Here is a 57,671-nt window from a genome sequence, read left to right as displayed (position 1 = left end):
GAGATTCACCACAAATGCCCAAGGCAAGATACTCGCCCGCTTTTCAGTCTCTGAAAAACCGTGGGGCTACACGGTGCCTCGTGATGGGAGATTTTACTTTGTGGTGGATATACCAGATGGCCGCCGTGCCGTGAGCCCTCCCATTTTTCACGGCGTGACGCGCAAGGGGGCCCACGAAGAAGAGGAGAATGAATGGGATGCGCATGCGAACGACGAACAGCTCTTCACTGACGAGACAGAGGAGGTCACCATGCACCTAGTGAAGGGGCGCACAGTCACCGGAGTCGTCGTCACCCCTGATGGCAAGCCATTGCAGGGCCACACCATCTCGGCCACCCATGACTTGCACATCGGAAGCCATACAGGCGCCGGTGGAGAAGTGTTCATGGTAACTGCCGTGTCCGATGCCGAAGGAAGATTCAAGCTGCAGAACGTGTACCCCGCAGCCTGTTCACTCTCCATGGAGGGCGAAGGCTACTGGAGCCGCACGCAGGTGGCATTGCATGCTTCAGGCCAGACCTCCACACGCTGGGTGGGCGGCTCCATCACCCTCCCGGAGCTCTCCTCCGATACGAGTATGCACTTGAGGATTGAGGTCGCCCCTGAAGCCCCAAAGTATCGCTACTTCGGCACCGTCACCGACGCGTCTGGTAAACCTCAGGCTGGGCTTGTGGTGACTGCAGGGGTCTCTCACAACTCCACGCCGAAGACTTGGAGTGATTCCCACAATATTAGCAGTGCCACGACAGACGCCTCGGGGCGGTGGCAAATCCAGGCCGAAGGTCCTTGGGTGCGGTTCTTCGATGTCCGCAAAACAGAGTCGGGCGATTCGCTTGTAAATGGAGAAGACTATGAAAGCGACGGTGTGGGGTTGGCGGCTCCCGGCGAATATCACTTCAAAATAAAGTCAGCCAATTCGCCCACGAAGGATCGATGAGTTAGTCAGAGCGAAACGTCGTCCACCTTTCGAGTGAACTCTTGTTTGCAAGAGGCCTGTCCCTCCGCTTCGTTTGCGCTGTCCGCACGCTGACTGACAGCCACCCACTGATGTCGAGCCCTCACCCTCCGCACCTACGCCGCAACTTCTGGATGCACTGCCTGGAGGGCGGGTTCTACATGGCGGGCCTGGCATTCCTGGCACCGGAGACGGTGTTGCCGGTGTTCGTGAAGAACCTCGGCGGGCCCGACTGGCTCATCGCGCTGCTGCCGGTGATCCTTCCAGCCATGTTCGCTCTGCCGGGTTTAATCTCTGCACCGTATGTAGAGCAGCTACACCGGCACAAACCGTTCGTGTGCGGCTTTGGGGTCTTGCAACGCCTGCCTTACCTCATCGCCGGTATCTTCATGCTATTGGCACCGCAGGCGGCGGGCTTCATTCTGCCAGTGGTGGTGCTTACGCCCATCATCTCGGGATTGGTCGGCGGCGTTGCCGTGCAAGCGTGGATGGAAATGGTGACGCGCATGATCCCGGAACATCTGCGTGCCTCCGGCTGGGCCATCCGGTATCTCATCCAGGGGATCGTTGGGCTCTCTGCAGGGCCGGTGATTCACTGGATGTTCACCCATCATCCCGGGGTGCAGGGATATGCGTGGCTCCATCTGATCTGCTTTGGCTTTCTGTTCCTCTCTGCCATCTCGCAGTGGAGCATGAAGGAGGCCGTGGGAACCAATTTGCTCCGGCTCCCCCGACCTTCCTATGGCACCTATCTGCGGGAGCTGCCGGGCCTTCTCAAGTCACAGCCGAAATTGAAACGCTTCATCCTCGTGCGGTTCACCGGCACTGGGTACCTCATGCTGGTGGCCTTCCTGAGCATTCACGCGCTCACGGTGACCGGTCGTGGTACGGCGGACGCGGGGCATCTGCTCCTGGCGCAGATGATTGGAGCGCTCTTCGGAAATGTATTCGCGGGCTGGTGGGGCAATCGGCATGGCGGACGCATCGTGATGCTGTTCTCGCGGGTGCTCTGCCTGGCCCTCTGTGTTTCCCTGCCGTGGATTACGAACTTCACGGGCTTTCTCGTGGTGTTCTTCATCTGGGGTTTCGGTGTCTTCGCTGAGCGAGTGGGAGACCTCACTTTTGTGGCGGAACTGTGTCCGCATCGTCGTCGCCCCACCTATCAATCCATCATGGGCTTCTGCCAGGCCATCAGCCTGATGACTGCAGTTCAGATAGGAGGCTTGCTCTACAGTGCCACGCAGAGCTTCTTCGCGCTGGTCACCCTATGTGGCACATTCGCGGCGATCTCAACCATCGTGCTACTGACCATTCCCGAAGTTCGAATCAAAGCGAAGACCGGACACGCCTCCCCTGCCCTGGGTGAGGACGCGCCGATGGTGTGAGCCACGTCTTCGCGAATCACGCTCAAAGGCGCTGGCATTTTTCGCGGGCTTCGTGTTGGATGCGCGCTCATGCCTGAAGTCTCTGCCACACTGCATCTTGTCACCCGCACCCTGGAAGACAGTGCGGAGGGCGCGTCGCAGCTGTTCATCGAATTCCTGCTATTTCCAGGGCTGTCCACGCTGGCGCATCGCGAGCGGCGCGCGCGTTTCGCTTTGCTTGATGTCGGTGAAGAATTGCTCAAAGCACTGCCCCTTGATGAGATCAGCAGACGGGTGGTGCTCGGCGAGCCCGAGATGACCACCGTGGAACTCTCGGTGATACCAGGCAAACGCACGGAAGCATGGAAGGAGGCGATGGACATCCGGCTCGATGCGCTGGTGTGGGAGCAGAGCGGCCAGATGATCGCGGTGCTTCCCGCTCTGTCGATCTCTGTGATCGCGCCAAGTCGGAATGCCCTCCCCGACATGCTCAAGGAGCATGCGCTCTCCGCCATCAAGCGTGACGGATGGAATACCTCCCACCTGCAGATGGCCCTGCTGCAGCGCGGCGATTTCAAGTTGCAATCCATTCCCTGGACGCCGTCGCTCGAATCCGCACGTGATCGCTGGAAGCGCCTGAACGCCACCGAAAAGGCCACAGATGTGGTAGAGCAGCTTTGCACGCGCATGGAGGAGCCCTTCCTGGCGCAGGCGTATGAGGTGCAGACCACGCTCGCGCACCTTGCGCGTCTGCTCTCGCTCCCGGACAAACCCAGCATTCTGCTGGTGGGCCCCGGCGGCGTGGGCAAGACGGCCCTCGTGCAGGAGCTGGTGCTGCGCAGGGGTGACCATAAGCTTGGTGAGAAAGCCTTCTACCGCAGCAGCGGTTCGCGTTTGATCGCGGGAGCATGCGGCTTTGGCATGTGGCAAAAGCGGTGCCGGGATCTGGTGGAGTCTGCGAAACAAAGACCGGTGATCTTCTTCCTGGGAAACCTCTTTGAGCTGATGAACGTGGGCCAGAGTTCGGCAGGCTCGGAAAGCATTGCGAGTTTCCTGCGCCCCTATCTCATACGCCGGGACATCCAGGTGATCGTGGAGTGCACACCTGAGCAGATGGCCGTGATTGAGAAAAATGACCCACGTCTCAGTGAGGCTTTCCGCATCATGAAAGTAGAGGAGCCCTCACGCGAAGCGGAACAGGCGATCCTGCTCTCCACCTCCATCAAAATGGGGCGTGATCGTGGACGCTTCACGCGCGAGGCCTTGCAACGCATCGCTGCCCTGCATCATCGCTTCATGGGTTACGCCGCCTTCCCCGGAGCACCGCTTCGCTTCATGCAGCGCCTTCACGAAGGTGCGGAGAAGAACACGCTCATTGAAGAGGCAGAGGTGTTCGCCGCCTTCTCCAGTGAAACAGGCATGCCACGCCATCTGCTGGATCCACAACAGCCACTCGACCTCGCGGCTACACGCGCCTGGTTTCAGCGCCGGGTGCAGGGGCAGGACGCCGCCGTGGAAGTCATCACCAGTGTGATTGCGCAGTTGAAGGCGGGACTCACCCGCCCCGGCAGACCGCTGGCATCACTGCTTTTCACCGGACCCACCGGCACGGGCAAGACAGAGATGGCGAAGGCCCTCGCCGAGTTTCTCTTCCAGAGTCCTGAGCGCATGATCCGTCTGGACATGAGCGAATACGGCCAGCCCTGGAGCGCGCAACGCCTGGTGAATGGCAGCCACGGCGGCAAGGAGGGCATCCTTACCGCCGCCGTGCGTGAGCAGCCATTCAACGTGCTGCTGCTGGATGAGTTTGAGAAGGCCGATGCGGCCGTGTTTGATCTGTTGCTCCAAGTACTTGGCGAAGCAAGACTCACCGACGCAGCCGGACGCACGGCGGACTTCAGCAATTGTGTGGTCATCATGACCTCCAACCTCGGTGCGCAGGAATACTCACGTGGGCGATTGGGCTTCGACGTCAGTGGCAGCGGACTCCAGGATGCCGTGGAGCACTTCACCTCCGCAGTGCAGAAGGCGCTGCGCCCTGAAATGTTCAACCGCATTGACCGCATCGTGCCCTACCGACCGCTCTCGGAGGAAGTGGTGCTTTCGCTGACGCGTCGTGAGGTTGATGCCGTGTCTCTCCGCTCCGGTTTTGCCAGCCGCAAGCTGCGTCTGGAGGTGAGCGAACCTTTGCTGCGGCATCTGGCCGCGAAGGGCTACGATCCCCGCTATGGTGCGCGACCGCTGAAACGTCGTATTGCGGAGGAATTGCTCGCTCCTCTTTCCGACAAAGTGATGCACACCCATGGCCCCTACTCGATACAGGCCGAACTCGGGCCGGACGGGCGACCTGCCATCGAAGTCATCCGCCCGGACTGGAGTACACGCGAAGTCACGTCAGAGGCCGCGCACTTTTCGCGCTCGGATCTCCAGTCGCGTACCTTTGATGCAGCCCGCCTCCGTCGGGCATACCAACGTCTGCTGATCTCAACCATGACCAACGGCCTTCGGGGCAAGGTGCGGCTCTTGGAACAGAAGCTGCGGGCGCAACGCATGAAGGACCGCGCCAGCAGGCGCAGCAAGAATACGTGGATGGGTCATGACCCGGAACTGGACCGACTGAAGACCTGTCTCACGCAGATGCAGAACGAAGCCAACACACAATTTGCGAGAGAAGAAGCGCTCATTGTCGCTCTGCATCAGGACCAACTGGAGATCCTCCGCGCCCGCGAACCTCTGACCATGACCGGCTGGGAGGACCTGGTGCTGGAAGCTTATGCGCTCTGGCAGCCTCCGCCGAAGCGATTGATCTTCTTTATGCGGGGACAGCCCGGCTCCGAACTCTTCGACTTCGCACGGGTGTATCATGATGTCGCTGCCTCACTCAAGGCATCTGTGCGTGTCGGTCTCTTCTACAAAAAGACGCCGGCGCGATTGCTGACCGAGGATGGACTCCATGTCCTCGCGGACTCACCTCCCTCCGTGAAAGAACAGGCGACGCTGTGGACCAAGGATGTGGAATCCGTAAGCGCCATCGCCCTCTGGATTGAAGGGGCCCACGCCAACATGCATCTGAAGCATGAGGATGGTCTTCACCTCTCCAAATCACGGCGCAAGTCCAAGGAGGAGGAAGCCGCTGCAAAGAAGGCTGACACCCAGACCAAGAACAGGCAGAACCCGGTCGACTGGGCTTGCCGCCTCGAAGTGCGGGTGCCGGGGGAGAACATGCAGCACCTCGGCCAGCTTACGGTGCCACTGCAGGAATTGGTGGGTCTGCCCGATCTGGAGTCTGGCACCATCTGCCGCCAGTATGATCCCGTGAAGCAGATCGTCCGTGAGGGCTCGGAAAACGCGCGCAAGGATGGCCGGTTTCAGGAGGACTGGCTGCTGCAGTCCTTGCGCGCCATCACACTCGGGGAGGCCCTGGCATGAAGTTCACCCTCACCATTCCCGTATGCGTGGACCACTATCGCGATGCTCACGGCATCACGCGTTTTCGTGCCCGGCCCGTCTTTGCTGCCGCTGGCGCGTTCAAGGATGAAATGGACCTGCGGGAGGACCGCGCCCTGGCACAACTTGGCGGACGCCTTGGTCGCCTGTTGCTGGAGACGACCGTGTCGCCCGACCATCGTGACCTGCTCCCATGGAGCTTCTGTCCTCCGACTACGAGTCACCTGCTGAAACTTCGTATCGAGCTCAAGAAGCGCTCGGTCGACGGTGCGTTCTTTGCCGTGGTGTTTGAAAACGCCGGGCGAAGACTCGTGCATTTGTCTAGAGGAGGCCTCAGCTTCGAGTGGCCCAGCGGCACCCAACTGCGCGATGTGGCCACACGGATCCTGACTGCTCACTTCCGGCAATTGGAGAAGGAGGCGGAGGACGCTTTTGATCCGAGTGATTGGTTCTCCGGGGGCCAGCCGCACGTCGTTCACCTTCCCGTGGCGCTCACGGGAAACCAGCGCCTTCCGATTCCGGGATCCAGGCACGCGTCATACATTGATGACACGCCCATGGATGGGGAGCGTGAACTGCACAAGGTGGGCCGGTGCCTTGATCGGCTTTATCCCCAGGATCTGCAGCGTGCACTGCTCCGGGAAGCGGAGGTGGCACAGCTTTGGGCGAGCTTCCGCCGCATCAGTGTGCGGACACCCATGGTCGTGCTGGTAGGCCGGCCAAAAGCCGGGAAGACTGCCATCATTCATGAATGCGTGCGCAAATCACTGGAAGCCGCCAGCACGGGCCGCCGCGGCCAGTACTGGCTGGTGTCTCCACAGCGGGTGATCAGTGGCATGTCCTACCTCGGCCAGTGGGAAGAACGCTGGACGGCGATGCTCAGCAGTATTCGCAAGGACCGGCATATCCTGGTGCTCGATGATCTGCTCGGCCTCTTCGAAGCCGGGCGTTCCTCAGGAAGCGACCTCACACTCGGCCATGTGCTCAAGGCCCGACAGGAACACGAACCCATTCCGGTGCTGGCTGAGGCCACTCCGGAGGCTTGGGGGAGATTGCGGGAAATCGATCGATCGTTCGCGAGCCAGTTCCAGGTCATTCATGTCCGGGAGATGGGCGATGACGCCACCCTGCGCATCCTGGTACGCACCATGCAGGAGCTGCCACCTGAGTGCAATTTCTCGCCGGAGGTGCTCCCAGAAGTCATCCGCCTCCAGCAGCGATTTGGCCGGGCAAAGGCATTCCCGGGAAAAGCGGTGGAGATGCTCCAGGCACTGGCGAATACGTACAAGTCCGCAACGAACAGCTTCCAACAGGACAAAGCCACCACGGCCTCTCAAGTTCTGGAGTGGTTCGCCGACCGGCATGGGATCAGTCTCGAGTTGCTCAAGGGCGAATCGCTTGATGGCGAATCCTTCGGCCGGGAGGATCTCCGCTGGCGATTCTCTGGAAACATCATGGGCCAGACAGCCGCCGTCGAGGCCATGATGGACATCATCCTCATGGCGTCAGCCGAAGTGCAGGATCCTCTTCGCCCGCTGGGTTCGCTGCTCTTCCTGGGCCCCACCGGTGTGGGCAAGACAGAATGCGCCAAGATGCTGGCGAAGACAGTCTTCCAGAGTGAGGATCGCATGGTTCGATTCGACCTGAACGAATACACCGGTGATGACGCGGCCATCCGCCTCATTGGCGGCCCGGGGCGCGGCGGTCTGCTCACCTCCCGCGTACGCCGCCAGCCCTTCACACTGCTGCTCTTCGACGAGGTGGAAAAGGCTCATCCCGACGTTTTCGATCTGCTGCTCCAAGTGCTGGGTGAAGGGCGTCTCACGGATGCACAGGGACAGACCACAGACTTCTGCAACTGCATCATCATCCTCACCTCAAACATCGGGGCCCGCCAGTCCAGGCAACGCCTCGGCTTTGGCCATGCCACCACGGAAGATGCCGAGGCCTACCGACAGGCTGCGGAGAAATTCTTCCGCCCTGAGTTTTTCAACCGTCTGGATCGCATTGTACCCTTCCACGAACTTCGCCGGGAAGATATCGAGAAGCTGGCGCAAGTCATGGCGCAGCGAGCCATGACTCGGCAGGGCCTGTCCGATCGGCAGGTGGATGTGTCCCTGGAAGACGATGCCATCCAGTTCCTGGCAGAAAAGGGCCACCAAACAGCGTACGGTGCCCGGTCACTACGTCGCGCCGTGGAGACACTCCTGGTCGAGCCGCTGGCTGCGCGTATGGCTTCCGTGGGCTCAGGGGAGGCGCTGAAGGCCAGGGTGACCATGGGTATCGATGGAGCGTTATCATTCGACCTGAGGGCGCAGGAGCAGACTCCCCTTCTCTTCACCATTTCCGCCGCCATCACCGTTGATGAGATGCTGGATCTTCTCGATGAATCCTTGGACTTGATTACCGAAGCCGAGGAACGCCTCGATGGTTGGAAGTTTGATCAAGAAGAGGACGGGACCATCTCACGACGACGCGCCTGGTACTTCCGCCTCCGTGACGAATGCTCCGTGATACGAAAAGGTCTCGAGCGGCTGGAGGACACACTTGAACGCGAGAACCGCGCCCGCCAGCGTGCTGCCACGTCACGCGCAAAGTCCGGTGAGCCAGTCCGCGCCAAGGACAAGCTGCATGTGCTGCCTCGCGAAGTGGTGGAGCATCTCCTCCAGCGCTTAATCTCGCAACGCTTCGCTGACCATGCCATCACCGAGATATTGGATCAGGCAGTGCCCTTGGACGCGATCCACGCTGGCCTGCTGCGCTTGCTCTGGAGGGCTCGCCACCTGATCTCCGTCTGTCACGAGTCCATGGCGCACACGAGTTCCTGGACCATCGGCATCGACAACTTTGCTTACATTGAGGAAGTCACAGAAGATGACGAAGCCTGGCCGCAGAACCAGGTCGCGTCGCTCGAATGGTGCGGAGCAGCCTTGGCCGAAGTGGTTCTCGTTTCCAACAAAAAAGCCATTCGCATTGTGGATGGCCCCGGTCTGGAAGGTCTGGTGGCTGCGACCACCGGTGTGAAGGCCTCGTGTTGGACGGCCCAATCCGAATTGACCACCGTGAAGGCCTGGCGCACCGGCGAGACACCTCCGGAGTCCTCTGAAAATCAGATCACCTGGTTGTACTTCAGAGCCTGGCTGCTGGATCTGCGTACCGGACTGCTGATCTCCGGCGCCAATCAGGAAACAGGGGACATGGCCATGGCAGTCTGCTATGGCCAGCCGGCATCCATTCCTGATACACCCAATCATCATCCCGTCTGACATGCCGCGCACCTATCGATACCCCCTCGTCCTCTGGCAGGCTCGCGAAGACCTGTGGAGCGGCCGCCTTCTGGATGAACTCTCCAGCTCGGGAACTGCAAGCGGCCCCTCGCGTGGAGCCGTGCTGCATGAGCTGAAGGACTATCTGCGTGGCGTAGACGGCAGCGAGAATGACGCGTTGCCGGAGCCGGACTTTCTGGAGCCCACCCTGCGCACGGTGAAAATTCAGGCCGTGCCGGAATACACCACCCCTCCCGGACCCACGGGCAGAAGGCGCGTTGTGCCCTGCGCCGAACCGGTGACGCTGAGACTTCCCTACGTGGTGGGCAAACGCGAAAGCGGTCTGATTTGCGCGCTCATTCCGGGACTCGATGTCGAATTCGATGTGAGCAGTGGCGAACGTGTCGATGAGATGGCGCTGCACTACGCGAGACAAGCTCTGAAAGGGCTCACACCAGCTCAACTGCTACGCTTCCTCCCGCCCGGCCCTTGTGTGTTGGATGCCATCTCATTCAGCCCCCGACGTCGAAAAGAGAGGGCATTTCGCATGGAAGCGGATTCCCTCGTCCAGATCGCCGATCCGGTTGATGCAGTCGCGCTGCGGCGAACTGTGCGTACATGGCCCCTGGAGCGGGAACTGCCCATCAATGACCTTGCCAACCGCCTGGCACAGAAGACCGGGAACATCCTGCTCGTGGGCAAGTCCGGTTGTGGCAAGAGCGCAGTACTACTGGAGGCCATCCGCCGTCTCTCGCGCTTCACGGCCACAGAAGAGGAGGACAGCGCGAAGGAGCATCGGTTCTGGATTACCAGTGGCGCGCGTATCATCGCCGGTATGCGCTGGCTGGGCCAGTGGCAGGAAAGACTGGAGGACGTCATCCGCGAGATCCGGGATGTGAATGGAGTTCTGTGTATTGAGAGCCTGCAGGAACTCATGCGCCTGGGCGGCACCACGCCTGAGAGCAGTCTGGCCGCTTTTCTCGTGCCTTATCTCCGATTCCAGGAGCTACGCGTGGTGGTGGAGGCCACACCAGAGGAGGTAGAAGCCTGTGAGCGTACTCTACCATCCTTCCTCGATGCCTTCAGCATGGTCAGACTGGATGCGCTGTCGGCAGAGAGTGAGAAATCGATCCTGCAACACGCTGCCGTGACTCTCAGCGCGAAGCATCGCCTGGAGTTCGTCCAGGAAGCGGCGAGTGAGGCAGGACGTCTTTGCCGTCGTTTCCTTCCCTATGCGGGGTTTCCCGCCACACCGCTCACCTACATGAACGATGCCGCGGCGAAGGCGCAGGAGCACGGCGCAGGAGTAGTCCACCTCACCGACGTGCGGCGTGGCTTCGCCGCAGCCACGGGCTTACCCGAGGAACTGCTCGACGAAAGCCGCCTGCTCAATCCTACCGCGCTGCAGGGCTGGTTCAGCGAGCGCCTTGTCTCGCAACCGCATGCGGTAGATGCCGTGTGCCGGGCGGTCTTGAAATTCAAGGCAGGTCTGAACGATCCGGATCGCCCGCTCGCCGTGCTCCTTTTCACCGGCCCCACCGGGACCGGCAAGACACAGCTCGCGAAGCTGCTCGGCGACTACCTCTTTCCCAATCGCAAGGCCACCGACCGTCTCGTGAGACTCGACATGAGCGAGTACAGCGGCTACGACGCCGCGCGCCGCCTGCTGGGAGATCCCTTCGGCGAGCCTTCCGACCTGGTGAAGCGCATGCGGCAGAATCCGTTCGGCGTGCTTCTCTTCGACGAGGTGGAGAAAGCATCCCCGGAGGTCTTCGACACGCTGATGAATGTCTTCGAGGAAGGGAGGCTCACAGATGCCCTGGGACGCACCACATGGTTCCGCAGCACCGTCATCATCATGACGTCCAATCTGGGCACACGCAAAGGTGGCGCGCCCGGCTTCACACCGGATGCCCTCACAGAGGGCGCACGAGTGGACAGTGCAGCCGTCACCCAGTTCTTCCGTCCCGAATTCTTCAACCGCTTGGATCAGGTGGTAACCTTTGATCCGCTCAACAAGGAGGCCGTGGAACAGATCGCCCGGCGCGAACTCGCCAGCCTCGAAGAACGCGAGGGGTTGCGTGACCGCAGCATCTCGCTGCGCATCAGTGATACCATGATTCGTGTGGTCAGTGAGCGCGGCTTCGACCCGGTGTACGGAGCTCGCCCCTTGCAGCGCCGCATCGAAGAACTCGTCACCACTCCTGTGGCGGAGTGGCTGGTGGCCAATCCGCAGGAACAGAACCTTGCGCTGGGCGTGGAGTGGGACCCATCAGGCAAGACCGTGGTATCGCCCACATAACTGTCCATCGCCTTGCAGGATCAAGCGATGCGTCACGCCACCTCCAGCGGATGTTTTCTATCTTCCAGCGGAATGGCCAGACGTTTCCCTCCGGCAAGGTGAGAGGCATAGGCACCCTGGATGATTTCCGTAATGTAGCCTGCTGTCCGCATGCTCGCAGGTGGCTCGGCATCTTTCTCAATGGCCGCCAGGAATCCCTCCAGTAGTAGCTTGTTTCCCCTATGGACAAAGTCCTTCAGCGGTCGCAGCTGATGCTCGGGCGTGAAATGCCAGGACTCCACCCACAACTTTTGCCAGGCACGCTTCTCGTTCTCCGGCTCAATCACAGGTCCGGGATAGATGTAGATCTCACCACTGGGTCGCATGTGGATCGTTCCCTTTTCACACTGGATGAGCAGGCCGTAGATGACTCCGCCGGCATCGAGGTTTGCTGTGGAATTCCAGAATCCACGCACCCCGTGCTCAAAGCCAATCATCACTGCGCAGGAGTCTCCCGCAATGGGGCCGATGGGTTCGCGGCCTTCGCGCTTGTCTGCGAGGGTTACGTCACGCTCCCCCATCGCGAGATGCGCACTCACCCAGCGCGGTGGACCCGCCAGATCGACCATGAGATCGAAAAAGTGCGTGCCATGGACAATCAACTCTTCCCCACCTCCACGAGCATCATCGGAGGGCTGGCCATACATGCGCAACACCTTGCCGTACTTGCCTGATTTGATCTCGGCAAATGCCTGCCTCACGGGAGGCAGCACATGGAGCTGGTGCGCCATCATGGCTTTCACCTTCGCGCGTTCGCAGGCTGCCAGCATTACGTCTGAATCCTTCAGCGACGCTGCGAGCGGCTTTTCCACGAACACATGGCAACCCACTTCTGCAGCCGCAGTGACCATGGCGACTCGCTGTGTCAGCCAACGAGGACCGATGCCAACGATGTCCAGCTTCTCTTTGCCAAGCATCTCACGGTAGTCCGCATACTGGCGCGCGATGCCCAGCCGCTTCCCGGTGGCAGCCAGTCCGGCAGGATCATCGTCCGCAAGAGCCACTAGCTCGAATGCATCCACTCCCTGGAATGCCGTGTCCATGCCATGGCCGTAGTTGCCCTTGTTCGTGGAGCCAATGATGCCTACCCGGTATTTCTTGCTCATGGCGCAGGAGGAAGCTTTTTGAAGTTGGCGTGTGTGGGGTCACCTCCCGCTTCGATGAACGCAAGGAGATCCAGCAATTGCTCTACACGCAAGCCGTTCACGAGCCCCACTGGCATGGGGGAAACGGTGGACACCTCGCGTTTTTTGACCAGCGTCTTGCCCACTTCTACGGTCTCGGGCGACAGCGGATTGGGCTTCAAGGTCACACGCTCATCATCCTCACTCTCAAGACTACCGGTGATCTGAGTACCATCATTTCGCGTGATGGTGACGAAGAGGAACTTCTCATCGATGACCTTTGAAGGATTCAGAATGTGATCCAAAAGGTCCCGGCGGCTGAAGCGCGCGGATACCTGCACGAGTTCCGGGCCGAACACACCTGCGGGCAGGGCCGTGTCGTTGCTCATTTTATGACAGAACACGCACTGTGCGCTGATGGCGGCCGCCTTTCCCCTCTCAAAGGATCTCCCCTGCCCCACCTGTGCCAGACGCGGTTCCAGGTCTTCGACCTTCCACGCCTTGAATGTGTGACCAGGCATGGCGTGCGGGGCAAGGGCAACGGGCTTGGGCAGATGGATCAAAGCCGCAAGCTCCAAAGCTTCCGCGGGAGGTGTCGCTGCGGCGAGCTCGCTCCGGATGTCTTGAATGGCCTTGAAGTAAGCACTGGCGCCATTGAACTTTTCCGCGCGATTCAACGCTTCAAATACCGCACGTCGTGAAGCCATGCTCCAGCCATCCTTGAGATACCGAAGATGCAGGGGGTAGAAAAGAATCTCTTCCGATGTCTTCGCAGCGCCCAGCAGCTTCACACTCTTCTCCAACACCGTGGTAGACTTCAATCGAATCAGCAGCCGGCAAAGCTCCTGGTTCACTGGAAATGACTTGGCCGGGTACTGGAACTCCAGCAGCCCCAGGAGTCTTCCGCGGCAGGACTCTTCTGGATCTCCCCAGCGCGCGAGCATCACGCCCATGACACGCAGCGCGGCCAGTTTCCGCTCCTCGTCGAGCGATTTCCATGACACCCGTTCCAAGGACACCATCCCATGAGACATCATACCAGGCTCCCCCACCCTTGCCAGAGCCAGTAGCCCGGTGAGGTGCTTCCAGGACCCAGCCTGCTTTTCATTGAGTATCTTCTCCTTCCACAGGTCCAGGGGGATCTGCTCCAGGGCAAGACGTGCAGCGTGTCGAATGAAGCGGTCCTGATGCCCGAGATTGCCGGACGCCAATGCCAGCGCATCCTCCACTTGCCCGTCGGGAATGCCACCATGGAACGCTTCCAAACGATGACGCAGGTCGCGGAGTGGTGCAGCGCTCTTCGTCATTGCCGGAATCTCGGCATCACCTCTGTAGGTGATGCGATACAGGCCGCTCTGCGTTCCCCTTCCTCCCGTGGTAAACCACATCGCCCCATCGGGACCGATGCAGCCATCCGTCACATTGAGCGGGCGTCCCGTGATAAAAGTCTCCTGTTCTCCCTTGTAAGTTGCGCCGTCGGGCCTGAGATGCACCGCGATGATGCGACCATACGACCAGTCGCAGATGAAAAGCGCGTCCTGGTATTTTGCCGGCATCTTGCCGCCATAACCAAAGAAGATGGCGGTGGGCGATGACAGTCCGATGTCCACAACGCTCGGAAGCGTGTCCGCATACCACGCAGGGAACCTCCCTGTACCACGCCTCCAGCCAAAGTCAGCTCCGGACACCACGTGCAACACCCGGGTTGGCATGTACCATGAGGCACCCACGTCACGCTCCATATCCGCATCAAACGTGAATAGCTCACCCTCGCGATTGAAGGCGATGTCGAGTGCGTTGCGCAACCCGCCAGCGATGAGTTCCACCGTGCTCCCGTCCGGACTCACACAGAGCACGTGACCGGCGGGGAGTTCCACCGTACCATCAAACATCACCGGATCCCAAGGATTCGGCAGCGGCTGATCGGAAGCGTAATTGCGCAGGGGAGATGAAGCCGCGAGCGGGCTGGGCAGCAGCACATTGTTCCCATTCACCACCCAGATGTTCCCATCGGGGCCTAGCTTGATGTGATTGCGACCATGTCCCACCCCTCCCTCGGTGCGCATGAGTTCCTGCTTCTCCTCCAGCACGCCATCACCATCGTTGTCGCGCAGGCGACAGAGAGCCTTGGTGTTGTTCGCGTGCGCATAGAGGTAGCCGTGAGCATGCACCAGACCACGGCACTCCAGAAGAGTATCCTCAATGACTTGAGTCTTTCCATCCGGGTCCACGCGGAGCAGGCCCTTCTTCTCCATGGCAAGAATGGCCCGCCCCTTCGGGTCAAAGGTCATGGCCACCCACGAACCTTCTTCTGGCAGAGCCGAGCGGATGAGTTCCACCTTGAACCCCGGGGGCAACCTGAAGCCCGAAGGATCGGTGGCCTGACTCTGCTGGTCCCGCTTCGCGAGCTGCCAGCTGTTGTACGCATCGAAGGTCTGTTTGAAGTTGAAAGGATCCGTGGCTGGATCAGCGTTCGTCAAGCTCCCGATCACCACCTTACCATTGCCTCCGGGAGCAGACCACGAGGCGTCCGTGAAGATCCAGCGCCTCACTGAGAGGTCACCATTGAGTTCCAACAATGCTGCCACCTTCACTGGCCCGCCATCTTTGGCACGAATCGAAACCGCGTTGGAGCCCTGCCGGATGTGATTCGTGACATTGAGGCTTGCCGCCTTTGCCGCATCGCTGGCAATACCTACGTTCGTGCCGTTCACCTGTACTTCCACCTCCCTGTCCGCCGCCACAAAGAGCACGCTCATCAAGAGCTTGCCCTGATGCTCGAACTTCACCTCGTAGCTCTTTCCACCTTCCAGCCACGACGGTGCAGGTGGAAGATTAGCAAGCTGGGCACCGGCTGGTGGTGCCACGACAAGAAACACAAGTAAAAAAGCCAGACCCTGAGCAAGCCGACATGCCATGGCAGATCGACGGAGTTGGAAGCGTGATTTTTTCAATCACGTGGCCACTACTGGCGGGAGGCCTGACACGAATTCTGATCACTTCCCCAATTTGCAACTCGCTCGTTTTCCGCTAAAACTGAGGGTATTCGCATGAAGATTTCCTCACCTGAACCCATCGGCAAACACGTTTCACACTGGGGCGAAGGCGCCATCTGGCACCGTGACCGCCTGCTGTACGTGGACATCGAAGCCCACAAGATTATCGCGTTCAACCCGCAGACTGGGGAAGAACGCATCTGGCAAGTGAAGCAGCGCGTCGGCACGGTGGTGCCACGCCGCAAGGGAGGCATGGTCTTTGCCGGAGACAAGGGATTTTACTTCCTGGATGAGAACACCGGCTATCCCACGCCCATCGTGGACCCCGAATCCGCCGTCGACACGAACCGCTTCAATGACGGGAAGTGCGATCCCTCCGGGCGCTTCTGGGCTGGGACCATGCACCTGGGTCCACAGCGTGAGGCCACCGGCGCGCTCTACTGTCTGCACGCAAATCTCCACGTGGAGAAAAAATACGGCCCCGTGACCGTGAGCAACGGCATCGTGTGGACTGCGGATGAGAGCACGATGTATTATATCGATACCCCCCGCCGCAACGTTATCGCCTTCGACTACGATGGGAACTCCGGCAAGATCAGCAATGAGCGAGTGGCCTTCAAGACGACGGATCATCAGGGCAGCCCGGACGGCATGACGATTGATGCCAAGGACCGGCTCTGGATCGCATTCTGCCACGGCAGCGCGGTGAAGTGTTTCGACCCGAAAACCGGCGCCGTCCTGGCAGAGGTGACGCTTCCCTGCCGCGAAGTCACCGCATGCGCCTTTGGCGGTCCTGAGTTGAAGGATCTCTACATCACCACCGGCACACCCGGCAGCGACGTAGAGCCACTCGCCGGCCGTCTCTTCGTTGCCCACACGGATGTGGTCGGTGCGCCGTCACATTCTTTTGCTGGATGACAAACAGAGAAACTGGTAAGCGTGGCATGGCGTCACGCATCATCCGCAGTCAACAGTCACACACTCTCCCCCACTCAAACTCCAACCGCATACGACCATGGGCCTGATGGATTATCTCAAAGGACAGTTCCTGGAAATCATCCAGTGGACGGACGACAGCCGTGATACGCTCTCCTGGCGCTTCCCGGACGAGGACAAGGAAATCAAGCGCGGCGCCCAGCTCATCGTGCGCGAGTCGCAAGTGGCGCAGTTCGTGTACCTCGGCCAGTTCGGCGACACCTTCGGCCCCGGCAAGCACACGCTGACGACCGACAATATTCCGATCCTCAGCACCCTGAAGGGCTGGAAATATGGCTTTGAGTCCCCCTTCAAGGCGGATGTGTACTACGTGACCACGCGTCTCTTCACGGGGAACAAGTGGGGCACGAGCAACCCCATCATGATGCGCGACCAGGACTTCGGCATCGTGCGTGTGCGCGCCTTCGGCACCTTCGACTTCCGCATTGTGGATCCGAAGCTCTTCCTCAAGGAAGTGGCCGGCTCCGACCATCATTTCCGTCTGGATGAATTTGCCGATACCATGCGCTCGCGCCTGGTGAGCATCTTCAGCGACGCCCTGGCCTCTGCGAAGATCCCAGTGCTGGACCTCGCCACCCGCTACGCGGAAATGGGTGAAGCACTCCTGCCCGCGATCAATCCCGCGCTGCAGAGCAAGTACGGCATCGAGTTCACCAGCTTCATCCTGGAAAATGCCAGCGTGCCGCCGGAAGTGGAGCAGGCCATTGACAAGCGCTCCAGCATGAGCGCGATCGGCAATCTGAACGACTACGTCAAATTCCAGATGGCCGAAGGCATGGCCAAGGGTGGTGGCGCGGGTGCTCCTGCCGAGATGGCCATGGGCTTCGCCATGGCGCAGGAGATGATGAAGTCCACGAATCTGAGCCCTGGTGGTGGACCTCCTCCCCTGCCTGGTGGCGCTCCCGCAGCAGCGGCCGGCGCCCCTGCCGCTGCTGGGGCAGGTCTGCCGGAAATCCTGACGCCCGCACAGGTCGCAGGAGTCCTCGGTGTGACTGAGGCGGACGTGATTGCCAGCATCGACTCCGGTGACCTCAAGGGTAAAAAAATCGGCAGTGCCTACCGCGTGACCCGCGGAGCTCTGGACGAGTTCCTGAAGCACTAGCCGCGTCCCCTGCCACGCAGCGCCATGAAGTCCGAACGTCCCTGTCGCATGTGGCAGGGACGTTTCTTTGACTGAGCGCAATACTCTTGCGATCCTCCGCGTCTCTCCTCCCTTCAATGTCCGAGCTCACCGCCCTCCGCAAATTCCCCTGTCCTGCCTGTGGCGCCGAGGCAGAGTGGAATCCCACCAAACAGATGCTGGTCTGCCCTTTCTGCGGCACTCAGTCACCTGCGGAGATCAAGAGCGATGGCACCTTGGTCGAGGAGAATGACCTCATCGCTGCCCTCCGCGCGCTCCCGGAAGATCAACGGGGCTGGGCTGCGGAAAAAAAGACGGTGCGTTGCCAGAATTGCAACGCCATCTCTGTCTTCGATGAGAAACGTGTGGCACAACGTTGTGACTTCTGTGGCTCCCCTTCTCTCATTGCGGTGGATGACATGAAGTCACCCGTAAGACCTGCTGGACTGCTGGCCTTCACCGTCGCCAACACCAAAGTGCGCGAAGACATCCGGCAGTGGTACGGCAGCCACTGGTTTGCGCCAAACAATCTCAAGGACAAGGCTCTCACGGATACACTGCATGGTGTGTACCTGCCGTATTGGACCTTTGATGCCCATGTGGCTGCGGATTGGACGGCAGAGGCCGGCTACCGCTACACCGTGCGCGGTTCAGATGGGAAATCTGAAACCCGCATTCGCTGGGAGCATGCCAGTGGAGCCTTGGAACATTTCTTTGATGACCTGCTCATTCCCGCTTCCCAAGGCGTGCATCAGAACCTGCTCGCCAAGCTGGAGCCTTTCCCCACCACCGCGGAGTTGAAGCCCTATGATCCCGGCTACGTTTCCGGGTGGGTGGTGGAGCAGTACCAGATCGACCTCGTTGCAGCCGCCCAGGCTTCACGTGCCCGCATGGATGGCGAAGTGCGCAGCATGTGCGGGAGCCAGGTGCCAGGAGACACGCATCGCAATCTCCGCGTGCAGGCCGACTATTCCGCACAGACCTTCAAGCATATCCTTCTCCCCGTCTGGCTGCTCACCTACAACTACGGTCACAAGACCTACCAGGTCACCGTGAACGGCGCGACGGGCAAGGTCGCGGGTGAGTATCCTATCTCCTGGGTCAAGGTCACCCTCGTGGTGATCGCCGTGCTGATCGTGATCATCATCTTCGCCGCACTGCAGGGAAAATAACCGAAGAGGACAGTTCGCACATGGAGCATCGGGAAGATATTCCCGCGCTCCAGCTACGGACGCGGTCCCTCACCAGGCTTCGGCGTGGGGGTCGGTTCCGGCTCGAAGTCCAAGAGCTTCTGATGCGTGCTCAGGGCCTTCTTCGCCTTGCTGAAGAACTCGCCCAGATCTTCCGGCTTCTTCTCCTGGGAGAGCGCGTTGAGCTGGGTCATGGACTTTTCGAAGTCGATGTTCGAGGCCGCCATCTGCTTCTGTGCAGCAGAATAAGCCGCGCCGAATTTCTCACTCGCCTCCTGGAAGGCGCGCTTCTCCCCCTCCGTACGGTGGAATTCCTTCTCCTGCTCGCGGTACTCCTTGCTGAACATGCGCTTGAAGAAGGAGAAGCGCTGGTCCGGCTCCGCGAGGGTGGCATTGGCGCGATTGGCCAGGTAGGTCTCCAGCTCGGTGAATTCGCGGAAGGGTTTCTTGTACTGCTGCTGCAGGTACGTCAGACCCGTGGCAATCACTGCCAGCCTCTGCGCCTCTGCCTTGGACACCTCCTGCCCTGACTTCACCTTCTGCTCGATGAGATTGATGTAGTCGAGCGTCTTCTTATTGCCGTCGAGGATGTCGCCGAACTGGGAGAAAGCCTGAGCCATGCGTTCACGCTCGGACTTGCGGATGTCCTCCAGATCCTTGGCATGGGCGTCGTTGAGCTGCTTGATCTTGTCCTCGTATTCGGCCTTCTGCTCAGCCAGAGCCCGATCTGCATCCTGCTGGCGAGCCGCGAGTTTTGCCTCCTGCATGTCCACGGCGCGAGTGAGCGCCTCCTCGGCCGCACGCTCCTCCTGCTTGGACTTCCAGACCCAGGCTCCCATTCCTGCCAGAGACAGGACCAGCAACATGTACAACACGCGCACCTGATTCATGAGCAAACTCCTTCCTAAAGGTACGACGCGCGCGCAAGGCGAAATGTTAGATCCCGAGGTGATTTGTTCTTGTAAGACTGTGGGGATTTGTGGCTTTTCAGTGCCATGAAACGCATTCCTCGCCCCACACGCCGCCAGTTTCTCACCGCGAGCGCCGCTGCCATCGGCTTCCCCACCATCGTGCCGTCCTCGGTTTTTGGGCAGAACGCGCCCTCCAAGAAGATCACCATGGCCGTTTTCGGCTGGGGCATGATGGGCCCGGGAAACACCAACAGTTTCCTCAACGAATCCGATTGCCAGGTCGTGGCCGCCTGTGACGTGGACAAGAAGAACCTCGAAGCCGCGCTCACGAAAATCAACGGCCACTACAAGAACACCGACTGCAAGGGCTACCACGACTACCGCGAGGTCATGGCCCGCAAGGACATCGATACCGTCATGCTCGCTCTGCCGGACAACTGGCACGCCCTCACTGCCGTGGAAGCGGCGAAGAACGGCAAGGACATCTACGGTGAAAAGCCCCTCGCCCGCACCATCGCAGAGCAGCAGGCGATCGTGAAGGCAGTGCAAAAGTACAATCGAATCTGGCAGACCGGCTCCTGGCAACGCTCTCAGGACAACTTCCGCATTGCCGCGGAGATCGTTCGCAACGGCCTCATCGGAAAACTCCAGCGCGTGGAAGTGGGCCTTCCCTCCGGCCACAACGACTTCGCCGGAACGAAGGACAAGATGCAGGTGACTCCCCCACCCGCGCATCTGGACTACAACTTCTGGATTGGTCCGTCGCAGATGGAGGACTACATCGAAGGCCGCGTGCACAAGAACTGGCGCTGGAATTACAACATCGGCGGCGGCCAGCTTCTCGACTGGATCGGTCACCACTGCGACATCGCCCACTGGGGCATGGATATGGATCGCTCCGGTCCGAGCGAGGTGAAGCCCATTCAGGTGGATTTCCCACCTGCCGGGTCTGTGTGGAATACCGCCACCAAGTACCGCTCTGAGTGCACCTACCCCGGCGGTGTGGTCATGACCATCGCGGGCGGCCATCCCGACATCAAGATGGGCACCAAGTGGATCGGTACCGATGGCTGGGTGTGGGTGGACCGCAGCGGCTTCGATTGCTCCAAGGACGAGCTCAAGCAGAAGATCCAAAAGCGCGAAGGCGACAAGGTCGTGGAAGCCTTCAAGGCGCCGAAGCTCGGCGAGGACGTCATCAAGAATCCTCTCTACAAGAGTCCCGGTCACCATCGGAACTTCCTCGACTGCGTGAAGTCCCGCCAGCCCACCATCACCCCCGTGGAAACCGCCCACCGCAGCGCCACTCCCGGTCACCTCTCACTGATTTCGCTCATCCTCAATCGCAGCATCAAGTGGGATGCGGAGAAGGAAGTGATCCTCGGAGACGAAGACGCCACGAAGCTGCTAACGCGGCCGTATCGTGGAGATTGGAAGCTGGAGGTGTAGAGGCGCAGGGAAGAGAATTGGTCAGGAATCTGAGAGCAACCAAGAATGACAGATCAAGTCGCCTTAGGTTACCAGATTCCTGATCCTTCTCATTTGATTGCCTCCCGACTTGAGCTGTCTGGTTTCCCCGGACTCTTTCAGCCCATCAACATGTGCTATTGAGATCATGAAACCCCACCTCGGCAAATGTCATATCCGCCTAATCAAGGATGTGGACTACTCGACCATGGAGGGAATCTACCTAGGTCACGAAGGCGTGGATATGCCATTGGGATATTTTGAGTTGTTCAAGAACACCATACGTGATGAAAGCGTCATCTATGTTGTTGCCGAAGCCGACGGTCGCATTGTCGGCGGTGGCGGGATAGCGTACTTTGAATCAGGCTATCACGCGTCCCTGCTTTTTGGCATCGTGGAACGAAGCAAATGCCGAATGGGTTTTGGAACGTCCATTTTACTTTCCCGTCTTTTCTGTATTTCCAGTATCCTTCCAGGATGTCAGTTGTCGCTTGAGGCGACAGAATGGACGTCAGACTTCTTTGCCAGAATTGGATTCATCTGGCACGGAAACGAGGAAGATGAACGAGGAAACCGATTTCTGCATGGTTCGCAGATGATTTATGCCAGCGACAAGGAGACGTTTCGCGCACTGCTGAATATGGGAGGTGTAACCGTCGACACAACGGTTTCGGATAGAATCCAGTCAGAACACAAGAATGAGAGCATCCGACGCTCCGCCGTCTGAGACTGGCCGGTGTACCAATGTGGCTACATCCCCCGAGGGCATCCCATCCACTGCTATGAGTTCCCCAGTATTCATATTCGATGGTGGCGACCCTGCCATGATGCAGGCTTGCAAAGCCGCACAAGACTCCTTCAAATTCTTCTGGCGCGAGCTCTCGTGGGAGAGACGGCGCATCGTGCCTGGACTGGATATGACCATGGTGAAGCTGCCTTTCACCGATGGTGCACGCAACGACGGTAACCCTGAGTACGAGCACATGTGGGTTGGAGACGTGGACTTCGATGGTGAGAGTATCACTGGAAACCTGCTCAACTCTCCAAACTGGCTTACCTCCGTACAAGCGGGCCAGTCGGTCACGATGCCCTTCACACATCTGGAAGACTGGATGATGACAGCGGATGGCCGCGCCTATGGGGGCTACACCGTGAATCTCATGAGAGCCGGGATGAACGCCAGGGACCGCAAGAATCATGACGATGCCTGGGGTCTGGACTTCGGCGACCCCTCTGATGTGAAAGTGGAAGTCGAAAGACAGCCGAAGCAGAAGCCGAAGGGCGGATTCCTCTCAGGTCTTTTCGGCAGCGGCTCGAAAGAGCCAGCAGTTCCCAGTGCCTTTCACGACCATCCCATGTGCATCAACATGCTTCCGAAAGTCGAGGCCCAACTCCAGTCAGACGTCACCATCGCAAGCAGCGTCGATGACATGGGATGGACGCTGCTTCACCGGGAGGCACTCGCTGGCAACTTGGGTATCGTGAAGCTATTGGTCCAGCATGGAGCGAACGTCGATGCACGGACGCCCTCTGGACGCAATGCTGCATACCTGGCAAGAAGCATCGGGTGGCAGGAAGTCGCCGACTCTATCGAGCAGGGGCAATAAACCCACTGGCCGCTTACTCTCTCAATCCAAACAATGCCCGATTACATCACCATAGGATGTCAAGGAGGAGGCCCAGAGACGAGCCCTGTTGGACGGAGCAAGGTCCGCCTTTACCAATGCCTCGCGCGTCATGTAACAAGTTCTCACTGTGACGCGATCGACGAGTTTGGCATTGTCCTGCGCGTCGATGGTTCGCTTCATAAATTCGGACGAGAAGCGCTTACACGACTGAGATTCGCGAAGAAGCAGCGGTATATCACTATTGATATCCAGATCCCGGTAGAATGCTGGCAGCCTCTCTCGGATTTAGAGCTTCGCCAATATTTGTCGTCCCGGCTCGATGCTGCAATCCGACTCTGCATTTCCAGACTTGAGAAGGATGGTCATGTCGTAGCGGTATCGACTTTGACGGCAGAGGTTGCTTCTGCAATCCATGAGTATATCAGCCAACCATAGTGATGGTGCGACTGATGCAACCACACCTGACTGCGTGGTTGGCTTTCGTATCGACCGACTTTGCCTACCTCACCTCCACCACCACCGCCGTGATGTTATCTCGGCCTGACTCTGCCAGCGATGCCTCCACCAGCCGTTGTGCCGGGGGCTTCGCCGTATCGGCCAGTGAAGGCGTCAGCAACAAATCACGGATGGCACGATCCCAGAGCCCGTCGGTGAGCCCATCCGTACAAAAGAGAAACTTGTCCCCCACCTCGCACTTCACGGCTCCGATGTGAGGATTCAAGATCTGGTGACCAGCGCCGAGTGCCTGCTGCAGCACATTCTTCCGTGGATGCGTGCGCTGCTCGCGCTCGTTGATCTTTCCGGTGCGACGCAACCAGCCCACGTGCGAGTGGTCATGCGTGACCTGCGTCATGCCACCTCCCTCCTTCGGCAGATAGTAGATGCGGCTGTCGCCCAGATGGGCAAAGTACATCCACTCCGGGGTGAACCACCCCAGACTCAGTGTCGCCCCCATGCCAGCGCATTCGGCATAGCCACGACTCATGCGCGTAAGGTCGTCATGAATGCTATCAATGAGCGTATCCAGGATATCCTCAAAGCCCGGCACCATGCGCTGGGCGGAGAACTTGAAGCTGCGAGGAAGCAGACGCGTGATCTTATCCACCGCAATGCGGCTGGCGAACTCACCTGAAGCCGCGCCGCCCATGCCATCACTCACGGCAAAGATATAGTCCGACTCGGCCAGTGATCCATCACCAATCTTCCCCAGGAAGCGCACTTCACGAGCATCGAACGTGAGCGCCAGAAACGCGTCCTCATTGTTGGGCCGGATGCGGCCCTTGTGCGTCATGCCAGACCAGTGCAGGTGCGTAGCCTGGGGACCAGGCTCAGGAGCGGGAGTGAGTGCGGATGAGGAATCAGGATCTGTCTCGGTCATGCTGCGGGAGCGGGAAGCGTGGCCTCTTGCGAAGGCGGCTGCTCATCTAGGAGGGTGGCGAACTCGAAGTCAATCACGCAAAAGCGTCCTTGCCGGGCATTGTAGGTGATGTTCCGCAGGAAGGCATCCTCATGGCGCACGCCATACTGCTCCAGCTTCCCGAAGACCTCCTTCATCTTCTCCTCGGACATGTGCTCCACACGGGCTCCGCAGTTGGTGGTCACCAGCTTCAGCGTTTCCGGGTCTGCTTCGAGCACCTTGGGCACGAAGTCGCACCCCTTTTCCTCCAGGTATTTCAGCACCCGCACCTCGTTCTCAAAGCGCCCCTTCGCGTTGTGGCCGCGGAACGTCTTGTGCACGCGCCCGTCGTACCCGATTCGCACCATGGCCCTGACCGTGTCTTTCACCTCCTGCATCGGTCGGCAGTTTCCCACCCGCACGGAATGATGGCAATACGCAAAGTGGATGCATCTTTTCAGCGTGTCTGGGAATGATCCCGCGTTGCGCCCAAAAAGATGGTCTCAGGATGAATTTTTAAATTGCACATGGCACGCTAAATGCTTTATCCGTGCGTAACGCAAACACTAACAAGGGCAGCCTTGAAAACGCTTCCAAACTGGTGAATTGCCCGCATTCAGTTCAAATACGAGACCAACCCTAACACCCTAAAGCATCCCATCCATGGCCAAGTACAAATTGGAATATATCTGGCTCGACGGTTACACTCCTGTGCCCAATCTCCGCGGCAAGACCCAAATCAAGGAATTCGCCAGCTTTCCGAAACTTGAAGAGCTGCCTCTCTGGGGTTTCGACGGCAGCTCCACCCAACAGGCCGAAGGCCGCAGCTCTGACTGCGTGCTCAAGCCCGTAGCGGTGTATCCCGACACGACCCGTAAGAACGGCGTGCTCGTGATGTGCGAGGTCATGATGCCGGACGGCACGACCCCCCACCCCTCCAACCATCGCGCCACCATCCTTGATGACGAAGGCACCTGGTTCGGCTTCGAGCAGGAGTACTTCCTTTACCAGGACGGCCGTCCCCTCGGCTTCCCGGAAGAAGGCTATCCCGCTCCCCAGGGCCCGTACTACACGGGTGTGGGCTACAAGTACGTGGGTGACATCGCCCGCCAGATTGTGGAAGAGCACCTCGACCTCTGCCTTGACGCCGGCATCAACCACGAAGGCATCAACGCCGAAGTGGCCAAGGGCCAGTGGGAATTCCAGGTCTTCGGCAAGGGCTCCAAGAAGGCCGCTGACGACGTGTGGATGGCTCGCTACCTCCTGAACCGCCTGTGTGAAAAGTATTGCGTGGACGTTGAGTACCACTGCAAGCCCATTCGTGGCGACTGGAACGGCTCCGGCATGCACTCCAACTTCTCCACCGAATACATGCGTACGAAGGGCGGCAAGGAGTACTTCGAGAAGCTCATGGGCGCCTTCCAGAAGAACATGGACGAGCATATCGCCGTCTATGGTCCGGACAACCATCTGCGTCTGACCGGCCTGCACGAAACGCAGTCCATCGACAAGTTCACCTACGGCATCGCCGACCGCGGATCCTCCATCCGTATCCCCCACAGCTTCGTGAACAGCGGCTACAAGGGCTACCTCGAAGACCGCCGTCCGAACAGCCAGGGCGACCCCTACCAGATTGCCTCCCGCATTCTCAAGACCATCGCCGAAGTCCCGACTGCCTAAGTTGGTTCCTTCGGTTGAATTGAACTGAGGTTCTAATTCACCACTCAAGCGGCACTGCCTTCACCGGCAGTGCCGTTTTTTTGCGACCTCGAACCGCCTGCTCGCCGCGAGTTTCGCCCCCACTCCCGCGTTTTTGATGGTCAGGGCTGCATGCTTTCCGATACAAAGGGCACGCGTCCGCTGTCCCTCCGCCATGAAACGCCGCCACCTCCTCATCCTTCCCCTGGCTGCCCTCTCGCTGCTTGCAGCCTGCTCGCCCTCCGGCGACAAACCCGGTGCCCCGTCTGGTGATAGCGGCAGCGGTGGCGGGAAAGGCCGCCTGTTTGCGGCTTCCTTCATGACAATGAACAATCCCTTCTTCGTGGACCTCAATGAAGGTCTCAAGAAGGTGGTGGAGTCGAAGGGAGATCGCCTCGTCACCCTCGACTCGCAGTTCAACAGCCTGAAGCAGAAGAACGATCTCTCCGATGTCCTGCAGCAGAATCCGGCTGCCATCTTCCTGAATCCGGTGAACTGGGAGGGCATCCGCGGCAGTCTCATCGAGGCGAAGCGCAAAGGCGTACCCATCATCGTGGTGGACACAGATGTGAGCGATGCGGAGCTCGTGCTCTGCCAGGTCATCAGTGACAACATCGGCGCCGGTCGCCTTGCTTGCGAAGAACTCGCCAAGGTGAAGCCCAATGCCAAGGTCGTCATCCTGCACCTGTCGACCGCCAAGTCCTGCATCGACCGCGTGGCAGGTTTCAAGGAAGTGATGGCGAAGCATCCCGGCATGACTTTGCTGGATACTCAGGAGGGCAAGGGCTCCATCGAAGGCGGACGCCCCGTGATGCGCGACCTACTCGGCCGCTATCCGGACCTTGATGCCGTGTTCCCCATCAATGATCCCTGCGCACTCGGTGCATTCTCCGCCATCGAAGCCGCGGGCAAGACTGCCCAAGTCACGATTGTCACCGTGGACGGCTCACGTGAAGCTGCCGCCGCCATCAAGGAGGGCAAGATTCACTCCACCTCGGCACAGTTCCCCAAGGAGATTGGACGGGTGGCAGCAGAGAAAGCTTACGAGCATCTCGCAGGCAATGCCATTGAGAAGGACATCCGCATTCCTGTGAAGTCAGTGACGAAGGAGAATGCCGGGGAGTTTCTGAAATAGGACCGCATCATCTCCACTCAGCCCCTCAGTATCGCCTTCATGAACGCCTTCCTCCGCCAGCAGTTCACGCTGCTCGTGGCCACTGCCATCCTTCTCGCGATCTTCGGGACATTCGTCCCAAACTTCACCAGCACCAGCAACCTTCTGGATCTTGCCCAGCAGATTGGCGTGAATTCCATCCTCGCCTTTGGAATGACGCTGGTGATTCTCATCGGGGGCATCGATCTGTCAGTGGGAGCCCTGGTGGCGTTGGTAGGAACCGTCACCACCTACTGCATGGTCAACACCACTGCACCCGATGGCTCGGCCATCGGTCTCGGCTGGAACGTGTTTCCTGCCATGCTCGCGGGTCTCGCGGTCGCATCACTCTTCGGTTTGTTTCATGGCGTCGCCGTGTCCAGGACTCAAATGCCCGCCTTCATTGTGACGTTGGGCACCATGCTGGTGGCTCGCGGTCTCGCGCTACGATTCAATGAAGGCCGCCCCCTCAGCCTGCCGGGCTCACAGGAGACGTTTCTTTTCATCGGGAATGGCCGACTCTTCGATACCATTCCCATGCCGGTGCTCATCCTGCTGTCAGTGTATCTTCTCACCGCAGCGATGCTTCACTTCACCGTCTTCGGCAGGCATCTCTACGCGATTGGAGACAACCGTCTCGCGGCTCTCTATTCCGGCATTCCAGTATCAAGGTGTGAGATAACTGTGTACATCCTTGCTGCATTGCTCACGGCCACTGCAGGCATGATACACGCTTCCCAGCTGTATGGAGCCGAGCCTGCCTCCGGCCAGGGATTTGAGCTCAATGCCATCGCCGCCGCCGTGGTCGGCGGAGCCAGCCTGAAAGGTGGACGTGGCACCATGACCGGCACCCTCCTTGGGGCCATCATCATCGGCATTCTCGACAAGGGCCTCAATCAGGCCGGCGTCCATTTCTCCCTCCAGTACATGATCAAAGGCGGCGTCATCCTGGCAGCCGTGTGGTGGGATGCGCGGAGGCGGAGGTAGCCCACAAACCGGTGACTTGGTGGAGATAAGGGGATTCGAACCCCTGACCTTCTCATTGCGAACGAGACGCTCTACCAACTGAGCTATATCCCCAAGGAAGTCGCCTCCTTTGGAAGGCGTCGTGGAGGGCAAGAATATCGTCCCAAGACGTCTTGTCATCCGATTTTGCAACCAAAATGCAGGGAGCCGACGGCCAGGGCGGCGTGACGAAACTCGTCTTTCAGGCCTCCAGTTGAAGTGTGGCGCACGACAGGGACGCACGGTTCCGGCCGGCAGCGAATCTGGATTGAGACCCTGAACCCTCCCATTCCGCAATGCCCTCCAATAAACTCCAGACGAGCGTTCCTCACGATTCTCTGCGTGACCGTGTGGCTCTGGTCACGGGCGCAGGTTCCGGCATTGGCAAGGCTGCGGCGCTCATGCTGGCAGAGGCCGGAGCCTTTGTCGGGCTTGCTGGCAGAACAGAGAGTGAATTGAAGCAGACCGAAGCCGAGATTCGCGAGGAGGGCGGTGTGGCGGAGTGCTTCATGGCGGATGTCTCAAGCGAGGCCGATATAAGTGGCATGATGTACCGGCTGAAGGAGAAATGGAAACGGCTGGACATCGTCGTCGCCAACGCGGGCATCAACGGGGTGTGGGCCCCAATCGAGAAGATCAAAGAGAAGGAATGGGAGGATACCGTTTCCATCAATCTCAAGGGCACCTACCTGACACTGAAACATGCCGCACCACTGCTGAAGGAACGCGGCGGTTCGGTGATCATCACCTCCTCCATCAATGGCACACGCATCTTCAGCAATCTGGGCGCCACGGCCTACTCATGCACCAAGGCCGCGCAGGTGGCGCTCACCAAGATGCTCTCGCTGGAATGGGCCGAGCATCATGTCCGCGTGAACGTCATCTGCCCGGGTGCCATCACCACGAACATCGATGACTCCGCAAAGAAGCGCGGACTCGAGCCGGAGAAACTTCCGGATTGGGCCGGCCACAGCACCATTCCCCTCACCCACGGAAAATCCGGCACCGCGGAGCAAGTAGCGTCCGTTGTGTGGTTTCTCGCCAGCGATGCTTCTTCCCACGTCACTGGCACGGAAATCTACGTGGACGGCGGACAGTCACTGCTGGGATGAAAGAAGCCAAAGGCACGGAGGACACTCTCCTTGTCATCGCCTACCTCCTTGCTGCGCGCCCCGATTCCACGATGAGTTCCTCCGCCTTCTTGATGCGGGAACCGTAGACCGGGTGCACCTCGTACTCCGACCATGAGTGCTCCAGGCGCTCATTCCAAGTGTCCGCGCCAAAGGTGCCAGGAAGATTGAACCGCTGCGGAATACCAAGCAGATCGCTGGACATCAGGCCTGCCAGCACACACGGCGTGGCGAACAGTGCTCGCTGCATCCCCTCCAGGAGCCCGGCATTCAATTCATGAGGTGTATCGCCCTGCCAAGCGGCGAGCTTGAGCATCTCCGTGAGATCCTTTGCCTCATTCGACTCCGGCTCTTCTACAGCCATTTTGATCAGCCTGCTGTACTGCGCCGCCAGCGGTGCGTGGTCATGGTTCGCATAGGAAACAAGGCTGAGCTTCCGATAGGCTTCCACCGGCAGCAGTGTTCGATCCTCCTGCCGCTCCAGAAGTGGAAAGGTGAGGTTCGCCACACCGAGATCATCGATTGCCTTGCGCATGTAGTCCGGCATGGCTCCCATGATCTCCGCATAGAGTCCCATATCACCTGCAGCCTCCTGCATCACGGAGATGATTTCTCTCCCCTGCAGATCATTCATGGCGGCCGTCGTGGGATCTTCATCCGGCCCCGGCAGGAACCGCGGAGAGAGTCCACCCGTTTGTTCCAAGATCTCCGCGTCCGTCAGCTTTGCGAATTCCGAATGCTTCGCGCCACCCGACCACGGAAACATGTAAGCACGGAAGTACCCTCGCAGGTGATCGAGACGGCAGAAGTGAAAGAACTCCCGCTCGCTCTCGATGCGACCGCGCAGCCACTCAAAGCCACGTGAGCGGTGATTCTCCCACCGATAGGGAGGCAGGCCCCAGTTCTGCCCAAGGCGCTCCGAGTCCTTGTTTGTATCAAAGTAAACCACAGGCCGCGTGCCCATGCTCCAGTTCACATCAAAGAGATCCGGATTGGCCCACGCATCCGCACTCGACTTTGAAACGCCGAATGACATTTCGCCAAGCAGCTTCACACCATGCTCGTCGGCAAAAGACTTCACATCCCTCCATTGCCGCCAGGCCACCCACTGGATGAAGGCGAATCCGCGTCGCTGGCTCTCCATACGTTCCCGATCGGAGTGGGCTGCGAGCCATGTTTCCGCAGCGGCTTGACTCCAGTGCTCTGGCCTCCAGTCCTGCCAATGAGTGTTCCCATGATTTTCCTCGATAAGCAACCGGAACAATGTGTATGCCGGCAACCACGAGGCATGCGTCTCCTCAAACGCCACGAACTCGCTCATCTGTGCGTGTGACTGGCTCGCATGTGAAAAGGCCTGCCACGCAGCGAGGAGGCACTCCAGCTTCAGGGCATGCACCGCAGTGTGCTTCACCGGCCCGGCACGGAGCTGCGCCAGCCAGGATTCAGGTGATTTCTCCGCCAGAATGGCAGCCGACATGCCGGGCACGGCTCCTTCTGAAAGGGTCAGCAGAGCCGGTGACAGCGCACGGGAACTGATGGGATTATAAGGACTGTGATCACCTACCGTCTCGTGAATGGGCAAAATCTGGAGCACTGCGATTTGATGTGCCGCGCAAAAGGCAATGGTCTCCTTTGCGGCCTCGGTATCTCCAATGCCATGATCTCCATGACGTCGCATGGCAAACACAGGCACGAGAAGCGCGGCCAGACGAGAATTGGGATCGACACGGGACATGAGCGGTGACAGATGAATGGCTCATGCGTATCGATGCTCGTCATCGACTTGCATGGGTGGCAGCACCGCAACAAGCAGCACTCTTCCGCATTATCTGTTCGAGACGGGCACCTCTACCAAGCCGAACATCGGGTGCCGATGTCAGATTTCGCGCATCCTGGTTCAAAGAGCAACCTGGCCATGGCACGCCCTACACCAGGAGTCGAACGCAGGCCCTTCACAACCCCGGAGCGTCTGATTCACGCCGCTGGTGAATGCGACCCCACAACCCGGTGAAATGCGACTCCGCAGCCACTTGCAATTCAGCCAGGGTCTTGTCAGCGGGCAGGTGATAGTCCACGGTGGGATCTCCGGTCAGCCCCTCCAAAAGCGTAATCACTGCCTCGACGCTTTCATAGACAAAGTCCTCCTTCTCATTCTCCGGCAGGGCAAACATGGCAAGATTGATGAGCCAGGTACCATCCCGACGCAGGTAGTAACGGTCTACCTCAAAAGTCATCGTATTCGGAGGATACCCCTCCTGACGGATGACATAAGGACCGCGCCCATCTGCATCATACCCAAGATTGATCAACTCGCAGCTCTGGTAGTCATTGGCAAGTGCAGACATGGCTGGAATGTGGGTTAAGGGTTGTGGTGATGTGGACGGAACGATGCAGGGAGCATGCCAGCGTTGGCAGAGCCGCTTCCGACGGTGAGTGTATCATAAAAACTCTGGAAAAGCGGTAGCAAAAGATTCAGAATCCCGGCGCCCGCCCTACGCATGAATTGCGAACCTTGAAGCCAGGTGCGGTCGTCTATTGCGTACCCGGCGTATCTTGCTTTGATATCATTGCTTTCCCGCCATGGCTGTAGAGTTCAAGGATTACTACACAACACTGGGTGTGCCACGCGATGCCAGCGAGGCGGACATCAAGAAGGCCTTCCGCAAGCTGGCCCGTGAGCACCATCCCGATGTCGCCAAGGACAAGGAGGCTGCCGAGGAACGCTTCAAGGAGATCAATGAAGCGTACGAGGTTCTCGGAGACCCTGACAACCGGAAGAAATACGACACCCTCGGACCGAACTGGAATCAGGAAGGTGGATTCCACCCACCCCCGGGATGGACCGGCAACGCGCGTGGGGGTGCCCGCAGTGCGAGTGGGACGCAGGCACGGGAGTTCCACTTTGGAGGCACGGGCTTCAGCGACTTCTTTGAGCAGTTCTTCGGCGGTGGCGCGAGTGCCGGTGGTGGAGTCTATGGCTTTGGAGGTGGGATGGACGAGGAAGAGGGATTCTTCCACGCCGCCGCAAACCAGCCCCACCGCGGTCGCGATGTGGAGGGGGACATTCTCGTCACGCTACAGGAGGCCATGGATGGCACCATGCGGCCCATTTCGCTACAAACTGTTGATCCGGCCACGGGCAAAGCGGAGGCGCATGAGTTCACCGTGCGCATCCCTGCAGGCGCCAGCGAGGGACGGCGCATTCGAGTGCCCGGCAAAGGCGGTCCCGGTTTCAATGGAGGCGAGCCGGGCGATCTTTTCCTGCGCATCCGGCTCGCAGCGCACCCGGAGTTCCGGCCCAAAGAGTCCGACCTCTACCACGACCTTGACCTTGCGCCGTGGGAGGCCGTGCTGGGCAGCGAAGTGGAGATACCGAGCCTGGATGGCAACAAGCTGAAGCTGCGCATTCCTGCCGGCACCCAGAATGGCCAGCAACTCCGGCTGCGAGGCCGCGGCCTGCCCAAGGGTCGCACCGGCGAGCGAGGTGACCTCTATGTGGTGACGAATGTGCAATTGCCCACATCCATCACTGAAGATGAGCGCGCTCATTGGGAGGCCCTGGCCAAGGCATCGCATTTCCGGCCGAGGCAAGGATGACTTTGCAGCGTTACAGCGAACTGCGAACCGCGCACAGCGCACCAGGAACTACCAACCCGACTTCCATCATGCCTGACTTCACCGAGCCTCATTCCGCATCGGCGCATGAGTTCTATGCGATTGAAACGGTGTCGGAGATCACCGGTACGCCGAGGCACACGATTGCCGTGTACTGCCGCCACGGCATCATCTCGCCTGTCGGTGAGCCCGATGAGGATGGCTGGATCTTTGACGATGACGCCATTCTGCGGTTGCGGCACGTTGAACAACTGCGGTTGCAGTACGGCATGAATCTCGCCGGGCTTCGCGCGATGACCACCCTCATGAATGAGCTGGAAGATCTGCGCCGGGAGATTCGGTTCCTCCGGGGCAGCTGAAGCGCCAAGGTTTAATCTCCGCCTGCAAAAAATCCCCACGTGCAAGGCCAGCCAAGCGCAGTCTTGGATTTCTGGCTCAATGCGTGCTCCCTGCGCAACAATCACCGCACCGGGTCCGTAGTATTCTCACCCCCGAAATGCCGTCTTTCATCATTCCCAGAGGTCCCATTTCCCGTCGCCGCGTACTGCGTGGCTTGGGCGCGACCATTGCGCTGCCGTTTCTGAATGCCATGAGCCCCAGCACGGTGCGTGCAGCTTCCTCGGCAAAGGCCCCCGTGCGCATGGCCTTCATTTTCATGCCCAATGGCGTGCGCCAGGATCGCTGGACGCCCGAAGGCACGGGCGCGGACTACAAGCTCTCCCCCATTCTCCAACCCCTGGAGCGTCATCGCGGCAACATGAACGTGCTCACCGAGCTGGGCCACATGAACTGCCGCGAAGGTGATGGCCACTATGCCAAGACGGCGAACTGGCTGACAGGCACGAAGATTGCCAAGACCACCGGCAAGGACCTGCGTTGCGGCGTGAGCGTGGACCAATTCTACGCCCAGCAGGTCGGCCATGCCACGCGCTTTGCCTCCCTCGAGCTCGGCACGGAGCCGATTCATAGCGGTGTCGATTTCAATGTGAACTACACACAGCTCTACGGTTCACACATCGCCTGGCGTACCCCCACCTCTCCCCTGCCCCCGGAGATCAATCCCCGTTTTGTCTTCGACCGCCTGTTCCGTGAAAACGCCGACCAGCGCCGTGCCTCCGCCATGGAGAACAAGAGCGTGCTGGACCTCGTGCTCGCTGATGCCAAGGCGCTGCGCTCCACCGTGGGCCAGGAAGACCAGCAGAAGCTGGATGAGTATTTGGAAAGCATCCGCAGTGTAGAGCGCCGTATCGAGGCGGACATCGCACGTGTGGCGACCGGAGAGAATCTCGATCCGGCCGCGAAAGCAGAAATCGCGAAACTCGATGAGCGCATTTCCAAGGCCATGAATGGCGTGAAGGCTGACCCCGGCGGTCGCTTGCGCCTGGATCACACGGAGCATTCGCGCCTGATGATGGATCTCATCACGCTCTCCTTCTGGAGTGACAGCACCCGGGCCGCGTCCTTCATGTTTGGCTGGGCGGTCAGTGGAAAGAATTTCTCCTTCCTTCCGGATGTGAAGCTTGGTCACCACGAAAGCTCCCACCACGAGAGCAAGGAGGAGAAGCTCGCCCAGTACGAGAAGATCAACATCTGGCACTCAGAGCAGTTCGCCTACATGCTGGACCGGATGAAGTCCATCAAGGAAGGTGAAGGCAACCTGCTGGACAACAGCCTGGTGATGTTTGGCTCCAGCCTTAGGGATGGGAACAGCCACAATCCGAAGAACCTTCCCATTCTTCTCGCCGGCAACGGCGGCGGCATCAAGACCGGCCAGCACCACGTCTACGGAAAAGACACGCCCCTGTGCAATCTCTTCCTCTCCATGCTGCAGGCTGGAGGCGTGAAGACGGATCGCTTTGGCGACAGCACTGGTTTGCTGCCCGGACTCGTGTGATTGAGCTGGCCCTTGTGGCCGGGGTACAGAGGCAGGCAACAGATAAGCTGGCTCTGAAAGCAAAAAAACCGCAGCAGTTCCCCTGCCGCGGTTTTTGTTTGGCTGCATACGCGTTTCCGAGTTTGATTAACGCTGCTTCCGGCGGCGGCGCGAAACCGCAAATCCAAGACCGCCAAGCAGCAGCAGCGCCCGCGATGGCTCAGGCACCACAAGAAGTATGCCGTGCGAGGCGAACAACCGCGTATCCCAATCGAGCCCCAGGGTAAGAGTGGGAAGGTCCAGATCACCGAGGTCGCCACCACCACGAATGTCTCCTCCATTCAACCAGCCGGTGCTCGTCATGATGCCGGTCCAGTCGATCAGATTGAACACATCTCCGTAGGTGCCCATGTATCCGCCCAGCGCATTGATGGTGAACTGTGTTCCACTCACAATGGTCACGTCCCCGTTGTTGCCGAGATAGCCTTCAATCGAGAGATGGTCCATGGTGCCCGTCACCTGGCTCTTCCACGCAGCATTCGTATTGGCTTCATTGGTGAGGAAGCTCACGTAACCCGCGGACCCTATCGCATTTCCCCCGAAGTCGGTCGTGGTGGTGGCAGACTGGAGTTGCATCCGGATGGTGGACGTGGTCGCCGCATTCAAGTCGCCCGCAATGCGAAGCGTGCCAACAGCCGTATTGGCCCCATCATTCACCGCACCAGGCTTCAACGTGGAGCCCCCCTCCAGCAATACATTTGCCATCGTGCCGGTACCGGAGAGAGTCGCTCCCGTCTTCACATAGGTGGTGTTTCCCTTGAGAGTTCCAGCCATGGAAAGTTCACCCGCATTCACCACCAGGTTCCCGGAGAACTCGCTGCTGCCCGTGAGCTGCCACGCACCCGCTCCGCCCTTCACCACACCACCAGTGGTCGTGGCACCAGTGCTGGCGCCCGTTCCGTAAATGTGGCCGGCGTACGTCACCACTCCCGCACCGGTCGTGGTGGTGAGGGTACTGCCAGGACCGAGCAGGATCTGCGCATTGGCTTCCGTTCCAGAAATCCCGGCCACTGTCTCGCTGGCATTGCCGTAGTCCAGATTATAGGTGCCGTTCACCTCCAGCGTGGCGGCATCGATAATCTGGTTCGAGGCGAGCTGACGCACGGTAGCGCCGGCTGCGATATTCAACGCACTGCCCGTGATGGCGTTGACACCTACATCCTTTCTCAAATCCAAACGTCCGGCATCCACAAACACGGCGCCCGTGAAAAGATTGCTCTGGGTACCGCTGATGACCATGGAGCCTGCACCCAGCTTGCGGAAGCCCACCGTACCATCTCCTGCCGTGGTCAGGACACCTCCCGGATTGCTGTTGCGCATACGGACGTTCACAAAAAGATCGTCTTCCGCGGCACCATCCTGCACCACGAAGTCACGCGTCACCGTGCCCACCGTACCCGTGGTGGCGGTATCGTTGTCCAACGCAAGGTTGAAGAACGAGTCCGAGTCATTGTCCCCGCTGATGACGTTCACAAAGTCGCTGGCGAGCGAGGTGACCGTGCCACCGAGATTCAAGTTCGAGACGCTCGCGCCGTTGGATACGCGAATAGATGCCCCCTCCGAGAGCTCAAGGCCTCCACCTGCCTGGAACGTACCTGACGCTCCAGTTTCAATGCGCCCCAATCCGCGCACACGGGTGAGGCCGTTCACCTGCAGTGTGGTGCCACTGTCAGCAAGCACGGAGTTGTTCTGGGTCACGGAGTTCACCGTGAGGTCACCGGAGATGACCACCGTACTGGCAGTGACGACCGCTACGCTGCTGGTACGGAATACACCGCCATTCACCGTCACGGAGCCAATGACATCGCTGTTGTTGCGGAAGTCGACCGTGCCGTTGTTCACCGTGATGTTGGTGGCATCATCCATCAGGTTGGCAGCGTAGGAGTTCAGCGAGCCACCGTTGAGAGTCACATTCCCTCCGATCGCGGTCGTGCCAGCGGTCTTCTTCAGATCCACGGCGCCAGCATTGATGATGGTCTCGCCAGTGAAGGTATTCGGCGTGTTGTCCAAGAGGTCCGGGGTGCCCAGTTCCAGCGTTCCTGCTCCGCTTTTCACGAACGTCCCACTCTTGCTCACGCCACCGCGGATGGTCACATTCGCAGTATTGTTCAGCGCGCTGGCATTGGAAAAAGTGCCGCCGTTGTTGATGAGATAAGCAAAGCTGTTGGCATTGGTGAATGTGGCAATGGCGTCATCAATCGACATGCCATTGAACCGTATGGTCTTGGTGGTGGCGGTGGTGCCAACACGGTCCGCACTCACCGTGCTGTCTGCACGGAAGAACAAGTCCTGGTCAAAGAAGATGACCTGGGCCGCCGTGGTGCCGTCACCGTCATGACGGACATTCAGCGTCCCTCCCTGCAGGATGATATCTGAGCCCGCCTGTCCAAACGCACCTGCAGCATTGTTGGACTGCACCGTACCCTCGTTCACATAAAGGCCTCCCGTGAAACTGTTGTTGTTGTTCAGCAACAGCAGCACCCCGCCTTGATCCTTGATCACGCTCAGGGAATCCGGCGTCAGCACCGTTCCGTTGGCGGTGTTGTCCGCGATGCCCGCGTTGATCGTCACGTTGTTGTTGCCATTGACTGTATGAATGAAGAGCTCATCGGCAATCCCATCCCCTGCCGTACCGGCGGTGAGGATGCCGGTATCCGCAGTGGAACCGCCAATGACATAACTGATGGCCGAGCCCGTGTTCGGCACCAGAATGCCTCCACTGACAATCGTGAGATTAAATGCGTCCAGGTCGATGGTCCGCGTGCCCCCTGCATTGAAACGCAAACTCAGGAGAGAGCGGTGCGTATCGAGGGTGTATGTCACAGCACTGCTCGAATCAAAATTGGCATGCGTTCCCACCCCCCAGGCAGTCACGAGTGGATTGGTCGTATAGCTATTGAAGGCTACAATGCCTCGTGGGCTACCGCCGTCGACCGAGGCATTGTACTGCACCCAGTCATTGCCGTTGGTAAATCCACCGCCCAGGAAACCAAGCGTCGCCACCTCACCCGTGAAGACGATGCGGGGATTCGCTCCAGTGCTGCCAAGTCCCCCACCGGAGTCCGCGCGGAAGTCAATCGTGCCGCCGAGTTTGCGACTGGCCTGGATGGTCCCACCAATACGAAGGACAGAAGGAGCAGTCAGCGTACCTGGCGTATCCGTCGCAAGAGACACGTGAATGTTCGTGCTTCCCCATACGGTGAGATTGCCAATGGTTTCATTGCCACTGGAGTAAAGCTCACCACCATACATGGTGACTGACGTGGCATCCGGCAACCGGTTCAGGGCAAATCCTCCCTGGGTATTGTCGATGCTGAAACGCCCCCCTTTGATCACAAGGCTGGAGAGGTTGGACATCACCCCGCTCTGCACGAGTTGAGTATTGCCACTGTACTGCTTGTACACGCCGCCCCCGAAGTCGGATGCGCCGGTAAGATAGAGGGTGGAGGTTGCACTACCTTGTTTGCCGATAGTCCCGCCATTGCCCACCACATTGCGTAGGACCGCATTCAGGTTGGTAACGAAGAATGCATCCCCCTGGAAGTTGGTCGTTCCTGCAACCACAAGCTGCTCACCATTGGCGCCCCCGAGAGTGAAGAACCGATCATCAGCAATGGTAAGGTTGTTGATGCTGAAAAAGTGGTTCGAGTAGGCGCCACCAAAGCGCAGCTCCAGCGTGGAGTTGGCCGAGGCCGTCAGGTTGATGTTAAAGTCCGCCGTCGTATTTTCCTTCAGCACCAGGCGCGAGTTGGCCCCTGCGAGCTCGACGTTGGCGCGGTTGGTCGCATTGCCAAGTGAGCCGGCATAGTTCGCGATGAGTGTCGCATTGGTGTGCAACTTGATGGAGCCAGCAATGTCATTCGGCCCATTGAGGGAGACAAAGTTGGCATTGCTGCGGCCATAGATATTCCAGGTGGAACCCGCAGTGAGGGTCACTCTGTTGTTGAGCACGAGGTTGATCGACTGCCCGAAGTTCTCCGCGTTGTACAGATAGGTTCCCACCGTTCCATCCATCGAGACCTGCCCATTGAGGAAGTGAGTCGTACCATTGCCCCTGCCCATAAGATAGGAACCATCCTTCATGACGAGCGAGCCGTCGAAATTCACAATGCCATGCTGCAGCATGGCGCCATCCTCAACCGTGATGGTTTGATTGGCCAGGCGACCTCCCAGGACGTTTTCCGCCTGGGTGACAAGTATACCTTCACGCACAATCACGTCGCCAGAGAAAGCAAATGTCTGGGTGCCCAGGATGAGACGACCACTGCCGGTCTTGATGAGCGTGCCCGTGCCGGAAAGCTGGCTGGCATCATTGAGTGTCATCACCCCGGACAGAAGGGATTGGGGGAGCACGGCGTCTCCACCGCCCACATGCAAGGTGCCGCCATCCGGCCCTATGACAAAGGCCTTGGTATTTGCACCCGGGTCATACGCCCCGGCAATGACAGAGAAGGTGCCTCCGTTCAGAGTAACCGTGCGCGCGCCCGCCGCACCCAACGCGGTGGGATCCGCGGTACCTCCCGGCCCCACAATGGCCAGCGTGCCCTCATTGACGGCAATATTTCCGGTGAAGGTGTTGCCTCCATTCAGGATCAGTGTGCCACTGCCATCCTTGGTGATGCCATTGGTCCCGGCCACGATCATGTTCACATCGAGCGTGCCACCATTGACGTGGAAGAACAATTCGCCACCACCGGCAGTGAGCGTGCCAGTCGTACCGGCAAGGCCCGTAGTGTCCGAGGCACCGCCCGTGTAGAGAATACCACCACTGCCAATGGTGAGCCCCGTGTTCTTCTGCCCAATACCACGCGTGGTGGCGCCATTGATCTTCAGGCTGTTTGCCGAGACGCCGGTCGTAGTGAAGTTCTGCTGCGTCAGATTGATGAGAATATTATCCACGGTGGCAAGGGTCGCCGTGGGAGCCGTCGTCTGGGAAACACCCGCACCGGTAATCCCGGTATCCTCATAGAGAGTGACGTAGCTGCTGAACGCAGAGACCACGCCTCCACTCACACTGGCCCAGTTGATACCACCCACTGTGGCATAAGCCCCGAGGATGCCATTCGTGTTTACCGCCGAGGTCGTGATGTTCCCCGCAGCGGCGAAGTTCACCGTGGCGCCTGCCGTGCGGCTGAGGGCGCCAGCGTTCAACGTGGCTGCACCGAGATCGATTTCGGCGCCACCAGCGAGAAGGTTCAGACCTGTCACCGTTTCCGTGCCATTCCCCACAAGAGAAAGTCCGCCACCGGCAAGATTGAGCGCTGCCCCGTCGGCGAGCTGACTGACCGCGGTATTCACCACCAACGTGCCCGCATTCACCGTAGTTGCTCCAGTGAAGGTGCTCGCCACTGCACCATCAAGAGTCCAGGTACCAGTTCCGTTCTTGGTCAAGGTTCCGCTTCCAATAGCAATACCCCCAGAGATAAGGCCCGAACCATCGCCACTGAGCACCAAGTTCGCATTGGTAGCACTCGATACACCTCCTGTGAGGGACAGACTGCCAGATGCCGAATTGACGATGACCGTGCTGTTCTGCGCGTCAGTCACCAAGGTCACCAACCCTGAGAGAGAATTGTTGCCGGAAGCATTGACCAAAACTCCGTCCTGACTGGGATGACCAGTCCCGTGCAACTCCAGGGCTTCCGCACCGTAGCTGACGTTTCCGGTAAAGACGAGGCTTGCGCCGCCAAGGACTCTCGTGCCCTGGGCATTATTACCGAGCGTTGTGGAAGTCCTCAGCACACCGGCCGTGATGTCCGTGAACCCGGTATAAGTACTGGCACCGGCAAGCGTCCAGTATCCAGAGCCATCCTTCACCAATCCGCCAGCAGTAGTGACACCACCATCCAGGAAGCCATATCCTTCACCACGCAGGTGGAGAGTGCCTGTACCGCCCACGGCTCCAGCGATGCGAAGCTCCGAGAGCGAGTAGTACGGCGAAAGACCGGTGGGAGCCACCGCGCTATCAAAAGCCAGCGATGTCGCCATGGTGGAAATAGCAGCATCCCCGGTGAGAGTGACTGAGCCCGTAAAACGATTCGCACTCCGATAGGAAACAAGGGCACCCATCTTGTCCGCCGCACCAAATCCCGCCAGCGTGAGATTGTCCGCAATCACCACACCAGATTCCGCCTCCAGAGTTGCTCCAGACTCGACCGTCGTCCCACCTGCTGCCGCCCCCAGGCTGGAGCTGTTGCGGATGATCAGCGTACCCGCATTCACGGTGACATTTTCCGCGTAGGAGCTCTCATTGAGATAAGAGCCGAGAATGAGCGTACCGAGTCCGGACTTGGTAAGCCCGCCATTCACCATGTAGGGAACAATGGTGTAGTAAGCACCATCACCGATATCGAAATCCCGGATGCCACCACCAAAATCAATGCGATGGTTCACCATGAGCTCGCGTCCTGCAGTGATGGAGATACCCGACGAGTAGCTGTTTGCTGCAAAGGGATCCGGGGTGACCTGGACATCCGTGAGGATCCGGACCTCCGAACCTGCACTGAAGTTACCGGCCGCCGTGGTCAGAACAATGCTCTGGCCAGAAGTCTTGAAATAGGTGCCGCCCAATTCCAGAACAGTGAGGTCCGCACTGGCGTCCCCTCTCAAGTTGATATTGGGTGCACCATGCAGGAGCTCCGTGGTGTTGAGGGTGAGCGTGGCTGCAGTACCGGAAACGCCCTGCACCTCCACTGTGCCCCCGGAGATGGTAGCCTTGTTCACCGTAAAAGTTCGCCGGCCCGTGTTCAGCGTGCCGCCCTTCATGATGAGTTCCGGCACGTACCCGTCGTAGTCATTGGTGGCCCCATTGGTGGTGGCCTCGTCCGTCTGACCAAGCCTGCCACTCAGCAGATATACCTTGCTGTTGGCGGCGAAGTTGTTGCCCCGCCCTTGGGCAGCCCAGCTTACCGTACCACCGGCAATGATCAGATCACCGGTGATGGCGGTCACATTGACTCCCTTGTCGATTACCAGACGCCCCCCACGGACAATGATGTCGCCTGTGTAGGTATTCGCCACATTGTCACCGGATCCGTTGCCCAGATACAGAATCGCCGAGGTGGAGGTATCAAAGGTGGTATCGGCCTGGGTCATGGTAAACCCACCGGACCCGGTAACGCTGATTGCCCTCATCGAGGAGTTGTTGTCCCTGCCCGACAGCATGTGGATCACAGGGGAATTTGAAATGTTCATCGTCGAGAACGTGGCGTCCACGCTATCGAACCCTCCAAAGCTGAGGGTGGGCGCATTATCGCCCGAGTAAGGTGCATTCAGCGTGAGTGTGCCAAAGGTGACATTCACGTTCTGATTGGAACCGTTAGCATTGGTCGCAGCCGTGTTGTTGTCCAGGCCAAGCTGGCTGCCATTGCCGGTAACGTTGATATTGCGACCAGTATTGATCGTGCCTGTGAGGTTGTTCGTGTGGAACTCCAGGCCACCGCCCGTGAGCGTCACATCGCTGGAAAGTACCGGAGCGATGCCACCCGTCGTGGCATAGACGATCACACGCCCCTGATTGATGAACAATCCACCGGTGAAGCTGTTGTTGGTGGCTGCGGTATTGGTGTTGGTGAGACGCAGATCGCCCGTGCCATTTTTCACGAGGGTGAGTGCTCCGGTCCCGTTGTTCACGATGCGAGCGCCAATGTCGAGACTGTTGGAAGTGGCTGTTCCATTGATCGTGATGTAGAGCGTCGCAGCAGTATCTGTCACCGCTCCGGCAGTGATCTGCCCCTTGTTGGCAGCCAGGGTGTTGTGATCGATGAAGGCGTTGTTTCCTCCGGAAAAGAGAATGCCGCCACTCTCCACTCTCAATAGATTCGCGGCTCCACCCAACGTGATAGTATCAGTGGCAGAAGCCATTCCAGCAGCGAGCTGGAAGTTGAGCGAGTTCACCGTGGAACTCGTTGTAAGCGCAACTGGAGTGGCGTTGTTCGTGAACTTTACGTTCACCCCGGTGGTATAACCTGCCGCGAGCGGATCGATGGAATAATCCGCAGCGACCAGGGACGTCACACCCAGGGCATAGCCACTGTCGCTTGATGTATCGTACTTCGCGAATTCCGTCCCGCCCACCGTGGCCCAGCCGCCCATGAAGCCCGCCGCCTGGCCATTGATCAGGATGCGACCTGAGTTACCTGCCAGCCCCAGACTGGTTCCGGTGAAGTTCACTCCCGCATTGGCGGCCCGGGACCAGGTGGTGGTGCCACCGAGCTGCAACACAGAGCGCGCACCTGCATTGTTCCGCGTGGCATCAAAGGTCACCAGGCCACCCGATACCGTCAGGTTTTCAATCGTCTGGTCACTGTTGGTAGCAGCCGCCACATTGGACTGGAGGGAGATTGTACCCCCCTTCATCACCACAAGAGCACCGGCATCGACTCGCTGTCCTGAGGCTACGGCTGCGGAGTCGTCGAGACGCAGCACACCACTGCTTGAAATCGTAATGGTGGTGGCGCCGCTCACCGCTCCCAGACCAATCGAGCCATTCACCCCCTGAAGGTTAAGCGTACCTTGGACAACATTCACATTGCTCACCTGAAGCTGTGCCGCCACGGAGAGCTGGGACGTGTTGGTGGCACTCGTATTGGCCCCAATCTTTGTGAGGGTGCGCCCCGCTGCATTTTCAGCGACATTGCTGTTCAAGAGCAGGCCACCGTTGGTGGAGCCGTTGGCCCGGGTGGCGATGACCGCACTTCCCTTGATGGTGATCGGACCATTGATCGCGAGCTGGTATGAGTTGGCCGCATTGACATCAAGATAGTGGTCACCAATGGAGAGCGAGCCGAGTTGGAAACTGTTTCCGGTATTGGTGCTGCCGGAGCCTGTGCGGTTCGCAGCAAGGCTGTAGATGCTGCCTTTCTGCGTGCCGGTGAAATCAAGCTTGATGCCGCTGTAGTCCGTCAGGCTGGTATTGCTGCCAGCACCGTCATCGCGGAGATCCAGAATGGCATTCACCCCTTTGAACTCGACAGTCGCACTACCCAGGCCATTACCACGCCCGGTGCCCGAGGCATTGCCAGGGTTGTTTTCAATCGCGGTGAAGTCGTTCAGGACAAAACGACCCGAGAATGTCGATTGGAGGGCATCACCTCGCTGCAACACCACGCGATGATTTCCGCCATTTCCCCCGACAATCTGCACCGTCCCAGAACCTTGCAGGTAGCTGTTGAAGCGTGGAAGTCGCGCAGTCCTGCCGTCTGCATAGTCTGCCGCCAGGATGGTGCCACCGTTCAGAGTGATGACAGACGCGGCCGACCCAGAGCCAAACACATGGTCCGCTCCCGAGACGCCCAAGGCGCCTCCTGTATTCAGGGTTATCCCACCATGAACAATGGTCAACGCAGTAGTTCCGGTGCCAATGCCAAATACGCCTCCGTCCACCACATGCGTTGCCGTGGTGGCAAAGGAACCTGCGTTGTTCACCTCGAGAAAGCCAGCCTCCACCTTGGAGCCGCCCGCGAGCGCATAGGCCTGGGTCGACAGAACCAGCCGGCCAGCCCCGCGCTTGATAAGCTGGCCCGTGCCACCAATCTGGCTGCCGTCATCCAGATTGAGCATTCCATTGCGGACGTTGATCGCGCCACCACCTGTACCCAGAACAATGTTCTTGGTGGAACCGTCCGGATTGTGCCCCGGCCCCACTAGCAACAGTTCGCCTCCATTGGTAAGAGTGATGACCTCAACCGTACCGCCAATGGGACCAAGAGTGGGCCAGTCACTGCGGACGGTTGAGAGACCACCCGTACCGTGACTGAGCGGACTGCGGTGCACATACTTCAATGTTGTGCCCGCTCCATCCACGGTGATGTTTCCGGTTTGGGTGAAGAAATTGTTCATCACCACGGTACCGCCTCCGGAAATGCTGAGCGCACCCGTGATGATTGCATTCAGGTTCAGTGTCGTGCCCGCATCGACTATCAGGTTGGGCGACGTTGCGGAGAAGGCCAGTACGTTGTTGGTGCCCGCCGCGCCCAAGCTGATAGTCCCTCCCGTATCGAAGGTGAAGGTGTTGAATCCCAGAGTGCGATTGCCATCCAGATGGATGAGAACATCCGAGCCCAGGCCGAAGGTCAAATCATCGCCCGCGAGTGGCAGCGTATCAGTGCTCCAGTTGAGAGGATCTGACCACATTCCCAATATCCCATCATTGTCCCAAGACACTGGCGCAGCAGGCAGTGCCGTGGAGCCAAGGACCATCAAGCTCGCGAGAGAGGCGGCGGCGTTCCGGAGGAACGACGAGCGGAGAGAAGCGGTGTCTGACATTCGGAAGCGTGCGATTTTTTGCACCTCAAAAATGGTGCCTAAAATCTACCTGAAATGCACGCACTTCTTAGGTGTCCGGCTTAATTTGACCTCAGAATACAGCTCAAGATACCTACCTAAAAAATCGTCTCACAATGAACATGCTACGAATAGTTATTACACAGAACTAGGCACCGAATCGAGGAACCGTGCATTCCGCACGAGCCCATTTAGGAAAAGCCTCATTCAGAGCGTCCGTTTTCCGATTACTTGGCCATTCGGAAAGGGTAGCTCTGGACCACCCCAATCACGAGTGCCTCGCTGCGATAGTCATTCTTTCGCAAGGTTTCCTCAAGCCGCAGCAAGGTCGGCTGATCCACGGTTTCCAGACCACGCCCGAGCGCGTAGCCCAAGAGTCGGGAACAGAGGGTGCGGGAGAATTTATCCTTCTCCTGCATGAGCACCTTGCGGAGTTCCGCAGGGTTGGCAAAGGCGCGGCCGTCAGGCATCACGCCGCCCACGTCGAGGGCCTTGCCGTTTTCATTGTCGCGCCACTGGCCCACGGCATTAAAGTTCTCCAGTCCAAAGCCCAGCGGATCCATCCGGGCGTGGCAGCCGATGCACGCCGCTTTGTCACGGTGTGCTTCCAGTCGCTTGCGCAGGGTGACCTCCCCCTTCAGGTCGCGGTCGTCCTCAGGGAGCTGGCCCACGTTCGGTGGCGGCGGCGGCGGCGGTGCGCCGAGCAACTGCTCCAGCACCCACTTGCCACGGAGCACGGGACTCGTGCGCTGCGGATACGCCGTGGCCGAGAGGATCGCTCCCATGCCCACGAGACCGCCGCGTTTGCCATCCGTAAATTTCACCTGGCGCATCTCCGGCCCCTTCACGTCCGGCACGCCGTAGTGATTGGCGAGCGACTCATTGAGATAGGAGTAGTCGCTGTCCAGGAAATCCAGCATGCGTCCATTTCTTCGGAGGATGTTGTCCGCGAAATTGAAAGCCTCGTCATACATGTTGCGCCGCATCTCATCGTTGAACTGCGGGAACTTGCGCCGGTCCGGATCCACGGTGTTGAAGAGTTCATCAAAGCGCAACCACTGTCCGGCAAAGGTCTTTGTGAAGGCTGCAGCACGCTTGTCTGCCAGCATGCGTTTTACTTGCGCAGCGAGCACTGCGTCATCTTGCAGCTTCTTCTCAGCAGCAAGCTTCAGCAACTCCTCATCCGGGATGGAAGACCAGAGGAAGAAGGAAAGGCGAGAGGCCATCGCATAGTGATCCACTTGGTGGACCTGACCGGGCTTCGCAGGCTCTTCTTCGCGAATGAAGAGAAACTTGGGCGAGAGAATCACGCTCTTCACGGCGACCTTCAGTGCTCCATCCCAGTTGGCTCCACGTTTGAGGGCAGCGCTGAAAACTTGAATCACTTCCTTCAACTCCTGCTCGGAGACAGGCCGGCGCCAGGCACGCTGCACCAGGGGCCGAAGAATGAGCGCAGCACCTTCCTCGGGCGGGAGCTTGTCGCTGGTGCAGGGGGCCATGAGGCGCTGCCTCAGCGGATCCTTGCTCCACACCTCCTTCACCACGTCATCTGCCGTCGTGATGTACTTCTCAATCAGGAGAGGCGATAACGTCAGCGTATCCGCATTGTTGGAGAAGCCCTCACCACCCGCGCCATCCGCGGGGAATTTGTCCCCCGGCTTGGACTCGATGCCCAGCAAATCACGCAAGGCGTAGGTATACTCGTCGCGAGTCAATCTCCGGACCTTGCGCACGCCGGGATCCGTGGGAGCCTGCGCAAGGGTGGCCCTTTCATTCATGCCCACCCAGTCGAGGATGGCCTGCTTCCCCTGTGGTTCGAGCGGGGTTTTGTTCTTCGGAGGCATTGTCCCGGCCTTGAGCTGCTCGCGCACCTTGTCCCAGAGCCGGATGTCATTCCGCGCCGGATGACTTTGGTCCGTGAGCGCCTGGAGATCCACATCCCCCTTTTTCATCTCGCCGTCATGGCAATCGAAGCAGCGCTGCTCCAGCACCGGGAGCACGTTCTTCTGAAATGCATCCGAAACCGCTGCGCGATCCTGGGCCTGAGTGCTCTGGGAAGCCAGGGAGACTGCGGCGGCAACACTCAGGAACAAAGGAAAAGCGACACGGGAAACTGGCATGAAATCAGATAGAACGTGGGAAACCAAGGGGGAAAAGGGGCAGGAAGCATACGTCCTGAAACCCACTTGGCTATCCTGTCGTAGGGTGTCGCGGAATTAGTTTTGAAGCGAAGGTTTCGCCTCAGCTGCCCCAAGCGCTTCCAGGATCAGTACACCGCGTGTCGGTGGAAGAGCCAGCTCTCCAGCAGGAGGATGCCGAGAGCCAGCCACAAGAGTGTGGTGCTCCAGTTCCCTCCCCCGGCCCATTTCACACCCTTGTCATTCGACGCGTCAGGAGCTGTCGCGTCTGCATTCACAGAGGGAATATCCGTCTCACGCATGGACAGGAGCAAGCTCGACTGCGCGCGGCCCTTGCTATCCTCGAAGAGTCCCACGTAGGACAGGTCCATCCAGCCGGAACCGGCCTCCTGGGAAACATCATGGATAGATACACCGTCCCACACCCGCCACTTGACGATTCCGGGCGCGACCGGAATCACCTCACCCGGATGATGCGGCTGCAGAGAGGCCAGAGTCTCCGCCTGCTCCGCACACCAGTAAATCGCATTTCCCACCAGCAACGGAAAAGCACTCAAAAGCGCAAGCTGCTCGCTACGGCTTGGTTGGAAGGCGGTGACCACCAGCCGTTGCCCTCCCGCCTCACCAGCCGCCAGCACGGGTTCATTGCCCGCCATCCAGAGCGTCTCCAGGGTATCGCTCACGTTGAGCACGGTGGTTTGTGTGACCGCGGCTCGATTGCTGGTCACCCGGAAAAGCACGGGATGCTCCGGTTGCACAGCGCGCACCGCATCATAGGGGACAGCTCGCTCCAGCTTCTTCGCATGGATGGGGCCTTCGCTCCTCGGTGGGTTCAATACCAGGGCGGGGCGATCCGTGGGCCACGGCGTAGGCAGCCAATTTTCGAACACATACACATCTGGCTTCTCTTTCATGGGCCAGTCCTTCACTCCCCCCTTCAGAATCTGGATGCGTTCTTCCGCCAACAGGGAAGTGAGCGCGAGTTCCACAAAGGGATCAGGTGACTCTGCAAGCCAGGCTACGACGAGTGGCTTCGTCTCCGGCAGCGCCGCCAGCACCACATTGTCCCAGCCCAGGCAGTCGTTTGCAGAGCGCATTTCCATTTCCAGACGCTGCCCTCGCCCGCCTTCCACGGGAAGGATGATGCGCGTGCTCTCGCCCGGCTTCAGTTCAAACTCACGCAATCCCCGCGGATTGCCGTCCAACCGCGCCTCGAGTGTGATCTCCATGGGCGCTTTGTTCGCGGAAGAAGCGGACACCTCCACAAACACGTCGAAGCGATTGCGAGCCAGCGGTGCTGGGCGGATCTGGAAACCCGTGATGCCCGCATTCAGCGGTTCCTTGAGGGCGACGTCGATAAATCGCTGACGGGGCTCGGCCTCACCCGGCTTTATCGCCGCTGCTGGCGCATCACCGTCGACACCAGCACCCAAACCAGAGGCTGCCTCTTCCTTCGAAAAGGCACGGTCACTGGCGTACCAAATCTCTGCTGGCGCATCCAGCGCAGCCAGCCGTCGCGCCACCACTAGCGCCTCCTCCGGGTGATCCTCCTCGGGCACGGCCTGGGCTTGGTCAATCATGCGCAAAAGCTCGCGGCGGTTCGTGCTGCGCGACTGCATGACCTCTGCTTCGGAGCCATACACCACCAATGAGGTGATGATGTTCTCCGGCAACGCATTGAGGCGATCACGCAGGACTTCCTTCGCGACATCCAGTCTCGTCTTTCCATCCGCATCCTTCGCATCCATGGAGGCGGAACAATCCAACAGCACCACGAGGCTCTTCGGCGTGTCTCCCCCGCCCTCACGGAAAGGCCGTGCCAGCGCAAGTACCGCCAGCAGGATGACCAGCAGCGTCAGCAGCAGGGAAAAGATTTTCTTCAGCCGTCGCAGCCACGCTGACTCCTGATGCTCCCGCGCCAGCGTGCGGAAGAAAAGCAACGTGGAAACCTGTACCCGCTTCGCCTTCCGGCGGAACAACCACAAGGCCACGGGAATGAGCCCGAGCCAGAGCAGATGCAAATACTGGGAGTGGAGGAAGGTCAAGGGGACGTGGAGTGACGGTACTGTTTTGTGATCTTATGAGTCTGATGTCAAAACCTGAGGCTCTGCGTCTTTGTATCCTTGATACGCTTCCAACAGTCCTTTCTCCATGTCGGACTCCTTGGACATGTCCTTGAGTTCAGCATCGAAGATCACATCCCGAACGTCAGGACGCGCCTTCAGGATGATGGTATGTTCAGGCAGGTCAGGACTGATGGCAATCGAACCGATGCGGTTACCCCGTCTGGTGAAAATTGAACCTGTGCCGACGCCACGCCGTACAGGGTTGAGACCAGTGGGATATAGCCGATTTTCGGGTCTGTGTTTGAACTGTACTCGCAGCAAAAGGTACAGATCTTTCCCCAATCGGCGGTATTCATAGTCACCCGGTTCTTTGGACAGCCAGAAACAGAACACGGGAGGATCCTGCTCGAATCCAACGGCAGGATAATGCTGCGCCAACTCCGCTCGGGTCATGGGGAATGTCAGACCTTTGAGGACCTTCTCCGCCTGACCGCGCGTGATTCTCACGCGAGGCTGACTTGGAGTGTCCAATGCACTCCCGCCACTCTGGCACGAAACGGCCAGAGGCAGAACAGCTATCAGAATCAACCGCCCCAAGACCATCATTTCCTGCGCGCGGGCTTCTTCTTTCTCGCGGCAGCTTCCGTTTTTTCCGCTGCCACTTCGGACTGGGTGGAGATGCCCAGGAAACGAATCTCCTTCTTCAGCACGATCTGTGCGCTCACGATGCTGTCTTCGGGGAGAGGCGTGACCTTCAGCCGCTTCACTCCATCCATGGTAATGACAAGTGGATCCAGCGATGGATCGGGCGCGGCGGCGGTTGTGCCGTCAGCCACCACGCCTGCCACGATTGATTCCGGGACATCGGGTGCTGGAGTCACCAGGTCGGCAGCGGCAGAGACATTCGCCGCAGCGCGAGCGCGCTTGTCTTCCACCACTACCGGCTTCTGCTTGTAGCCGACCTGGAGCATCAGGCGGGCATCATGATTGAGGATGTAGAATTCATAGTCCTGAGGCTCCGAGCTGTGAGAAAAGGAAAACGTCGCGAAAGCCTCTCCGGTTTTCACCGGTACCACTTTGGGAAACTTCTTGGCGAAGTCCTTGCGCGTCGCCGGAAGCGGCACGTCCACTACCGCCTGCCGCCACCCCTGGGTCGTCTCCGGTGGAGGCGGCGATTTTGCAAAGGGATTGTTGGCGCAGGACGCGAGCATCAAGACTGCCGGGACAGTCAGGAGGGATGGGAGGAGTGAGCGCATGGGGAGTTGGGGGGGATTTACAAAAGGATCGGCTAGGCACCGGCCAGTGCGCTTCCCCGGGTGAGCAGGGTAAGGAAGCGATCCTCAAATGGTTCATCACTCGCACAGCGGAAGAAGTCAATCTGGCGGCTGGCGCAGGCGTTGTTCAGGTTTTCGCTGAAGGCATCGAACATTTCCGTGTAGAGCTTCACTTCGCGGCGGGTAATCCAGAAGCGGCGCTTCTCACCCGTTTCCACATCCGCCAGTTCCACCTCACCGTCGAGATCCGGGCGCTGCTCCCAGGGATGGATGACCTGCACAAAGTGGGTCTCACCGGGCCAGCCTGCTGCACGATTCACCGCTTCCACCGCTGTACCGACCTCACGTCCGAAGAAGTCCGAGATCACGAAGATGATGCCGTAGCGCTGACGGGAAGGCCGGAAATCGCTAAAGCATTTCTCAAGATCGGTGAAGCCACCGTATTGCCACTTCCCCACGGTCTGGATGAACTTCTCAATATTCCCCTGCCCCCGCAGCGGTGGCAGTTCCTGCTTCACCCCTTCATTCATGGAGTAGAGGCTCACGCGATGCTGCCCACTCAGGCCCAAGTACGCCAGCGCCACGGCGAAACGCAGGGCCTGCCGCTTTTTTTCGGGAAAGGGCAGCGCCATGGAACCGCTGGTATCCACCACGACGTGCACGTGCAGCTCCTGCACTTCCTCGTAGAGGCGCACGAAAAGTTTCTCCAACCGTGCATAGAGACGCCAATCGATCGCGCGGAAGTCATCCTTCGCCGTATAGTGGCGGTAGTCCTTGAACTCGCGGGTGAATCCCGTGGCCGGTGTGCTCTGCATGCCCCGCTTCATGAGCGCGCGGCGCTTTCTCAGCCGCAGCGCCAGCGTACGCAGCCGATCCAGGAACGTGGCGTCAAACAGGTCTTCGCGGACAAGGGGTTCAGGCATGTGGTGCTTCGAATAGAGTCAACGGTTCGAATCAGGCGGGACATTCACAGGAGCAGCGGTCGCGACGGGTTTCTGCTTCAGAAACTGGCCACGAAGACAGATGACAGCACGATCATGCAACGGTGCAATCCACAAATCCTCCGCCACCGCGGAAAGCGGTCCACAGAGAATGCCGCCGCCCATCCGTTGATCCTGCAGGAACACTCCCTGGGGTACATAGACCCGGCGATACTGTGGGGCCATCGCCTGCCCACCCATGCCCGGCAACATGGGCATCATGGCAGTCGGGTGTCGTGAAGTCTCCGCCTTTACCCACTCCGCCGCATCCTTCGGCCAGGGAAGGTCAAACAAGGTCGCGCCGCTGCGAACATCGGCCGCACGAAGCCTGTCCGGCGTAGAAGCATAAAAGCGACTGCCCTCGAGCACGGAAGAATGCACCGGCTCGCCAGGGGCGCCGGGATTGGCACTGGCAAGCTGCTGCCCGACGATGACGAATCCGGACGGCGTTGAAATAGTCCCTATGCCGCCACTCGCGTTCAAACTCTGGCCAGGCTTGATGTCGGGCTCCGGGAATAAAGTAATCGAGTTGGAAGGTGTTCCCACCATGGTCACTGTCGCCACACCTCCGAGATCATTGATCACACGCCGTCCCTCAAAACCCACCACACAGCCTCCGCCCCCCCATCCGGCGACCGGCAGCCCCAGCATGGTGACCAGGCCATCATTGTTGGCAGTGGCGCCCCACACCTCTTCACCACGCAAGATGAGAGTTGGGGCGAGACCACTCTGCGGTTGCAACAGACGACGAAGGGCATCCCCATACACCCATCTCTGAGCAGGCCCAGAGCGAGTCGAATGCGGGCCGTTGATGGCGAGGCCCACACCAGGTCCAAAGGTCAGCTGCACTGAGCGTACCAGTGTCTGGGTAGCCGTACCCACCGCCGCCAGGGCGGAAGCGAGCTCATCCTCGGTCTCAAGCCCCACCGGGAAAGCTGGCAGCTCCCCCGTACCCGTGCGCCAGATCAGGGCACCAGTCTCTGCATGCAGCAGTGCCGCCGTCTGCGCCCATGCCAGTACCCTGCCCTGGTCCACGCTCAGGCCAGACCGCAGCCGCGCATACATGTCCATGTTCTGCCACTGGTTGTTCGGGTTCACCGGTGCCGCAGGAAGTTGAGGCAGCTCCGTCTCCCACAACAAACGACCCGATTCCAATTTCATCGCGGATACCCGGGATGTCGCCGGTCTCCAGTAGTACACGCAGCCGCCCTCCTCGACGAGACGACTCTGCGGCACCATGGACTGGGTTCCTTGAGCCTGACTCTCACCACTCGGCGCACTGCGCCACAGTACGCTGCCATTCGCGGCACTCAGGCACTCAACTCCGTTTTCCGTGAGTACGAGCAACCGGCCAGTCACCGCCTGGAACTGGATGGCTGCACTAAGTTCCGGCACCTGACCTCCGTAGCGATTGTACGGGTAGCCTCCGATGATTCGCCCCCTCCCACTTCGTCTCACCGCGCCCGGATTCGTGAAGGCATCTGTCGGCGCACCATCCGCGCGATAGCGCCAGCGGAGCTTCCCAGTCTTCAAATCCACGGCAAAGATATTCCACCGATCGTCTCCAAAGTACGCGAGACCATCAGTTTGCGAAACACCAGTCCGGGTGAGGATGGCGCCATCCTCCAGCGCAAAGGCCCATGCCGTCTCAAAGGGAGGTAGAGGCGCGGAGATGAGGGGCGCCTGCGGAATCTTCGCCGCAGCATTTCCATCTGGAGGTGATTTCAGCTTCGCCTGCAGCATGTCGCGAGCAGACTGCACGCTGAGTTCCATGCCATCAGGAAAGGCAATCCAGGTCTTGCCATCCACCTTGCCAAGTTCGGTGAGCGCGTCTGCCACCGCCGCGCCGTCCCCGATGCCAGCACTGAACCACGCCCGCAGCCAGCGCAGCCACAACCGCTGCTCGTGCGTGAGCTCCATCCTTTCAAACTCCGCCGCCGCACGTCGCGCAGCTGCCCAGTCCTGCATGTCACCCTCGAGAAGGGCCATTTGCACACTGCGCCATTGACTGGCCACCAGATGATCTCGCAGGGACTGTTGCACCTCCTCCGCAAGCTTCCAGTCATGCGCCTTCCCCAGTACCTCGCGAAGAGCGATGCGCAGGCGCTCTTCTCCTCCGCTGTTGGCCAGCAAGCTGATCCATTGCGCCCAGTGTGCGCGCTCTGCTGGCTCCAGCTGGGTCAGTCTCTCCGCACACGCCAGCGCCTGTCCGGCGAGGTTGCGCTCCTGCAGCAGCGGCAGCAACGCACGGAGGTCCTGCGCCCCGGTGACCTTCCCCACATCCAGGTCATCCAGAAATTCCCGGGCCAAATCCCCACGGCCAGCCCGCTGATACAAAAGTGCCAGTCGCACGCGATGGTCCTCCCGATGCGCCGCGTCCCGCTCCATCAGGGAACGCAAGCCCGCCTCTGCCTCGGCCACACGCGTGCTGTCGCTGCCCAACAACTCCAGCCGCATCTTCTCCAACTGCAAACGCCGTTCCGGAGTAAGCGAAGCGGCCAGAGCCCTGGTGATGGCGGCCTCGGCGAACTTCTCCTCCTGCCTCGCGATCGCCTGCTCGAGGAGAACAATCCATCTGCCAAACAAAGTATCTTCAGGCACCGCCTTTCCCGTCGGAAGAAGGAGCTCCGCTTCGCGCTGCAGCCACAGCCCGGTCATCTCACGGGCACTGGCATACTCCAACAGGGCGTCCAACCACGCCTGGTAGCGGGCCTCGGTATCACAGAGCGCACGTGCCGCATCCAGCGTGGCCTGTACCTGCGCATCATCGCCCAGCTTGCCGAAAATCTTTGCCAGCAGCAGCCGTCCCTCGAAGGCTCCTTCATTGGAAGCCACCCACGGTTCCACCAGCTCCTTCGCCTCGAGCCAGAGCTGCTTCACCATGAGAAACTGTGCAATCTCCAGACGAGCATCCGGCGGGAGATCTTTGCTCCAGGAGCCGGCAAAGAGCTTCGCCACATCCTCCTTGCGACGCTGGCCCATGTAGAGCTCTGCCAGCTCGCGCCGGAGATCCCAGCGCTGGGGCGCCTTCTCCACGGCAGACTCCAGCAACGCCACCGCTTCCAGGGATTGATTGCGCCGCCGCAACCAGCGCGCCATCTCTACTGTGCGCTCGATCTTTTGCGCATCCTCCAGCGAAGTCAGCAGCTTGTTGAAAGCCGCCTTCGCCTTCTCCGCTTGATTCATGGCGTAGTACCAGCGCACCCGGCGCAGTTGCAAATCACCGCGCTCGGGTTGCTTCTCCAGCTTTTTCTCGAGCCACGCAATAGCCTCCGTATCGGGCCCCTGCGCCTCCCACACCTCCAGCACTCTCGCTTCCAAAGGAGCGGACTGGGGAAACTGCACCACCGCTTCGCGTAGTACCTTGAGCGCCTCATTGCCACGATGCGCCGCCAGCAGCACATCGGCAAAGGTCAGTGCGTCCGCTTCCGTGCGTGATTCCTTCTTGCTCCACTTCGCCCGCGCTTCTTCCACGAAACCATCGCGCCCTTTGGCGCCCGCAAGGTCCAGACGCAACATGAGGATTTCGCGATGTCTCCAGTGCTCCGGGGAAAGCTTTTCCTGCAGCGCTTGCAGCATCTTCACTGCGGCGGGCGCATCCCCGTTCTCTGCGAGCAGCTGCGCCCGGAGCACCGTGGCCTCCACACCGCTGTCCGCCCCGAGCGACTGCTCCGGCAGATCCTTGAGGAGGAGAGCCGCGGTCTTCGGCAACTTCGCGGACATGGCCTGCCTCGCCCAGCGAAGGCGTTGCTCCGGACTCATCGCGCCCTCATCCATGAGCTTCTGCGTCTGGATGAGCACGAGGTCCTCGCGAGCTTGCACAGAGGCGGCCTTGAGGAGCTCGCCATACCACAAGGCGCGACGGGCCACACCTTTCTCCAGGGACACAGCGCGAGCCATCTCATCCACCGCCTTCGGGTCGTGTTGCTGCAGCAGTGCGCGCCCATATTCCCACGCCAGCAACGCATGCTCCGGATGCTGCGCCACGGCCGACTTCAGGAACTCCATCGCCCGCCGGTCCTGGAGCGCACCATAGATGCGGGAGAGCACCAACTTCGCATTCCCGTCCTCCGGAAACTGCGCCACGTGCGCGCCATACATGGAGAGCAGCTCCTCCGTCCGTCCGGCATCCCGATACAGGGCCACCAGCTTCTGCAGCGGCACATCCACCGCCGGGTCATAGTGCAACGCCGTGCGCAGGGCGATGGATGTCTTGTCGAAGGAGTCAGGGGCTGCGGGTGCGGAGTCTGCAGTTGGGGCGGATTGCTGGGAGTGGGTGGGAGGAACTGCGACGAAGAAGCTGATGGCGAGGAGTAGCAGCGTTGCGCGGAGCGGAGCACCCCAAACGTGGTCCGCACACTCCGCTGTGCGGTCAGGGATGCCTCCTCCCTGACCAAGCCTCCCGAAAAATGACCCCACTTGGAGCCGCAACGTGCTTCCCGCACAACGGAGTGTGCGGACCACCAACCCTGCCTCAGGGCGGCCCGGACCAGTCTGGGTGGGAAGCATCATGCGCAGTACAGCCTTGCGTTCGCCCAATTAAACGCAAGCACGTGAGTTTGAGTAGTTTTATCTGGGCATCGCGTTCAGCTTCTTTCACTTTTACTTGTGGACTCAGCTACGCGCCATTCCCCATCTCTATCATCACCACCTCATGCGAACATCGAAAACGAAGGGGCAAGGTATCTCCCAATCCTCGGGAAATGATGACAGGAACACCATCGACTTCGCGCCGGTCGCAGCACCAGCGGTAGAACATATTGGCGGGGAAGTGCGTGCCACTGCCGGTGCGATGGAAAACGAACTGTCCTCCGTGCAGGTGTCCCGCGAGCACAAGGTCGCAGCCCGGGAGTTTTGCCAGGTCGAGGTCTTCCGGATCATGCACCAGCACGATGCGGTGGCGCCCTGAATCACGAGCCGTGGTCGAATGCATCTGCCATGACATGAACTCACACCGCAAGCCCCACTCGCTATCGAAGTTCCACGACATCTCATCCACGCAATGCGCCCCTGATACACCGTGGAAAGGTTCCAGCGCCTCGGGACCGAACCAGTGATCGTGGTTGCCACGGATCCAGCACACGGGACGCGTGCTGGCAATGCGCCGGAGGAAATCGCAACACAAGTCCGCGCCTCGAGGTGTATCAAACCAATCACCGGTAAACACCACCACCTCCGGCTGCTCTTCATCGAGGATGGCTGCGACTTCATCCAATCTCCTGCTGCTCCACCAGACGTGGAAGTCGCTCAAATGCGCCATGCGCAGCCGGCCCGAGTCTGGGCCACCCGACTTCAAGCACACCCTCTCCCGGCGAATCTCCACACTCATCGATGCACATCCGCCAGGATGAGGATGGCAAAGTTCGCCAGACACACCGAACCCCGCCAGTGCCAGCGCACGGCGAGTTCTTGGGGCGGCCATCCGAAGCCAGGCAGATTCATGGCGAGAGCTGCGGACATGAGCACCGTGAAGATGTCCCATGGATCATAAGCACCATCTGTGAAATGAAACGCCTGGCAGACCTCGATGCCCACCGCCATCGCCACTGGAAGCAGAGCGAGATGAAGTGTGGTTCGTCCCCAGCTGACCCGAAGGTCGCGAGCCAACAGCGTGGCAGCAAACACCCACAATCCACCCGGCACCCGCCAAGCCAGCTCATCCGGTACGAAGATGATGGTGTGGAGAATTTCCCGAGCGTGATGGAGCGCCCCGACCGGAAGAAGGCTGGCTACGAGCAGATTGATCCACGTCTCCTCACTCCGGTAGCCGACATACAGCCACAGGCTGGACAACAATGAGAACAACGAAAGCGCGACGCTGGCGAGATTCATTTCTATTTCTGCAGAATGACAAACGTGAACCATCCACCGGGGAGGCAGGACTCCCGGTGAATTACCGAAGACGCAGGCCAGCCCGGGATGTCTGCGAAGCGGAATTGCGACCGCAGTCGCAACCATCGGCGCACGCGCGAGACCCAGCCATGAGGAGACGCTCTTGTCTCGTGATTCAGGATGAAAGCGAATCCTCCCGGCTTCAGCACCCTCCACGCTTCCGCCAGCATGCGCTCCGGATGAGCTGTGACGGAAAGCACATACGTCATGACGACACGGTCAAAAGCAGCATCGCCAAACTGCAGAGACTCTCCATCCATCACCTTGATATCTACCTCACAGCCGAGGGAACTCTTCTGCCGTGA

The 57,671-nt window shown here is 59.5% G+C and carries 35 protein-coding genes and 1 tRNA gene (2 of these 36 running past the window's edge); 18 read left to right on the top strand and 18 right to left on the bottom strand.

From position 1 onward, the window contains the following. The 5 genes from DES53_RS07120 to DES53_RS07100 all read left to right on the top strand — a co-directional run. Window positions 1-937, top strand: the 3' portion of a protein-coding gene (locus DES53_RS07120) for a carboxypeptidase-like regulatory domain-containing protein (protein WP_170156923.1). 209 nt of this gene lie to the left of the window's left edge; 937 of the gene's 1,146 nt are visible here — the last part of the coding sequence; its start codon lies off the left edge, out of view; the stop codon is at window positions 935-937. A 110-nt stretch (window positions 938-1,047) separates the two neighbouring features. Further along, complete coding sequence (locus DES53_RS07115; protein WP_113957542.1) at window positions 1,048-2,340, top strand: MFS transporter; 1,293 nt, start codon at window positions 1,048-1,050, stop codon at window positions 2,338-2,340. 69 nt (window positions 2,341-2,409) lie between these two features. Continuing rightward, on the top strand, window positions 2,410-5,748 hold the full coding sequence (locus DES53_RS07110; RefSeq protein ID WP_113957541.1) for an AAA family ATPase: 3,339 nt from the start codon (window positions 2,410-2,412) through the stop codon (window positions 5,746-5,748). Continuing rightward, on the top strand, window positions 5,745-9,032 hold the full coding sequence (locus tag DES53_RS07105) for an AAA family ATPase (RefSeq protein WP_113957540.1): 3,288 nt from the start codon (window positions 5,745-5,747) through the stop codon (window positions 9,030-9,032). Before DES53_RS07110 ends, DES53_RS07105 begins: the two co-directional genes overlap by 4 nt. A 1-nt stretch (window position 9,033) precedes the next feature. Continuing rightward, complete coding sequence (locus DES53_RS07100; protein ID WP_170156922.1) at window positions 9,034-11,334, top strand: AAA family ATPase; 2,301 nt, start codon at window positions 9,034-9,036, stop codon at window positions 11,332-11,334. Window positions 11,335-11,366: 32 nt separating this feature from the next. Here DES53_RS07100 and DES53_RS07095 read toward each other — a convergent pair whose 3' ends face one another. Both DES53_RS07095 and DES53_RS07090 read right to left on the bottom strand, forming a co-directional pair. Next, window positions 11,367-12,479, bottom strand: a complete 1,113-nt coding sequence (locus DES53_RS07095; RefSeq protein WP_113957538.1) for a Gfo/Idh/MocA family protein — start codon at window positions 12,477-12,479, stop codon at window positions 11,367-11,369. Next, the gene (locus tag DES53_RS07090; RefSeq protein ID WP_170156921.1) at window positions 12,476-15,364 is read right to left on the bottom strand and encodes a hypothetical protein; all 2,889 of its coding nucleotides are present in this window, start codon (window positions 15,362-15,364) and stop codon (window positions 12,476-12,478) included. Before DES53_RS07090 ends, DES53_RS07095 begins: the two co-directional genes overlap by 4 nt. Before the next feature lie 183 nt (window positions 15,365-15,547). Between DES53_RS07090 and DES53_RS07085 the strand changes: the two genes are divergently transcribed. From DES53_RS07085 to DES53_RS07075, 3 genes are all read left to right on the top strand, one after another. Continuing rightward, window positions 15,548-16,411 (top strand): SMP-30/gluconolactonase/LRE family protein, encoded by an 864-nt coding sequence (locus tag DES53_RS07085; protein ID WP_113957536.1) that lies wholly within the window; start codon window positions 15,548-15,550, stop codon window positions 16,409-16,411. A 97-nt stretch (window positions 16,412-16,508) separates the two neighbouring features. Next, window positions 16,509-17,591 (top strand): SPFH and helix-turn-helix domain-containing protein, encoded by a 1,083-nt coding sequence (locus DES53_RS07080; RefSeq protein ID WP_113957535.1) that lies wholly within the window; start codon window positions 16,509-16,511, stop codon window positions 17,589-17,591. A 116-nt stretch (window positions 17,592-17,707) separates the two neighbouring features. Further along, entirely contained in the window at window positions 17,708-18,781 is a 1,074-nt protein-coding gene (locus tag DES53_RS07075; protein WP_113957534.1) for a zinc ribbon domain-containing protein, read from the top strand. 53 nt (window positions 18,782-18,834) lie between these two features. On the opposite strand, the gene DES53_RS07070 is transcribed toward DES53_RS07075, so the two are convergent. Further along, window positions 18,835-19,689 carry a hypothetical protein gene (locus tag DES53_RS07070; RefSeq protein WP_113957533.1) on the bottom strand — a complete coding sequence of 285 codons (855 nt, stop codon included), beginning with the start codon at window positions 19,687-19,689 and terminating at the stop codon, window positions 18,835-18,837. A 105-nt stretch (window positions 19,690-19,794) separates the two neighbouring features. On the opposite strand from DES53_RS07070, the gene DES53_RS07065 reads away from it, so the two are divergent. The 3 genes from DES53_RS07065 (at window position 19,795) to DES53_RS07055 (ending at window position 22,781) form a co-directional block, all read left to right on the top strand. Continuing rightward, entirely contained in the window at window positions 19,795-21,156 is a 1,362-nt protein-coding gene (locus tag DES53_RS07065; protein ID WP_113957532.1) for a Gfo/Idh/MocA family protein, read from the top strand. Between the two features lie 166 nt (window positions 21,157-21,322). After that, the gene (locus DES53_RS07060) at window positions 21,323-21,901 is read left to right on the top strand and encodes a GNAT family N-acetyltransferase (RefSeq protein ID WP_113957531.1); all 579 of its coding nucleotides are present in this window, start codon (window positions 21,323-21,325) and stop codon (window positions 21,899-21,901) included. Between the two features lie 55 nt (window positions 21,902-21,956). Beyond that, window positions 21,957-22,781, top strand: coding sequence for a DUF2314 domain-containing protein (locus DES53_RS07055; protein ID WP_113957530.1), 825 nt, complete (start codon window positions 21,957-21,959; stop codon window positions 22,779-22,781). 520 nt (window positions 22,782-23,301) lie between these two features. Here DES53_RS07055 and DES53_RS07050 read toward each other — a convergent pair. Beyond that, the gene (locus DES53_RS07050; protein WP_113957529.1) at window positions 23,302-24,180 is read right to left on the bottom strand and encodes a PP2C family protein-serine/threonine phosphatase; all 879 of its coding nucleotides are present in this window, start codon (window positions 24,178-24,180) and stop codon (window positions 23,302-23,304) included. After that, the gene (locus DES53_RS07045; RefSeq protein WP_113957528.1) at window positions 24,177-24,596 is read right to left on the bottom strand and encodes a BUD32 family EKC/KEOPS complex subunit; all 420 of its coding nucleotides are present in this window, start codon (window positions 24,594-24,596) and stop codon (window positions 24,177-24,179) included. Before DES53_RS07045 ends, DES53_RS07050 begins: the two co-directional genes overlap by 4 nt. Before the next feature lie 265 nt (window positions 24,597-24,861). On the opposite strand from DES53_RS07045, the gene DES53_RS07040 reads away from it, so the two are divergent. The 3 genes from DES53_RS07040 to DES53_RS07030 all read left to right on the top strand — a co-directional run bounded on the left by DES53_RS07040 (window position 24,862) and on the right by DES53_RS07030 (window position 28,036). Beyond that, window positions 24,862-25,878: a glutamine synthetase beta-grasp domain-containing protein gene (locus DES53_RS07040; RefSeq protein ID WP_113957527.1), complete on the top strand. Its 1,017-nt coding sequence runs from the start codon at window positions 24,862-24,864 to the stop codon at window positions 25,876-25,878. Between the two features lie 193 nt (window positions 25,879-26,071). Continuing rightward, window positions 26,072-27,031 carry a sugar ABC transporter substrate-binding protein gene (locus tag DES53_RS07035; RefSeq protein WP_113957526.1) on the top strand — a complete coding sequence of 320 codons (960 nt, stop codon included), beginning with the start codon at window positions 26,072-26,074 and terminating at the stop codon, window positions 27,029-27,031. A gap of 39 nt (window positions 27,032-27,070) precedes the next feature. Further along, window positions 27,071-28,036: an ABC transporter permease gene (locus DES53_RS07030; RefSeq protein ID WP_113957525.1), complete on the top strand. Its 966-nt coding sequence runs from the start codon at window positions 27,071-27,073 to the stop codon at window positions 28,034-28,036. 17 nt (window positions 28,037-28,053) lie between these two features. Here the strand turns inward: DES53_RS07030 and DES53_RS07025 are convergent. Then, window positions 28,054-28,129 (bottom strand) — tRNA-Ala (locus DES53_RS07025). A gap of 221 nt (window positions 28,130-28,350) precedes the next feature. Between DES53_RS07025 and DES53_RS07020 the strand changes: the two genes are divergently transcribed. Continuing rightward, window positions 28,351-29,166, top strand: a complete 816-nt coding sequence (locus DES53_RS07020; protein WP_113957524.1) for an SDR family oxidoreductase — start codon at window positions 28,351-28,353, stop codon at window positions 29,164-29,166. A 40-nt stretch (window positions 29,167-29,206) separates the two neighbouring features. On the opposite strand, the gene DES53_RS07015 is transcribed toward DES53_RS07020, so the two are convergent. Continuing rightward, window positions 29,207-30,919, bottom strand: coding sequence for a 4-alpha-glucanotransferase (locus DES53_RS07015; protein WP_113957523.1), 1,713 nt, complete (start codon window positions 30,917-30,919; stop codon window positions 29,207-29,209). A 217-nt stretch (window positions 30,920-31,136) separates the two neighbouring features. Further along, complete coding sequence (locus DES53_RS07010) at window positions 31,137-31,529, bottom strand: hypothetical protein (RefSeq protein ID WP_113957522.1); 393 nt, start codon at window positions 31,527-31,529, stop codon at window positions 31,137-31,139. Window positions 31,530-31,764: 235 nt separating this feature from the next. Between DES53_RS07010 and DES53_RS07005 the strand changes: the two genes are divergently transcribed. The 3 genes from DES53_RS07005 to DES53_RS06995 all read left to right on the top strand — a co-directional run bounded on the left by DES53_RS07005 (window position 31,765) and on the right by DES53_RS06995 (window position 34,693). Continuing rightward, window positions 31,765-32,781 (top strand): DnaJ C-terminal domain-containing protein, encoded by a 1,017-nt coding sequence (locus DES53_RS07005; protein WP_113957521.1) that lies wholly within the window; start codon window positions 31,765-31,767, stop codon window positions 32,779-32,781. Window positions 32,782-32,849: 68 nt separating this feature from the next. After that, on the top strand, window positions 32,850-33,158 hold the full coding sequence (locus tag DES53_RS07000) for a chaperone modulator CbpM (RefSeq protein WP_170156920.1): 309 nt from the start codon (window positions 32,850-32,852) through the stop codon (window positions 33,156-33,158). Between the two features lie 137 nt (window positions 33,159-33,295). After that, entirely contained in the window at window positions 33,296-34,693 is a 1,398-nt protein-coding gene (locus tag DES53_RS06995; protein WP_113957519.1) for a DUF1552 domain-containing protein, read from the top strand. A gap of 126 nt (window positions 34,694-34,819) precedes the next feature. Here the strand turns inward: DES53_RS06995 and DES53_RS06990 are convergent, their stop codons facing one another. The 10 genes from DES53_RS06990 to DES53_RS06945 form a co-directional block, all read right to left on the bottom strand. After that, window positions 34,820-44,866: a beta strand repeat-containing protein gene (locus tag DES53_RS06990; RefSeq protein WP_211325472.1), complete on the bottom strand. Its 10,047-nt coding sequence runs from the start codon at window positions 44,864-44,866 to the stop codon at window positions 34,820-34,822. A 377-nt stretch (window positions 44,867-45,243) separates the two neighbouring features. Beyond that, a complete protein-coding gene (locus tag DES53_RS06985) occupies window positions 45,244-47,136 on the bottom strand; it encodes a DUF1592 domain-containing protein (RefSeq protein ID WP_113957517.1) in 1,893 nt (630 codons plus the stop codon). 146 nt (window positions 47,137-47,282) lie between these two features. After that, a complete protein-coding gene (locus DES53_RS06980) occupies window positions 47,283-49,199 on the bottom strand; it encodes a vWA domain-containing protein (RefSeq protein ID WP_113957516.1) in 1,917 nt (638 codons plus the stop codon). A gap of 33 nt (window positions 49,200-49,232) precedes the next feature. Next, window positions 49,233-49,673: a hypothetical protein gene (locus DES53_RS06975; protein ID WP_113957515.1), complete on the bottom strand. Its 441-nt coding sequence runs from the start codon at window positions 49,671-49,673 to the stop codon at window positions 49,233-49,235. Window positions 49,674-49,822: 149 nt separating this feature from the next. Continuing rightward, complete coding sequence (locus tag DES53_RS06970) at window positions 49,823-50,476, bottom strand: hypothetical protein (RefSeq protein ID WP_147263264.1); 654 nt, start codon at window positions 50,474-50,476, stop codon at window positions 49,823-49,825. A gap of 32 nt (window positions 50,477-50,508) precedes the next feature. Continuing rightward, window positions 50,509-51,417, bottom strand: coding sequence for a DUF58 domain-containing protein (locus tag DES53_RS06965; protein ID WP_113957513.1), 909 nt, complete (start codon window positions 51,415-51,417; stop codon window positions 50,509-50,511). Between the two features lie 18 nt (window positions 51,418-51,435). Continuing rightward, complete coding sequence (locus DES53_RS06960) at window positions 51,436-55,986, bottom strand: outer membrane protein assembly factor BamB family protein (RefSeq protein ID WP_113957512.1); 4,551 nt, start codon at window positions 55,984-55,986, stop codon at window positions 51,436-51,438. A 106-nt stretch (window positions 55,987-56,092) separates the two neighbouring features. Beyond that, window positions 56,093-56,803: a metallophosphoesterase gene (locus DES53_RS06955; RefSeq protein WP_170156919.1), complete on the bottom strand. Its 711-nt coding sequence runs from the start codon at window positions 56,801-56,803 to the stop codon at window positions 56,093-56,095. Next, window positions 56,800-57,306 (bottom strand): hypothetical protein, encoded by a 507-nt coding sequence (locus DES53_RS32835; RefSeq protein ID WP_170156918.1) that lies wholly within the window; start codon window positions 57,304-57,306, stop codon window positions 56,800-56,802. The genes DES53_RS06955 and DES53_RS32835 overlap by 4 nt, the downstream gene beginning before the upstream one ends. A gap of 2 nt (window positions 57,307-57,308) precedes the next feature. Next, window positions 57,309-57,671: the 3' portion of a class I SAM-dependent methyltransferase gene (locus DES53_RS06945; RefSeq protein ID WP_113957509.1), read on the bottom strand. It continues 285 nt past the right edge of the window; only the last 363 of its 648 coding nucleotides appear in the window; its start codon lies beyond the right edge, outside the window; its stop codon occupies window positions 57,309-57,311.

It is taken from the genome of Roseimicrobium gellanilyticum (genome assembly GCF_003315205.1).
Lineage (GTDB): Bacteria > Verrucomicrobiota > Verrucomicrobiia > Verrucomicrobiales > Verrucomicrobiaceae > Roseimicrobium > Roseimicrobium gellanilyticum.
This window is presented reverse-complemented; position numbering and strand designations above follow the sequence as displayed.

Bases quoted from the DNA above. Each gene is read 5' to 3' on its own strand.
- DES53_RS07115 (WP_113957542.1), top strand. From the start codon at position 1,048: ATGTCGAGCCCTCACCCTCCGCACCTACGCCGCAACTTCTGGATGCAC.
- DES53_RS07110 (WP_113957541.1), top strand. From the start codon at position 2,410: ATGCCTGAAGTCTCTGCCACACTGCATCTTGTCACCCGCACCCTGGAA.
- DES53_RS07105 (WP_113957540.1), top strand. From the start codon at position 5,745: ATGAAGTTCACCCTCACCATTCCCGTATGCGTGGACCACTATCGCGAT.
- DES53_RS07100 (WP_170156922.1), top strand. From the start codon at position 9,034: ATGCCGCGCACCTATCGATACCCCCTCGTCCTCTGGCAGGCTCGCGAA.
- DES53_RS07095 (WP_113957538.1), bottom strand. From the start codon at position 12,479: ATGAGCAAGAAATACCGGGTAGGCATCATTGGCTCCACGAACAAGGGC.
- DES53_RS07085 (WP_113957536.1), top strand. From the start codon at position 15,548: ATGAAGATTTCCTCACCTGAACCCATCGGCAAACACGTTTCACACTGG.
- DES53_RS07080 (WP_113957535.1), top strand. From the start codon at position 16,509: ATGGGCCTGATGGATTATCTCAAAGGACAGTTCCTGGAAATCATCCAG.
- DES53_RS07075 (WP_113957534.1), top strand. From the start codon at position 17,708: ATGTCCGAGCTCACCGCCCTCCGCAAATTCCCCTGTCCTGCCTGTGGC.
- DES53_RS07070 (WP_113957533.1), bottom strand. From the start codon at position 19,689: ATGAATCAGGTGCGCGTGTTGTACATGTTGCTGGTCCTGTCTCTGGCA.
- DES53_RS07065 (WP_113957532.1), top strand. From the start codon at position 19,795: ATGAAACGCATTCCTCGCCCCACACGCCGCCAGTTTCTCACCGCGAGC.
- DES53_RS07060 (WP_113957531.1), top strand. From the start codon at position 21,323: ATGAAACCCCACCTCGGCAAATGTCATATCCGCCTAATCAAGGATGTG.
- DES53_RS07055 (WP_113957530.1), top strand. From the start codon at position 21,957: ATGAGTTCCCCAGTATTCATATTCGATGGTGGCGACCCTGCCATGATG.
- DES53_RS07050 (WP_113957529.1), bottom strand. From the start codon at position 24,180: ATGACCGAGACAGATCCTGATTCCTCATCCGCACTCACTCCCGCTCCT.
- DES53_RS07045 (WP_113957528.1), bottom strand. From the start codon at position 24,596: ATGCAGGAGGTGAAAGACACGGTCAGGGCCATGGTGCGAATCGGGTAC.
- DES53_RS07040 (WP_113957527.1), top strand. From the start codon at position 24,862: ATGGCCAAGTACAAATTGGAATATATCTGGCTCGACGGTTACACTCCT.
- DES53_RS07035 (WP_113957526.1), top strand. From the start codon at position 26,072: ATGAAACGCCGCCACCTCCTCATCCTTCCCCTGGCTGCCCTCTCGCTG.
- DES53_RS07030 (WP_113957525.1), top strand. From the start codon at position 27,071: ATGAACGCCTTCCTCCGCCAGCAGTTCACGCTGCTCGTGGCCACTGCC.
- DES53_RS07020 (WP_113957524.1), top strand. From the start codon at position 28,351: ATGCCCTCCAATAAACTCCAGACGAGCGTTCCTCACGATTCTCTGCGT.
- DES53_RS07015 (WP_113957523.1), bottom strand. From the start codon at position 30,919: ATGTCCCGTGTCGATCCCAATTCTCGTCTGGCCGCGCTTCTCGTGCCT.
- DES53_RS07010 (WP_113957522.1), bottom strand. From the start codon at position 31,529: ATGTCTGCACTTGCCAATGACTACCAGAGCTGCGAGTTGATCAATCTT.
- DES53_RS07005 (WP_113957521.1), top strand. From the start codon at position 31,765: ATGGCTGTAGAGTTCAAGGATTACTACACAACACTGGGTGTGCCACGC.
- DES53_RS07000 (WP_170156920.1), top strand. From the start codon at position 32,850: ATGCCTGACTTCACCGAGCCTCATTCCGCATCGGCGCATGAGTTCTAT.
- DES53_RS06995 (WP_113957519.1), top strand. From the start codon at position 33,296: ATGCCGTCTTTCATCATTCCCAGAGGTCCCATTTCCCGTCGCCGCGTA.
- DES53_RS06990 (WP_211325472.1), bottom strand. From the start codon at position 44,866: ATGTGGTCAGATCCTCTCAACTGGAGCACTGATACGCTGCCACTCGCG.
- DES53_RS06985 (WP_113957517.1), bottom strand. From the start codon at position 47,136: ATGCCAGTTTCCCGTGTCGCTTTTCCTTTGTTCCTGAGTGTTGCCGCC.
- DES53_RS06975 (WP_113957515.1), bottom strand. From the start codon at position 49,673: ATGACCCGAGCGGAGTTGGCGCAGCATTATCCTGCCGTTGGATTCGAG.
- DES53_RS06970 (WP_147263264.1), bottom strand. From the start codon at position 50,476: ATGCGCTCACTCCTCCCATCCCTCCTGACTGTCCCGGCAGTCTTGATG.
- DES53_RS06965 (WP_113957513.1), bottom strand. From the start codon at position 51,417: ATGCCTGAACCCCTTGTCCGCGAAGACCTGTTTGACGCCACGTTCCTG.
- DES53_RS06960 (WP_113957512.1), bottom strand. From the start codon at position 55,986: ATGATGCTTCCCACCCAGACTGGTCCGGGCCGCCCTGAGGCAGGGTTG.
- DES53_RS06955 (WP_170156919.1), bottom strand. From the start codon at position 56,803: ATGAGTGTGGAGATTCGCCGGGAGAGGGTGTGCTTGAAGTCGGGTGGC.
- DES53_RS32835 (WP_170156918.1), bottom strand. From the start codon at position 57,306: ATGAATCTCGCCAGCGTCGCGCTTTCGTTGTTCTCATTGTTGTCCAGC.